We start from the raw sequence: 57,671 nt of genomic DNA on the forward strand, positions 1-57,671 counted from the left end.
GCGACCACTTCCTGGCGGATCTGGACAAGCTCCGCAGCTTCATCCTCCCGGGCGGCACCCCCGGCGCGGCGCTTCTGCACCAGGCATGCACGGTAGTGCGGCGCGCGGAGCGCTCGACCTGGGCGGCGTTCGAGGTGCACGGCGCGGTGATGAACGAGCTGACGGCGACGTATCTGAACCGCCTCTCCGACCTCCTGTTCATTCTGGCCCGTACGGCGAACAAGGAGGTCGGGGACGTGCTCTGGGTCCCGGGCGGCGAGCGCTGACGCCTCCGCGCCGGCCAAGGATGTCGTCAGCGAGGATGCGACCAGGAGCGCGAGTGTCGGACCGTGAGCAGTACGGGATCACCGATGACCAGTGGTGCGCGGCCAGAGTCATCTGGGACTACCAGCTGATGGGGCACGCGCCACGGCCGTGTTCGGCGGCCATCGGTCTCGGCAGCCATGATCTCGGTGTGGCCACGCGGGCAGCTGAGCTGTACCTTGCCGGGCTCGTGCCGGTGCTCGTCTTCAGCGGCGGGAACAGCCCGACCACGGTGGCCCGCTTTCCCCGTGGCGAGGCGGTTCACTACCGTCGGCACGCGCTCGGCCTGGGCGTGCCCGACGACGCGATCCTCCTTGAGCCCAACGCGGGGAACACCGGTCAGAACATCACCTTCTCGCGCGAAGTCCTGGCCGCCGCCGGAATCACTCCGCGATCAGTGCTGCTGGTCTCCAAGCCCTATATGGAACGGCGCTCCTATGCCACAGCCCGCAAGCTGTGGCCCGGAGTTGAGATCGTCTGCGCCTCGGAGCCGCTGGAGTTCGACGACTACCTCAAGAGCATCGGCGACGAGAAACTCGTCCTGGACATGCTCGTCGGCGACCTCCAGCGGGTGATCGAGTATCCGAAGCTCGGCTTCGCCATCGAGCAGGACGTCCCGGAGGCTGTGCACGCCGCGTACGAATCCCTGCTTGCCGCCGGCTTCGACGGCCGTCTGATCAAACCCTGAGGTGCCGTCGGCGGCCGGGCTGTGGGCGATCCACCAGCCCGGCCGCCGCGCACCGCTCAGCGCTTGGTGACCGACGGCGGCCGCTCGACCCGGGTCGGTTCCACCCGCGTCTGTTCCACCCGGGTCGGTCCGTCCTCCGGTGGGGCCTTCTTCGGCCAGAGCAGGTACGTCAGGGCGATCACCCCGTGGATCCCGGCGGCCCGCAGCGCGGTGAACTGCCAGCCGGTCAGCGACTCCGTACCGCTCGCGTCGCCCACGTACCAGATCGCGAGCTGGAGCAGGGTGGCCGCGACCGCGGCGGCTACGACCGTACGCAGCCACAGCCTGCCCTCGTACCGGGCGCGGGCCATGCCGTAGCGGGGCGGCTTGACCGGGGGCGGGCCGCCCGCGAAGCGGTGGGCGACCCAGGCGTCGATCCGCTTGATCGTGTAGTGGCCGTAACCGACGGTGAAGCCGATGTAGATCGCGGCCAGGCCGTGTTTCCAGTCCGGCTCCGCGCCGTTCTTGAGGTCGATGGTCGTGACGACCAGCAGGACGACCTCCAGCAGCGGCTCCAGGAGCAGCACCGCCGCACCCACGCGTGGCTTCTTCGCCAGGTAGCGCAGCGCCAGCCCGGCGGCCAGCAGTACCCAGAAACCGACCTCGCAGATGATGATCAGCGTGACGATCACCGCACTCTCCTTCCGTTGCCTCCAGCCTCCCGTCCGTATCGCCGTGTCACGTCGTCACGAGTGACGAACCGTGACTGCATCCTTCGATGTAGCGGCCCCTCCCCCGGCGTGGGGAGGACCGTGCGCGGCGGGACGTGTTTGATGGACGAGTGATCGCTTCTCTCCGGTATCCACGGCCGTCCCGGGCTCTCCGGCCGTCCCGGGCTCTCCGGCCGTCCCGGGCTCTCCGCCCGCACCGTGACGACGCCCTGATCGCCCTCGCCGGTCTGCTCGGTGGCCTCGCCCTGTGGGCCGTCGGCCTGCACACCCAGGGAGGCCGGCCGCTGGCCGGGGCGTGGGCACTGCTGCCGATGACCGTCATGGCCGGACTGGAGCTGCTGCGCAGGGCCGCGCCCCAGTTCGCCCTCGTCGTCGCGACGCCCTTCCTGATCGCCGACCAGTTCACCTCGGGCAGCCTGGCGACGGTGCTGATGTTCACGGACATCATGTACGCGGCCGTGCTGTACGGGACCCCGGCCGCCGCCCGCCGTATCCCCTGGACCACGGCGCTGATCACGGTCGGGGTGACGATCGGTTTCGTCGCCTGGTTCCAGCGGCCGGAGGCGCTGCTGATCGGCGTGGTCACCGGGCTGGTCAGCTTTGCCCCGGCCACCACCGGGGTCCTCGTACGCAACCACCGCGACGCCGCCGAGTCGGCCCGGCTGCGGGCCGAACAGACCACGCTGCTGGCCGAGATGGACCGGGTCCAGGCGGTGACCAGCGAGCGCGCCCGGATGGCCCGGGAGCTGCACGACATGGTCGCCAACCATCTCTCGGCGATCGCGATCCACTCGACCGCCGCGCTCTCGCTGGACGACGAGCGCACGACCCGCGACGCGCTCACCGTCATCCGGGAGAACAGTGTCGAGGGGCTCGCCGAGATGCGCCGGCTGATCGGGCTGCTGCGGGACCCCGGGGACGATACGGAGCCGACCGCCGCGCCGACGCTCGGCGCGCTCGACACCCTGGTGGAACAGGCCCGTACGAACGGCGCCTCCAGCGGGCTCGACGCCACCCTGGACGACCGGCGCGGCACCGCCCCCGGGGTTCCCGCGCCGGTGGAACTGGCCGCGTACCGCATCGTCCAGGAGTCGCTGACCAACGCGCTCAAGCACGCGGCTCCCGGCACGGTCACCGTCGAACTGGACTGTTCGGCAAGGGCGTTGACGGTCTGCGTCGACAGCCCGTTCGGCGACCGGCCGGGTCCGCGCGCACCGGGTTCCGGCGCCGGTCTGGTCGGGATGCGGGAGCGGGTCGAGCTGCTGGACGGCGTGTTCGAGGCGGGCCCTGTCACCGCCGGTGACCGGGACAAGATCTGGCGGGTACGGGCCGAACTGCCCGTCGTGGAAGGACGGAAGACGGCATGACACGGGACGGTGCCGGGCGCGGCGACGTGGAACGGGACGGCACGGGGCAAGCGGACTCGGAGCGGGACGGCAGGAGGCAGCACGACGGGACCATCCGGATTCTGGTCGCCGAGGACCAGTCCGCGGTACGGGCGGGCCTGGTGCTCATCCTGCGCAGCGCACCGGACATGGAGGTCGTCGGGGAGGCCGCGGACGGCGCGGAGGCCGTTGCCCTGGCCCGGGAGGTGCGCCCCGATCTGGTGCTGATGGATGTGCAGATGCCCCGGCTCGACGGGGTGTCGGCGACCCGGCGGGTGGTCGCGGAGGGACTCGCGGACGTACTGGTGCTGACGACCTTCGATCTGGACGAGTACGTCTTCGGCGCGCTGCGCGCCGGGGCGTCGGGCTTCCTCCTGAAGAACGCCGAGGCCGGGGACCTCCTCGCCGCGGTACGGACGGTGGCGCGCGGCGAGGGCCTGATCGCCCCGGCCGTGACCCGCCGCCTGATCGCCGAGTTCGCGTGCCCCGCGAAGCCCGTACGCCCCGAGGACGGGCCCGGCCTGTCGGTGCTGGACGCCCTCACGCGACGGGAACGCGAGGTGCTCTCCTGCCTGGGCCAGGGGCTGTCGAACGCGCAGATCGCGGTGCGCCTCCAGATGGCAGAGGCGACCGTGAAGACCCATGTGAGCAGGCTGCTCGGCAAACTGGAGCTGCGCAGCCGGGTGCAGGCCGCTGTCCTGGCCCAGGAGTTGGGCATCTGAACGGCCCCCGGGCCGCCCCGCCGCCGGGCGTTCGCGCACCTCCGCTTCTTTGGTCTGGACCTATTGACGAGTGGTCCAGACCTTCCTACTCTCACCGCACACACTGCGGTGAGCTGTCGCAGGGTATTCACCTGAGGAGCACTCGTGATCTCCCAACTCGCCCTCCACAGAACCGGACTCAGACCCGGACTCAGATCCGGATCCGGACTCAGACCTGGCTCGGGCTCCGGCTCCGGAAACAGACTTCGATCAAGAACCGTCGCGGGACTGACCGCCCTGCTGCTTCCTCTCGCCGCCCTCGTCGCCCTGGCCACCCCCGCCGAGGCCGCCACCTCCGCGACCGCCACGTACACCAAGGTCTCCGACTGGGGCACGGGCTTCGAAGGCAAGTGGACGGTGAAGAACACCGGTACCACCAGCCTCAGCTCCTGGACCGTGGCGTGGGACTTCCCCTCCGGTACGGCCGTCACCTCCGGCTGGGACGCCGACATCACCGGCTCGGGCAACCGCTGGACCGCCAAGAACAAGGCCTGGAACGGCACGCTCGCCCCCGGCGCCTCCCTCACCTTCGGTTTCAACGGCAGCGGCGGCGGCTCCCCCACCGGCTGCACGCTCAACGGCGCCTCGTGCGACGGCGGGCCGGGCAACCCCGGCGACAACCCGCCCTCCGCTCCCGGCACTCCGACCGCCGGCAGCATCACCGACACCTCGGTCACCCTGAGCTGGACGGCGGCCACCGACGACAAGGGCATCAAGAACTACGACGTCCTGCGGGACGGCGCGAAGGTCGCCACGGTCACCGGTACGACGTACACCAACACCGGTCTGACCGCCGGCACCGACTACGCGTACACCGTCCAGGCGCGTGACACCGCCGACCAGACGGGGCCGGTCAGCGGCGCCCGCGCGGTCCGCACCACCGGCGGCGGCTCCGTGCCCGGCGGCAAGGTCAAGCTCGGCTACTTCACCGAGTGGGGCGTCTACGACCGGAATTACCACGTCAAGAACCTGGTGACGTCCGGCTCCGCGGGCAAGATCACGCACATCAACTACTCGTTCGGCAATGTCACCGGCGGCAAGTGCGCGATGGGCGACAGCTTCGCGGCCACCGACAAGGCGTACACCGCCGACCAGGCCGTCGACGGCGTCGCCGACACCTGGGACCAGCCGCTGCGCGGCAACTTCAACCAGCTGCGCAAGCTCAAGGCCAAGTACCCGAACATCAAGGTGCTGTGGTCCTTCGGCGGCTGGACCTGGTCGGGCGGCTTCGGCCAGGCCGTACAGAATCCCGCCGCCTTCGCGCAGTCCTGCTACGACCTCGTGGAGGACCCGCGCTGGGCCGATGTCTTCGACGGCATCGACCTGGACTGGGAGTACCCGAACGCCTGCGGGCTGTCCTGCGACACCAGCGGCCCCGCCGCGTTCAAGAACATGATGCAGGCCATGCGCGCCAAGTTCGGTACGAACAACCTGGTCACCGCGGCCGTCACGGCGGACGCCTCGGCCGGCGGCAAGATCGACAAGGTCGACTACGCGGGCGCCGCGCAGTACATGAACTGGTTCAACGTCATGACATACGACTTCTTCGGCGCCTTCAGCGCACAGGGCCCGACCGCCCCGCACTCCCCGCTCACCTCGTACCCGGGCATCCCCCAGGCGGGCTTCAACTCGGCCGAGGCGATAGCCAAGTTCAAGGCGCAGGGCGTACCGGCCGCGAAGCTCCTGCTCGGTATCGGCTTCTACGGGCGCGGCTGGACCGGAGTGACACAGACGACGCCCGGCGGCACCGCGACGGGCGCGGCTCCCGGTACGTACGAGGCGGGCATCGAGGACTACAAGATCCTCAAGAACACCTGCCCGCCCACCGGCACCGTCGCCGGTACCTCGTACGCCAAGTGCGGCAGCAACTGGTGGAGTTACGACACCCCGGCCACGATCACGTCCAAGATGGCCTGGGCGAACCAGCAGGGCCTGGGAGGCGCCTTCTTCTGGGACTTCACCGGTGACACCGCGAACGGTGAGCTGGTGACGGCGATCAACAGCGGGCTCGGATAACGAGACCGGCACGGCGCATGAATGAAGGGGGCGGCGCTCACGGCGCCGCCCCCTTCACCTTGCCCGAAAACCTCAGGCCACATTCACGCGCTGTCCCGGCGGCGCCGCCTCCAGCCAGGCCAGGAAGCCCGTGAGCGCGTCGTCGCTCATCGCCAGTTCCAGCCGGACCCCGCGGTGCGCACAGCCGAGAATGACCGCGTCGGAGAGCAGTGCCAGCTCCTCCTCGCCCTCGGGCGCCCGGCGGGCCAGCACCTCGATCGAGGACCGCTCCAGGGTGCGGCGCGGACGGGGAGCGTACGAGAAGACCCGGAACCAGTTGATCCGGTCGCCGTTGTAGCGGGCGACGCCGTACACCCAGCCCTTGCCGGAGAGGTCGGGCTCCTCCGGCACGTTCCAGCGCAGACTGCAGTCGAACGTACCGCCGGAGCGCTGGATCAGCCGCCGGCGCAGGCCGAAGACGAAGAGCCCCACCGCAACCAGTACGACGACCAGTGCGCAGACAAGCAGAGCGAGGACCATCAACACCGACCTCCTCGCCTCATCCAGTACCGGAACAAGAACCGCACCCGCATCGCCTCAGCCGCGACCCGGTCCGGAGAGTCCGGAACGAGCCGCGGCTGAGGAAGCCGTGCCTTCCGGAGTTTCCCTCCGGGCACCGAGGACGACCCCCGACAAGCCGGGAAGCGGTCTCCGAACCCCGGAGGGAAACTCCGGACCCCGGCCGTGAGGCCAGGAGCACAGCCGTAACGCTATCGCTATCGTCGTGGTGCGCTAGCGCGCCGCCACCGCACGCAGCCGGACATCGGCGCGCCGCTCCGCGGCATCGTCCTCGCCCGACTTCGCACGCTCCAGCGCGACCTCCGCGCGCTGGGTGTCAATCTCGTCCGCCAGCTCGGCGATCTCCGCCAGCAGCGAAAGCTTGTTGTCGGCGAACGACAGGAAACCGCCGTGCACCGCGGCGACGACCGTCTCACCATCGCTCGTACGGATGGTCACCGGGCCCGACTCCAGCACACCGAGCAGCGGCTGGTGACCGGGCATGACGCCGATGTCGCCGGACGTGGTGCGCGCGACGACCAGGGTGGCCTCGCCGGACCAGATACTGCGGTCAGCGGCGACCAGCTCGACATGCAGCTCAGCAGCCAAGGGTGGCTCCTCGGGTCACCACCCGGCCGTATCGCCGGGTGTTGGCTTCAATTCTATGGGGTCTCGATAAGAGCGTCGGAGGGGGGCGGGACAGACCCGCCCCCCTCACAGGAACCGGGCGGCTCAGGAGACGCCGAGCTCCTTGGCGTTGGCCTTGAGGTCCTCAATGCCACCGCACATGAAGAACGCCTGCTCGGGGAAGTGGTCGTACTCCCCGTCGCAGATCGCGTTGAACGCGGCGATCGACTCGTCGAGCGGCACGTCCGAACCGTCCAGGCCGGTGAACTGCTTGGCGGCGTGGGTGTTCTGCGACAGGAAGCGCTCGACGCGACGGGCACGGTGGACAACGAGCTTGTCCTCCTCGCCCAGCTCGTCGATACCGAGGATCGCGATGATGTCCTGGAGGTCCTTGTACTTCTGCAGGATTCCCTTGACACGGCTGGCCGCGTCGTAGTGGTCCTGCGCGATGTAACGCGGGTCCAGGATGCGGGACGTCGAGTCCAGCGGGTCGACCGCCGGGTAGATGCCCTTCTCCGAGATCGGACGCGACAGCACGGTCGTCGCGTCGAGGTGCGCGAAGGTCGTGGCCGGGGCCGGGTCGGTCAGGTCATCCGCGGGGACGTAGATCGCCTGCATCGAGGTGATCGAGTGACCACGCGTCGAGGTGATGCGCTCCTGGAGCACACCCATCTCGTCCGCCAGGGTCGGCTGGTAACCCACCGCGGACGGCATACGGCCGAGCAGCGTGGAGACCTCGGAACCGGCCTGGGTGAAGCGGAAGATGTTGTCGATGAAGAGCAGCACGTCCTGCTTCTGCACATCGCGGAAGTACTCCGCCATGGTCAGCGCCGAGAGCGCGACGCGAAGACGCGTGCCCGGCGGCTCGTCCATCTGTCCGAAGACCAGCGCGGTCTTGTCCAGAACGCCCGAGTCGGTCATCTCGTCGATGAGGTCGTTGCCCTCACGGGTGCGCTCGCCGACACCGGCGAACACGGAAACACCGTCGTGCAGCTTGGCCACACGCATGATCATTTCCTGGATGAGGACGGTCTTGCCGACGCCCGCACCACCGAACAGACCGATCTTGCCGCCCTTGACGTACGGGGTCAGCAGGTCGACGACCTTCAGGCCGGTCTCGAACATCTCGGTCTTGGACTCGAGCTGGTCGAAGGCCGGGGCCTTGCGGTGGATCGGCCAGCGCTCGGTGATCTGAGACTCGGCCTCGGGCTCGTTCAGGATCTGACCGAGGGTGTTGAACACCTTGCCCTTGGTCACGTCACCGACGGGGACGGTGATGCCGTTGCCCGTGTCGGTCACCGAGGCCTGGCGGACCAGGCCGTCGGTGGGCTGCATCGAGACAGCGCGGACCACACCGTCACCCAGGTGCTGGGCGACTTCGAGGGTCAGCGTCTTGAGCTTGCCCTCCTCGGCGGGGTCCGCGACCTCGACGTGAAGCGCGTTGTAGATGTCCGGCATCGCGTCGACGGGGAACTCCACGTCGACGACCGGGCCGATGACCCGGGCGACGCGGCCCGTGGCTGCGGCCACAGCGTTCTCGGTAGTCGTCGTCATTTACCTGTCACTCCCCGCGGTCGCGTCGGCCAGGGCGCTCGCGCCACCGACGATCTCGCTGATTTCCTGGGTGATTTCGGCCTGGCGGGCCGCGTTGGCAAGCCGGGAGAGGCTCTTGATGAGGTCCCCGGCGTTGTCGGTCGCCGACTTCATCGCGCGGCGGGTGGCAGCGTGCTTGGAAGCGGCGGCCTGGAGCAGCGCGTTGTAGATACGGCTCTCGACATAGCGCGGCAGCAGGGCGTCGAGGACGTCCTCCGCCGACGGCTCGAAGTCGAACAGCGGAAGGATCTCGCCCTTCGTGCCCGACTCCTCGGCCGCCTGGTCAAGGCTGAGAGGCAGCAGCCGGTTCTGCACCGGCGTCTGCGTCAGCATCGACACGAACTCGGTGAAGACGATGTGGAGTTCGTCCACGCCGCCCTCGGCCGTGTCCTGCTGGACGGCCTCGATCAGCGGCGCCGAGACCTGCTTGGCGTCCGCGTACGTCGGGTTGTCGGTGAAGCCGGTCCACGACTCCGCGATCTTGCGCTCACGGAAGCCGTAGTAGGCGACACCCTTGCGGCCGACGATGTACGTGTCGACTTCCTTGCCCTCACCGCGGAGCCGCTCGGTGAGCCGCTCCGCCGCCTTGATGGCGTTCGAGGAGTAGCCGCCGGCCAGACCGCGGTCGCTCGTGATGAGCAGGACCGCGGCACGGGTCGGTGACTCCGCCTCGGTGGTCAGCGGGTGCTTGGTCGTCGACCCCGTCGCCACCGCCGTGACCGCGCGGGTCAGCTCGGTCGCGTACGGAGTGGAGGCCGCCACCTGGCGCTGCGCCTTGACGATGCGCGAGGCGGCGATCATCTCCATCGCCTTGGTGATCTTCTTGGTCGCGGTGACGGATTTGATGCGACGCTTGTAGACCCGGAGCTGGGCTCCCATGAGTCAGGTCCCTTCCGTCGTCACTTGGAGACGTTGGCGGCCGGAGCGTCGTCGCCCAGGAGCTTGCCGTCCGAGGTCTCGAACTGACGCTTGAAGGCGGCGATGGCGTCACCGACGGACTGGATCGTGTCGTCCGACATCTTGGCGCCCTCGGCGATGCTGGTCAGCAGTTCCTTGCGCTCGCGGCGCAGGTACTCCAGCAGCTCGGTCTCGAAGCGACGGATGTCGAGGACCGGTACGTCGTCCATCTTGCCGTTGGTGCCGGCCCAGACGGAGACGACCTGCTCCTCCACCGGGAACGGCGCGTACTGCGGCTGCTTCAGCAGCTCGACCATGCGCTTACCGCGCTCCAGCGACGCCTTGGAGGCCGCGTCCAGGTCGGAACCGAAGGACGCGAACGCCTCCAGCTCGCGGTACTGGGCGAGGTCCACACGCAGTCGGCCGGAGACCTGGCGCATGGCCTTGTGCTGGGCCGAACCGCCGACTCGGGAGACCGAGATACCGACGTTCAGCGCGGGCCGCTGGCCGGCGTTGAACAGGTCGGACTCCAGGAAGCACTGTCCGTCGGTGATGGAGATGACGTTGGTCGGGATGAACGCCGACACGTCGTTGGCCTTCGTCTCGACGATCGGGAGACCCGTCATCGAACCGGCGCCCATCTCGTCGGAGAGCTTGGCGCAGCGCTCCAGGAGACGCGAGTGCAGGTAGAAGACGTCGCCCGGGTAGGCCTCACGGCCCGGCGGACGGCGCAGCAGCAGGGACACGGCGCGGTAGGCGTCGGCCTGCTTCGAGAGGTCGTCGAAGATGATGAGGACGTGCTTGCCCTCGTACATCCAGTGCTGGCCGATGGCCGAACCGGTGTACGGCGCCAGGTACTTGAAGCCGGCCGGGTCGGACGCGGGGGCGGCGACGATCGTCGTGTACTCGAGCGCGCCCGCCTCCTCCAGCGCACCGCGCACGGACGCGATGGTGGAGCCCTTCTGGCCGATGGCGACGTAGATGCAGCGGACCTGCTTCTTGGTGTCGCCGGAGCGCCAGTTGTCGCGCTGGTTGATGATCGTGTCGACGGCAAGAGCGGTCTTGCCGGTCTGCCGGTCACCGATGATCAGCTGACGCTGGCCACGGCCGATCGGCACCATGGCGTCGACAGCCTTGTAGCCGGTCTGCATCGGCTCGTGGACCGACTTACGGACCATGACGCCCGGAGCCTGAAGCTCCAGGGCGCGGCGGCCCTCGGTCTCGATCTCGCCGAGGCCGTCGATCGGGTTGCCGAGCGGGTCGACAACGCGACCGAGGTAGCCCTCGCCGACAGCGACCGAGAGGACCTCGCCGGTACGGGTGACCGACTGGCCTTCCTCGATACCGCTGAACTCACCGAGGATGATCGAACCGATCTCGCGCTCCTCGAGGTTGAGGGCGAGACCAAGGGTGCCGTCCTCGAACTTCAGCAGCTCGTTCGCCATGGCCGAGGGCAGACCCTCGACCTTGGCAATGCCGTCTCCGGCCACGCTGACCGTACCGACCTCCTCGCGCGAGGCCGCGTCCGGCTTGTACGACTGGACAAAGTTCTCCAGCGCGTCCCGGATCTCCTCCGGCCGGATCGTGAGCTCCGCCATCTGGGTTCCCTGCTCTCCTTGTTGGGCCCGAAGTTTCTTTGGGGGTCTGGGGATGACCCCAGGAATCTTCTGCAATCTCTGCACGGCCCAACCGGGCCGCTGGTCTTCTTGTTCTGTTGCCGTCGGCGTTGTCGCCTGCCGCCGGCGTTGCGCCTGCCGTCAGCCCGCGAGCCGCCGGGTCGCCTCGTCGATACGGTCCGCGACCGTGCCGTTGATGACCTCGTCACCGACCCGCACCGACACCCCGCCGAGGACCTCGGGGTCCACGTCCAGGTTCAGATGCATCGGGTGGCCGTACAGCTTGGCCAGGGCCGCGCCGAGGCGCCGCTTCTGGCCCTCGGTGAGCGGCACCGCCGAGGTGACGACGGCGACCATCCGGTCCCTGCGCGCCGCGGCGAGCCGGGACAGGGTCTGGAGACCCGCTTCCAGGCTACGTCCCCGGGGCTGCGTCACAAGACGCACGACCAGGCGTTCGGTGGTCGGGTTGGCCCGCCCGCCGAGGAGGCTGTGCAGCAGCTCGGTCTTGGCGGAGACCACGGCCGACCTGTCGGTCAGCGCGGCACGCAGTCCGGTGCTGGACTCGACGATCCGGCCGAACCGGAACAGCTCGTCCTCCACGTCGTCCAGCGTGCCGGACCGCTCCGCGGCGGTCAGCTCGGCGGTGGCGGACAGCTCCTCCACCGAGTCGACCAGGTCGCGCGGCTGCGACCAGCGGGACCGGACCATGCCGGAGACCAGGTCCGCGGCGGGACCGCCCACCTGACCGCTCAGCAGCCGTCCGGCCAGCTCGGCCTTGGCCTCGCCGGCCTGCGCCGGGTCGGTCAGGACCCGGCGCAACGACACCTCGCGGTCGAGCAGCGCGGTGACGGCGGCCAGCTCGTCGGCGAGCTTCGCCGCGTCGACCGACGTACTGTCGGTCAGCGCGTCGAGACGCTCGCGCGCGGCAGCCAGCGCCTCGCGGCTCGCTCCGTGCATCGTCATCGGGCCGCCTCAACCGTCGAAGCGTTCTCCTCGAGCTCGTCGAGGAAGCGGTCGACGGTACGGCTCTGCCGGGCGTGGTCCTCGAGGGACTCACCGACCAGCTTGCCGGCCAGATCGGTGGCGAGCTTGCCCACGTCCTGACGCAGCGCGCTGGCCGCGGCCTTGCGGTCCGCCTCGATCTGGGCGTGCCCGGCGGCGACGATCTCTTCCCGCTGCCGCTGACCTTCCGCCTTCATCTCCTGGATGATGACGGTGCCCTGCTCGGTCGCCTCCTGGCGGAGACGGGCGGCCTCGTGGCGGGCCTCGGCGAGCTGGGCCTTGTACTGCTCCAGGACGCTCTGCGCCTCGGTCTTGGCCTCCTCCGCCTTCTCGATGCCACCCTCGATGGCCTCGCGGCGCTCTTCCAGAACCTTGTTGATGTTCGGGAGGAGCTTCTTGGCGAGGAAGAAGAAGACGATGGCGAAGGCGATCAGCCCGACGAGGAGCTCCGGTCCGGGCGGGATGAGCGGGTTCTGCTGCTCCTCCGCCGCCAGGGATACCAGCGCGTTCACATCAGTGCCTTTCGTCGTAATGGGCTATGAATCCCAGAACGTCAGCCGTTGTAGACGAACGGCATGACGATGCCGATCAGCGCGAGCGCCTCACAGAAGGCGAAGCCGAGGATCTGGTTGGTGCGGATGAGGCCGGCGGCCTCGGGCTGACGGGCCAGCGCCTGGGTGCCGTTACCGAAGATGATGCCGACGCCGACGCCGGGGCCGATGGCCGAGAGGCCATAACCGATGGAGCCCAGGGCCGAGAGCTTGTTGATGTCACCGGTAAGAGCGGCGAGGTTCGAGAGAGCGGACATGCCGGTTCTTCCTTCTCTTTCACGGACCGGTGGGGGTTGGCCACCGGACGACAGGGGGTGAGTGTGGAGCGGGCTCAGTGGCTCTTGGCGACTGCGCCCTGCAAGTAGGTGCAGGCCAGGAGTACGAACACGTAGGCCTGGATGGCCTGGACGAACAGCTCGAAGACGATCATGCCCATGGTCATCACGAACGAGACGCCGGCGGCCGGGATCAGGAAGCCGTTCAGCAGGTACCAGCTGGCGACGGTGAACATCACGAGCAGCAGGTGACCGGCGAACATGTTGGCGAAGAGCCGGACCATGTGCGTGAACGGCCGGACGAGGACGTTCGAGAAGAACTCGATGACCACGACGAGCGGCAGGACCGGGCCGAGCGACTTGTCGTAGCCGGTGACGTTCTTGAGTCCGCCGACGAATCCGTGGCGCTTGAACGTCACGGACATCCACATCAGGTACACGATGATCGCGAGACCGGCCGGGTAGGCGATGACCGAGGCGACCGGGAACTGGGCGAGCGGAACGACCGACCAGATGTTCATGATCCAGATGAAGAAGAACAGCGAGACCATGAACGGTACGTACTTCTCGCCCTCGCGCTTGCCCATCGTCTCGTAGACGATGCCGCGGCGGACGAAGTCGTAACCGGCCTCACCGATCATCTGGACCTTGCCGGGGATCAACTTCGGCTTGTTGAAAGCCATCCAGAAGAAGCCGACCACGATCATCGAGGCGAGCAGCGCCAGAAGCATCGTCTTGTTGAAGTAGAAGCCGCCGACCTCGGCGATCGGCTTGAAGAGGAAGGAGTGCAGGCCCGGAGCCGGAAAGCCGCAGCCGTTGTCGGCCAAAATGCGGCAACTCCAGTCGAAGGCGAGCGTCGTCTGGTCAGCACTCACCGCGGGCTCCTTCAGAGTGGCGCATAGGTACGGCAACCTCGTTGTGTCGGTGCGGCGCAGGGCCGCGGTTCGGCACCGGACAGGTCTTACAGGTGTGGGAGCGGCAGCTCTCGGGCTTCAAGCCTCGCGTGAGAACAGGCGTCAGCTCAGATGCCCGCGCCCGCAATGCCGCAGTTGAAACCGGACGATAGCAGGGTCCCGTGCGGGTACTTATCCCGGCCCTACCTCTCACGCCGACGACCCCGTCTTCTCGGCCTTACCGGCGGTCGAAGACTCGGGTTCGACGTAAAGGATCTTGGCCTTCATGTGTGCACGCGCCTGAGCGGAAACCCAAGCGACGGTCGCCACGATCAAGGTGATGGCGAACGCCCTCGGGTGGAACAGGGTGGTGTTCTTGAACAGGGCCATGAAGATGAACAGCAACAGCAGCTGGGCCGTATAGAGCATCAGCCCCATCGCCTGGAACAACTGCGGGAGCGACTTCGCCGTCCGCTGGAGGACCACAAGACCGATACCCATGAAGAGGATGACCACCAGCGTGCCGACGGCGGCTCCCAGAGCTCCCTTCCCACCCGCGACCACACCACTGACCACGGCGGCGACAACGCCGACGGCGGCAGTGGGTACGGCGGTGTGAAGGAGGTTCCGGACGTCGTTGGACGGCATGGCGGCAGCTCCGCTGAATGGGTGGGGCAGTGGGGCAGATGGCGTCGTCATGGACGAGAGTAGGCCCGGTCCGAGAGGAAGATTCTCGGGCCAACGGACCGTCGCACTACGGTCCTTCGGCTCTGTCGCCGGGTCTCGTGAACAGTATCACAAACTATTTGATGAGGTCTTTACCATGGCGGTGTGCTAACTGTCACACATGAGAGTGAACGCGCGCGTGTGTGCAGTGCGGCGCGACACTTTGTCTGGTAATGACCATCGGCGCGAAGAATAACCTGCCGGTCAATTACGGAAACCGGCCTTCCACCGGTCGGGAACACGCGAACGGGCGCCCAGCGCGGTAGCGCCGTTGACGCCGGCGGGAACAGGCGTACGCTCCCCGGGCTCCGCCGGCAGCGCCTGCGGCCCGCACGGCGCACCGACGGCCTCGGGAACGCTCTCCCCGCCGACGGCCTCGGGCACCTCGGCGACCCGGCGGCGCCGGTACCGCGGCGGCACGATGGACTGCGCCCAGAGCGGGGCCCGCGGTGTGAAGCGCGGCAGCAGCAGAAGCACCAGGCCCACCGCGCTCAGCCCGACGACGATCAGCAGGATCCACATCGACGCCGAGTGCACCGAGTAGGCGACCACTCCGAACGCGATCAGCGCCGACCAGAAGTACATGATCAGGACCGACCTGCTGTGCGAGTGCCCGATGTCCAGCAGCCGGTGGTGGAGGTGGCCCCGGTCGGCGGCGAACGGCGACTTGCCGTTCCAGGCACGGCGTACGACGGCCAGCACCAGGTCCGCGAACGGGATCGCGATGATCGTCATCGGCAGCAGCAGCGGGATGAAGACGGGCAGCGCCGCGTGGGTGGCCTGCCGGGTGGAGCCCTCGAAGACGGCCAGGGCGTCCATGTCGACCTGCCCGGTCACCGAGATCGCGCCCGCGGCGAGCACCAGACCGATCAGCATCGATCCCGAGTCGCCCATGAAGATCCGCGCCGGATGCATGTTGTGCGGCAGGAAGCCCACGCACATCCCCATCAGGATGGCGGCGAAGAGCGTGGCGGGGGCGGCCGCCTCGATACCGTACCCGTACCAGATCCGGTACGCGTACAGGAAGAAGGCCGCGGAGGCGAGACAGACCATCCCGGCCGCGAGACCGTCGAGACCGTCCACGAAATTGACCGCGTTGATGGTGATCACGACCAGCGCGACGGTCAGCAGGGTGCCCTGCCAGTCGGTCAGCGAGACCATGCCGATACCGGGCACCGGGATCCACAGGATCGTCAGACCCTGCATGACCATCACACCCGCGGCGATCATCTGCGCGCCCAGTTTGATCAGCGCGTCGATCTCGAACTTGTCGTCCAGGACACCGACCAGCCAGATCAGCGCGGCGCCGGACAGCAGCGCGCGCGGCTCGTTGGACAGCTCGAAGACCCCGTTGAGGTTCTGCAGGTTGTCGGCCACGAGCAGTCCGGCACACAGGCCGAAGAACATGGCGATGCCGCCGAGCCTCGGCGTCGGTTCGCGGTGAACGTCACGTGCGCGGATCTCCGGCATCGCTCCGGCCGCGATGGCGAACTTCCGCACCGGACCGGTCAGCAGATAAGTCACCGCAGCCGTCACGCAGAGCGTCAGCAGGTAATCACGCACGGGCTGCCCCACAGGAATCGCTGGCCATCTCAGCCCCACACACTAGCCCGCGCGAGAGCCCCTGTTGGAAACCGAGTCGCCATATGAACAGGGACGACCGACCGAGCGCCATGGTTTCACGGCTTCCCGCAACCGTCCCCCGCAGTCAGGAAACGGTCCCATACGGCGGAAAAAGCCCCACCAGCTCCCGCACCCCGTCGCGGACGCCACGCGCCTCGTCACCGCCCTCGCGCAACGCCGAGGCGAAGAGAGCCGCGATCCTCGTCATTTCCGCCTCAGACATGCCCTGAGTGGTCACGGCGGCGGTCCCCAGCCGGATGCCGCGCCCGTCCACGTACGGCAGCGCGCAGGTGTCCAGCACGATCCCGGCCGCCGCGAGCCGGCCGCGGGCCGTCCTGCCGTCCACCCCCAGGGGTGACGGATCCGCGGTGATCAGATGAGTGTCCGTACCGTCCGTGGTGATCAGGAAACCCTCCGCCGCCAGCGCCTTCGCGAGAGCGCGCGCGTTGGCGACGACCTGATGCGCGTACGCCGTGAACGCCGGAGCCGCCGCCTCGCCGAAGGCGACGGCCTTGGCCGCGATCGTGTGCATCTGCGCGCCCCCCTGCGTGAACGGGAACACCGCGCGGTCCACCCGCTCCGCCAGCTCCGCGCCGCAGAGGACCATGCCGCCCCGCGGCCCGCGCAGCACCTTGTGTGTCGTCGCGCACACGACATCCGCGTACGGCACCGGACTGGGCGCCGCTCCCCCGGCGACCAGCCCGATCGGGTGGGCGGCGTCCGCGATCAGATACGCGCCGACATCGTCCGCGATGTCCCGGAACGCGGCGTAGTCGATATGCCGCGGATACGAGATCGAACCGCACACGAGCGCCGTGGGCCGGTGTGCCCGCGCCAGCCGGCGGACCTGCGCGTAGTCGATGAGCCCCGTCTCCGGTACGACCCCGTACCCGACGAAGTCGAACCAGCGCCCCGAGAAATTGACGGGCGCGCCATGCGTGAGATGCCCCCCGTACGGCAGCCCCATGGCCAGCACCGTGTCCCCGGGCTTCAGCAGGGCCGCGTAGGCGGCGAGGACGGCGGAGGAGCCGGAGTGCGACTGTACGTTCGCGTGCTCGGCGCCGAAGAGCGCCGTGGCCCGCGTGATCGCGACCCGCTCGGCTGCGTCGGCGAACTCGCAGCCGCCGTGGTGCCGGGCGCCGGGATACCCCTCGGCGTACTTGTTGGCGAGGGAGGATCCGAGGGCGGCGAGGACGGCGGGCGAGGTGAAATTCTCGGCGGCGATCAGCTGAAGGGAGGTGGCCTGCCGGTTGGCCTCGCCGAGAACGACTTCGGCCATCTCGGGATCCTGCCGGAGCAGGGTGTCCGGCGACTGGGCTGCGCTGACGACCGGCATGACGAGCTCCGGACCTCGAAGGTTGGTGCCTCTCCAAATGTAGGCCGCTACGAGAACGAATGCCCGGCAACGGACGGACGGAGATCCGGCGGGAGGGGGCCGGGCCGCAGGAGGTGACGTGTCCGGACGTAAAGCGTGATGTGTGCCGCAGACCCGGCCCGCACCCGGAAAACAACCCGCACGCGGCGCAGATCATGCAGTCCGGACACGCACCTCCGGAGGCACATGTCCGGACGACAACGCACCGCACCCCGGACCGGGCCCCCGCCGGGAGGCGAGACGCTACGCCGAGACCCCCGTGAGCGCCGTGACCACCGGATCCAGCGCCTGATGGATCTCGTCGCCGATCGAGCGGAAGAACGTGATCGGCGCCCCGTACGGGTCGTACACCTCGTCCGCGTCCACCGTGGGGGCCAGCAGCCACCCCCGCAGCGCCGCCGCCGCCCGTACCAGCGCGCGCGCACGTTCGACCACGCCGTCGTCGAGGGGGTCGGGCAGCGTCGCCGGGTCTATGGCCCGTACGAGCCGGGTGAACTCCTTGAGCGTGAAGGTGCGCAGCCCGGCGGAGTGGCCCATGGAGATCACCTGGGCCCGGTGGTCGCGGGTCGCGGTGAGGACCAGGTCGGCGCGGATGACGTGTTCGTCGAGCAGTTCGCGGCCGACGAAGCCGGACGCGTCGGCGCCGAAGTCGCTGAGCACGGCCTCGGCGTTGGACTCCATGGGGGCGCCCTCGTGGCCCCAGGTGCCCGCGCTCTCCACGATCAGGCCGCCCGTGAGGCGCTCGCCGAGACGGACGGTCAGGGCATGTCTGTTCAGCCGCTCGGTGATGGGCGAGCGGCAGACATTGCCGGTACTGACGTGGAGGATGCGGAAGGTGCTGCCGGTGTGTGTGGTCTCCGCTATGCCACGCCCCTCAGGGGCGGTCAATTGGCCACCTCGAGGTCGGGGACCACCTTGCGGAGCTCCTCCGCGTCGATGGCGCCGGCCCGCAGCAGCAACGGGACCTCGCCGGTGACGTCCACGATCGCGGAAGGAACGATTCCGGGCGTCGGGCCGCCGTCGAGGTAGACGGAGACGGAGTCCCCGAGCATCTGCTGGGCGGCGTCGCAGTCCTCGGGGGACGGGTGCCCGGTGAGGTTGGCGCTGGAGACGGCCATCGGGCCGACCTCGGTGAGGAGTTCGATGGCCACGGGGTGCAGCGGCATCCGGATCGCCACCGTGCCGCGGGTGTCGCCGAGGTCCCACTGGAGCGACGGCTGGTGCTTGGCGACCAGGGTGAGGGCGCCGGGCCAGAACGCGTCGACCAGTTCCCAGGCCTGCTCGGAGAAGTCGGTGACCAGACCGTGCAGGGTGTTCGGGGAGCCGATCAGGACGGGGGTGGGCATGTTGCGCCCGCGGCCCTTGGCGTCCAGCAGGTCGGACACGGCCTCGGAGCTGAAGGCGTCCGCGCCGATCCCGTACACGGTGTCGGTGGGCAGCACGACCAGTTCACCGCGGCGTACGGCCGACGCGGCCTCGCGCAGACCTGTGGAGCGGTCGGTCGCGTCGTTGCAGTCGTATCGCCGTGCCATCAGCCTGACTCCTCTTTTTTTAAGGGCTCGGTTCGCCTCCGGGGCGCCGCAAGCCACTGTCGACGGTCGACCGTGCTCGGTTCGCTCGTTCCTCACAAACCCGCGCGCGCTCTCCCTTACGACAGCGGCGCGCCCCTTCGGCTCACTCGCCGGGGCAAGCGGGGCACCCAGGCCGGAACAGGCACCGAACGCCGTCGCCGCCGGGGCAAGCGGCGGCGCACCCAAAACGGACCGGGCACCGGCCCCCGCCCCAGGGCGTGTTGCGAACGCGACGACCGTCCGCGCCGTCACGGCATCGCCTTGCGCGCCGTGGCGAACCGTGGCCGCTTGTTCAGGTCGGGGTGGTCCGCCGCGTCCGCCCAGCCGGATTCCTCGCTGAAGATCCACGGGACCTGTCCGCCCTGGGTGTCCGCGTGTTCGATGACGACCAGGCCGCCGGGCCGCAGCAGCCGGTGCGCGGTGCGTTCGATGCCGCGGATCGTGTCGAGGCCGTCCTCGCCGGAGAAGAGGGCCATCTCCGGATCGTGGTCACGGGCCTCGGGGGCGACGTACTCCCATTCGGTCAGCGGGATGTACGGCGGGTTGGAGATGACCAGGTCGACCTGGCCGTCATAGTCGGGCAGGGCGCTCAGGGCGTCGCCCCGGTGCACGGTGACCCTGGAACCCTCGGCGTTCTTCCGGGTCCAGTGCAGGGCGTCCTCGGACAGTTCCACGGCGTGCACGCGGGAGCGCGGCACCTCCTGGGCCATGGCGAGCGCGATCGCGCCGGAGCCCGAGCACAGGTCCACGATGAGCGGCTCGACGACGTCCATCGCCCGGACCGCGTCTATCGCCCAGCCGACGACGGATTCGGTCTCGGGGCGCGGTACGAAGACCCCGGGGCCCACCTGGAGTTCCAGGTAGCGGAAGAAGGCGCGTCCGGTGATGTGCTGGAGCGGTTCACGGGCCTCGCGGCGGGCGACGGCCTCCCAGTAACGGGCGTCGAAGTCCGCGTCCCTGACGTTGTGCAGCTCTCCCCGCTTGACGCCGTGCACGTACGCGGCGAGTTCCTCCGCGTCGAAGCGCGGTGAGGGCACGCCCGCGTCGGCCAGCCGCTGGGTGGCCTGGGCCACCTCGGCGAGCAGCAGGCTGCGGGGGACGGGCCCGCGGCGGAGCCGCTGAGGGTCGCTGTGCCCCCCAGAATGTGGCTGCACGCTGGTTCCTCCGGACTGCGAGAGTGGTTGCTGGGGGGTTACTGGGCGGCGGCGAGCTTCGCGGCGGAATCGGCGTCGACGCAGGCCTGGATGACGGAGTCCAGCTCACCGTCGAGCACCTGGTCCAAGTTGTACGCCTTGAAACCGACCCGGTGGTCCGAGATCCGGTTTTCCGGGAAGTTGTACGTACGGATCTTCTCGGACCGGTCGACCGTACGGACCTGGCTGCGCCGCGCGTCGGCGGCCGACTTCTCCGCTTCCTCCTGGGCCGCGGCGAGGAGTCGTGAGCGCAGGATACGCAGAGCCTGTTCCTTGTTCTGGAGCTGGCTCTTCTCGTTCTGGCAGGAGGCGACGACCCCGGTCGGCAGGTGCGTGATGCGGACGGCGGAGTCGGTGGTGTTGACGGACTGGCCACCGGGTCCCGAGGAGCGGTAGACGTCGATGCGCAGGTCGTTGGCGTGGATCTCGACGTCGACCTCCTCGGCCTCGGGGGTGACGAGCACACCGGCGGCCGAGGTGTGGATGCGGCCCTGGGACTCGGTGGAGGGCACGCGCTGCACGCGGTGCACCCCGCCCTCGTACTTCAGCCGGGCCCAGACGCCCTGTCCGGGCTCGGTGGCGCCGTTGCCGCCCTTGGTCTTCACCGCGACCTGGACGTCCTTGTAGCCGCCCAGCTCGGACTCGGTGGCGTCGATGATCTCGGTCTTCCAGCCGACGCGCTCCGCGTACCGCAGGTACATGCGCAGCAGGTCGCCGGCGAAGAGAGCGGACTCGTCGCCGCCCGCGCCCGCCTTGACCTCCAGGATCACGTCCTTGTCGTCGCTGGGGTCGCGCGGTACGAGCAGCAGCCGGAGCTTCTCGGTGAGCTGCTCGCGGGTCTTCTCCAGGTCCTTGACCTCGGCGGCGAAATCGGGGTCGTCGGCCGCGAACTCGCGGGCGGTCTCGATGTCGTCGCCGGTCTGCTTCCAGGAGCGGTACGTGGAGACGATCGGGGTGAGCTCGGCGTAACGCTTGTTGAGCTTGCGCGCGTTCGCCTGATCGGCGTGGACCGACGGGTCCGCGAGCTTGTTCTCCAGATCGGCGTGCTCGCCGATCAGGTCCTCGACCGCCTCGAACATCGGGGGCTCCTGGGTTCTTCGTACGAAGGTGCTTCGGGAAACGCGGCCACGGCAAAGCGCCGGTCTCGACGCCCCGGAAAAGGGGCGCCGAGAACCGGCGCAGATGACTCGCTACTTCTTGGCGGCGGCGGCCTTGCCGAAGCGGGCCTCGAAGCGGGCCACACGGCCACCGGTGTCGAGGATCTTCTGCTTGCCCGTGTAGAACGGGTGGCACTCGGAGCAGAGGTCGGCGCGGATGGTGCCCGACTCGATGGTGCTCCGGGTGGTGAACGACGCACCGCAGGTGCAGCTGACCTGGGTCTCGACGTACGTGGGGTGGATGTCGCGCTTCAAGGGATTCTCCTAGTTTCGGGAGGGCGCCGGGTCGTACGCGCGGATTGCTCGTACGTGAACCGGGGCCGACGGACCAGTCTGCCAGGACCGGCCGTATCTCCCAAAACGAGGGGGCGGCCGGATCTATTCCGGCCGCCCCGGCCTCGCGAATGCCGCCCCGGCCTCTGCCGCCCCGGCCTCGCGGAGGGTTCAGCGGTTCGTGACCACGCGGTCCGCGTCGCCCTTGTCCCCGGCCGAGTCCTTGGTGGCGGAGGCGGGGATCGGCCTGTCGTGCCGCAGGGCCGTCCAGACCTGCTGGGACGCCTTCTCCAGGGGCAGGACGCGGTTCCCGTCGTTCGGGTCGTACTGCACCGGGAGCGTGATCATCTTGACGTCGTCGGTGCCGAGGTTCTTCAGTCCCCCGGCGAAACCGACCAGCTTGTTGACCGAGTCGAGCTGGGAGTCGGGGGTGATCGCGCGGGTGGCGGTGTCGGCCACGTCGTACAGCTTCTTGGGGTTGCTGAACACGCCGACGCTCTTGACCTGGTTCATCAGCGCCTTGATGAACGCCTGCTGGAGCTGGATACGGCCGAGGTCACTGCCGTCGCCGACGCTGTGGCGGGTCCGCACGAGGCCGAGGGCCTTCTCCCCGTCGAGGGTGTGGGTGCCGGGGGCGAGCTTCAGATGACTCTTCGGGTCGTTGATCGACTCCGTGGTGGTGATCTTGACGCCGCCCAGGTCGTTGATGAGCGTCTTGAAACCGGTGAAGTCGACCTCGATGTAGTGGTCCATGCGGATGCCGGACATCTTCTCGACGGTCTTCACCGCACAGGCCGGGCCGCCGGCCTCGTACGCCGTGTTGAACATGGCCTCCTGCTCACCGGAGACGGTCTTGCCGTCGGAGTCGGTGCAGGCGGGGCGGTTGATCAGGGTGTCGCGCGGTACGGAGACCACACTGGCCTTCTTGTGGCCCTTGTAGATGTGGACGATCATCGCCGTGTCGGAGCGGGCGCCGCCCCCGTCCTCGCCGTACTTCGCGTTCGCGCCGGCGCGGGAGTCCGAGCCGAGTACGAGGATGTCCTCGGAGCCGTTGTCGGTGTTCGCCGGGCGGTCCCCGCCGAGCTGGGCGTTGATGTCGACGCCCTTCAGATTGCCGTCGAGCTTGAAGTACGCGTAGCCGAGTCCGGACCCGCCGACGAGTACCAGGGCCGCTGCGGACCACGCGGCGACAGTGGTGGCGCGGCTGCGCTTGCCGGGCGCCCTGCGGCGCTTGCCGCTGCCACGTATTCGGCTGTTGCTCCGGTCGGTCATGATCTCCCTTTTCCGTAGTCCTTTTCCCGCTACCTCCTGCCGTGATGTTGAAACACGCCCTCATTGACACGTGTACAGACAGTGAAGCACCAAGCAGGGTGGCACAGCACTCTGTGCCGCTCACCGCGGGCACCGCAGACGGGCCGGTACGGACCTCGGTGGCCGTTCTGCCGTTTCACCTGGGGTTTCGGTCCTGCGGGGCCACGACAGGCGCCCCTGAGCCCGGCCAGGAGGGTGTGGCAAACGTCTCGGCGGGGCTCGATGTGGCGGGACCGGGGCGCGATGCGCCTGGATGGTGGCGCCGTAACGCGAGAACCGCCCCGTCGCCTGGGCGACGGGGCGGTTCCGGGACGATCCGGATCAGTCGTTTCCGTTGCCGCTGCCGGCGCCGGGCGTCGTCTTCTGGATCTGGAGCAGGAACTCCGCGTTCGACTTCGTCTGCTTCATCTTGTCCAGGAGCAGCTCGATGGCCTGCTGCTGGTCGAGCGCGTGCAGCACCCGGCGCAGCTTCCAGACCACGGCGAGCTCGTCGCTGCCGAGCAGGATCTCTTCCTTGCGGGTGCTGGACGCGTCCACGTCCACCGCCGGGAAGATGCGCTTGTCCGAGAGCTTCCGGTCGAGCCTGAGCTCCATGTTGCCGGTGCCCTTGAACTCCTCGAAGATCACCTCGTCCATCCGCGAGCCGGTCTCGACCAGCGCGGTGGCCAGGATGGTCAGCGAACCGCCGTCCTCGATGTTGCGCGCCGCACCGAAGAAGCGCTTCGGCGGGTAGAGCGCGGTCGAGTCGACACCACCGGACAGGATGCGTCCGGAGGCGGGCGCGGCGAGGTTGTACGCACGGCCCAGACGGGTGATGGAGTCCAGCAGGACGACCACGTCGTGGCCCAGCTCGACGAGGCGCTTGGCGCGCTCGATGGCCAGCTCGGCGACGGTGGTGTGGTCCTCGGCCGGGCGGTCGAAGGTCGAGGAGATGACCTCGCCCTTGACCGACCGCTGCATGTCGGTGACCTCTTCGGGCCGCTCGTCGACGAGGACGACCATCAGGTGGCACTCGGGGCTGTTGACCGTGATCGCGTTGGCGATCGACTGGAGGATCATGGTCTTGCCGGTCTTCGGCGGGGCCACGATCAGACCACGCTGGCCCTTGCCGATCGGTGCGACCAGGTCGATGATCCGCGTGGTCAGCACGCCCGGGTCGGTCTCCAGACGGAGCCGGTCCTGAGGGTAGAGCGGGGTCAGCTTCTGGAACTCCGGGCGGCCGCGGCCGGTTTCGGGCGCCATGCCGTTGACCGTGTCGAGGCGGACCAGCGCGTTGAACTTCTCGCGGCGCTCGCCTTCCTTGGGCTGGCGCACCGCGCCGGTGGTGTGGTCGCCCTTGCGCAGGCCGTTCTTACGGACCTGGGCGAGGGACACGTACACGTCGTTGGGGCCCGGCAGGTAGCCGGAGGTCCTGATGAACGCGTAGTTGTCGAGGATGTCGAGGATGCCCGCGACGGGGATCAGCACATCGTCGTCGGCGACCTGCGGCTCGCCGGGGCCGAACTCGTCGCGGCCACGACGGCCGCGGCGGTCCCGGTAACGTCCGCGCCGGCCACGCCGGCCGCCCGCCTCGTCGTCGAAGTCGTCCTGCGGGCCGTTGTTCTGATTGCCGCTCTGGCTTCCGCCGCCGCGGTTGTCGCGCTGCTGGCGGCCGCCACCCTGCTGCTGGCCGCCCTGGCCGCCCTGCTGGTCGTCGCCCTTGCCCCGGCGGTCGCGCTGCCGGTCCCGGCGGTCCCCGCGGTCACGGTCGCCGCGCTCGCCCCGCTGGCCGCGGTCCTGGCGGTCGCCGCGCCGGCCGTCGGTGTCGCTCTGGGCGGTGCCCGTGCCGGACGCGGACACGGCGGTCTCGGCCTTGGTGTCGGGCTGGGCCTCGACCTTGACGTCGCCCTGGGCCTCGGCCCTGGTCTCCGTCTTGGTGTCGGGGCTGCCCGCCTGCGCGGTGGCCCGGCGACGACGGCGCTCGCCCGCGGGCTGGTCGTCGCTCGCGGGCTGGCCGGGGATGTCGATCTGCTGCTGGGACGCGGCCTTCTCGGCCTTGCCCGGCTTGTCCTCGGCGGCGCCTTCACCCGTACGGGCCTTGGAAGTTGCGCGGCGCTTGGGCTTGGTCTCGGCGGCGTCGGAGCCGCCCGCCTCGGCGCTCTTGGGCGCTGACGAGGAGCCGGCCTGCGCTTCCTTGATTACCTCGATCAACTGGCTCTTGCGCATCCGCGCGGTGCCCCTGATGCCGAGGCCGGACGCGACCTGCTGCAGCTCGGCCAGGACCATGCCCTCGAGGCCGGTGCCGGAGCGGCGGCGCCGTGCGGTGGTGCCAGTGGCAGCACCTGCGGCGGGCGCGGCGCTGTCGACGTTGCTGTCGGCAGTCACGCCCATCAGATCGGTGGTGTCGCTCACGAAGGGTCCTTCCCTGGAGCGGACGTCGGCCTTCTGGCTCGGCGACCGGTTGTGCTGTCCGACTGCGATCCCATCTTGTGGACCGTGCCGGGGCGGTGGTCCCGCCGGGTACGGCGGAGAAACATGCGGACGTGCAATGGGTCCGGCCCGAGGTCCCCCTGCTCGGCCCTCCGTGGAAATGAACGGGGGGTGTCGTGCCGGTTCCGGTGCGTGCTCAAAACTGCTCAGGCAGGCTGCTCAGGCAGTTGAGGAGGCTCCCGGAAGAAGGGTGGTCCCGATGTGGGACACGAAGCACCGCGCCTCAAAGACGTCGGGTGCAGACTTGAGGTTAACACTACCGGCTCCAACAAACATTCCCCCTCTCACTCACCGGCAATCCCGTGTGGCTACGAACCGAGCGGCAGAACGCTCGTTCCCGCGGCGTCGAGGGAGAGCCGGTTGGCCGCCCATCCCTCGCCCGCCAGCCGTGCGACCTTGTCGGCCACACCGTCCTCGACCAGCGCGAGCACCGTGGGGCCCGCACCGGAGATGACCGCGGGGACGCCGTCCGCGCGCAGTCGGTTGACCAGCGCGAGGCTCTGCGGCATCGCCGGGGAACGGTAGTCCTGGTGGATACGGTCCTCGGTGGCCGCGAGCAGCAGTTCGGGACGCCTGGTCAGGGCCTCCACGAGCAGGGCGGCGCGACCCGCGTTGAGCGCCGCGTCCACATGGGGGACCGTGCGCGGCAGCAGTCCACGGGCGGTCTCCGTGAGGACGGCCTTCCCGGGGACGAAAACCACCGGAACGACGGAACGCGCGGGCTCCATCCTGATGGCGCGGGCCGCTCCCCCGTCCATCCAGGCCAGGGTGAAACCGCCGAGCAGACAGGCGGCGACATTGTCGGGATGACCCTCGATCTCGGTGGCCAGCTCCAGCAGTGCCGCGTCGTCGAGCCGGGCGTCGCCGCCTATGGTCACCGCGCGGGCCGCGACGATCCCGGCGCAGATGGCGGCCGAGGAGGAGCCCAGGCCACGGCCGTGCGGGATGCGGTTGGCGCAGACGACCTCCAGGCCGCGCGGCTGTCCGCCGAGCAGGTCGAAGGCCGTGCGCAGGGAGCGCACGAGCAGGTGGTTCTCGTCACGGGGAAGCGTCTCGGCGCCCTCACCCGCGATGTCGACGTGCAGGCCGGAATCGGCGACGCGGACGACCACGTCGTCGTAGAGCCCCAGCGACAGGCCGAGGGCGTCGAAGCCCGGACCGAGATTGGCGCTGGTGGCGGGGGTGCGCACCCGTACGGCGGCGGCGCGGAACGCGGGACCGGCCATCGCTCTGACGACTCTCCTTGACTGCGAAATGTGGTGATTGCGAGATGTTCGAGGAGGTACGGAACACCCGAGGGCCACGTGGGCGACAACACCGCGGCATATGCGGCGGGCGAGTGAGGTACAGCCTATCGAAGGAAGGTTGCGTGGCGACATAGGGCGCACAGGAGGCGCACGATGCGTGTCGCATGCCTCACGTGCGCCGATGTCTGCCTTGTCCCCGCTTCGCCCGGGGCGCGGGTCCGGGGCCCGTTCACCGGCCCCGTACGGACACGTCCGGACGGTTCCGGCGACGGGGCGGGGCGCTCTCACCGGTCTTCGCGGGAGGCCGCGAAGACCGGTGGACGGGGCCCGGGTCGTGCCGGAACGCCGAGGTCAGGCGAGGCCGAGGCGCTCGGCCGCGGTGACCGCGTCGACCGGCACGGTGACCGGCTGGGGCGCTCCGGCGACCGCCCAGTCCGGGTCCTTGAGGCCGTTTCCGGTGACCGTGCAGACGATGCGCTGGCCGGGGTCGACCTTGCCCTCGTCGGCGGCCTTGAGCAGACCGGCGACGGAGGCGGCCGAGGCGGGCTCGACGAAGACGCCCTCCTGAGAGGCCAACAGGCGGTAGGCGGCCAGGATCTGCCGGTCCGTCACCTCGTCGATGAAGCCGCCGGACTCGTCACGGGCGGCCAGGGCGTACTGCCAGGACGCCGGGTTGCCGATCCGGATCGCGGTGGCGACGGTGTGCGGGTCCTTGACGATCTCGCCGCGCACGATGGGCGCGGAGCCGGAGGCCTGGAAGCCCCACATGCGCGGGGTGCGGGACGCGATGCCGTCGGCGGCGTACTCGGTGTACCCCTTCCAGTACGCCGTGATGTTGCCGGCGTTGCCGACGGGCAGCACATGGATGTCCGGGGCGTCGCGCAGCGCGTCCACGATCTCGAAGGCCGCGGTCTTCTGGCCCTCGATACGGACCGGGTTGACCGAATTGACCAGCGCCACCGGGTAGTTGTCGGAGAGCGAGCGGGCCAGTGTCAGACAGTCGTCGAAGTTGCCCTCGACCTGGAGGATCTTCGCGCCGTGGACCAGCGCCTGGCCCATCTTGCCGAGCGCGATCTTGCCCTGGGGCACGAGGACGGCGCAGACCATTCCGGCCCGTACGGCGTACGCCGCCGCCGAGGCCGAGGTGTTGCCGGTGGAGGCGCAGATCACCGCCTTGGCGCCCTCCTCCTTGGCCCGGGTGATGGCCATGGTCATGCCACGGTCCTTGAAGGAGCCGGTCGGGTTGGCGCCCTCGACCTTGAGATGCACCTCACAGCCCGTCCGCTCGGACAGCACCTGGGCGGGCACGAGCGGCGTACCGCCCTCGCGGAGCGTGACGACCGGCGTCGTGTCCGTCACCGGGAGGCGGTCCCGGTACTCCTCGATGATGCCCCGCCACTGGTGGGTGCCAATGCTGGTCATGGGTCCCTTACTCCCCTTCAACACGCATGATGCTGGCGACACCGCGGACGGTGTCGAGCTCGCGCAGTGCTTCGACGGTCCCGGAGAGGGCTGCGTCCTGCGCGCGGTGGGTGACGACGACGAGGGCTGCCTCGCCGTCCTTTCCCTTCTGACGGACGGTATCGATGGATACGCCGTGTTCGGCGAAGACCGTCGCCACCTGGGCGAGAACGCCCGGCTTGTCGGCCACGTCGAGGCTGATGTGATAGCGCGTCACGGACTCGCCCATGGGGCTCACGGGCAGCTGCGTGTACGCGGACTCACCGGGCCCGGTGGCCTCGTTGAGCTTGTTGCGGCAGACGGCGACGAGGTCGCCGAGCACGGCCGAGGCCGTCGGCGCGCCGCCCGCGCCGGGTCCGTAGAACATCAGCTGCCCGGCCGCCTCGGCCTCGACGAAGACCGCGTTGTACGCCTCGCGCACCGAAGCGAGCGGGTGGCTGAGCGGGATCATCGCCGGGTGGACGCGCGCGGTGACGGACCGGCCGTCGGCGGCGCGCTCGCAGATGGCGAGGAGCTTGACGGTGCAGCCCATGCGCTGGGCGGAGGCGAGGTCGGCGGCGGTGACCTCCGTGATGCCCTCGCGGTGCACGTCGTCGAGGCGTACGCGGGTGTGGAAGGCGATCCCGGCGAGGATGGCGGCCTTGGCGGCGGCGTCGAAGCCCTCGACGTCGGCGGTGGGGTCGGCCTCCGCGTAGCCGAGGGCGGTGGCCTCGTCCAGCGCTTCCGAGTAGCCGGCGCCCGCGGTGTCCATCCGATCGAGGATGAAATTGGTCGTGCCGTTGACGATTCCGAGCACGCGGTTGACCGTGTCACCCGCGAGGGACTCGCGCAGCGGCCGGATCAGCGGGATGGCGCCGGCGACGGCCGCCTCGAAATACAGATCCGCGCCGTGCCGGGCGGCGGCCTCGTAGAGGGTCGTGCCGTCCTCGGCGAGCAGCGCCTTGTTGGCGGAGACCACGGAGGCGCCGTGCTCGAACGCGGTGGTGATGAGCGTACGGGCGGGCTCGATGCCTCCGATGACCTCGACCACGACATCTATGTCACCGCGTTTGACCAGGGCGGTGGCATCGGTGGTGATCAGCGCGGGGTCGATGCCGTCGCGCACCCGGGAGGGGCGCCGGACGGCGACCCCGGCCAGTTCCACCGGGGCGCCTATCCGCGCGGCGAGGTCGTCGGCCTGCGTCGTCATGATGCGCGCCACCTCTGAGCCGACCACACCACAGCCCAGCAGCGCCACCTTCAGCGGACGCGTACGCATCATCCGACCTATGCCTTTCATTGAACCCAGCCGTTAAAAGCATGAATGCCAACCAGTCTCACGCAATGGACGGGAGTTTCTGTCCCCTGTCCAGATCGCGAGATATGAATTTCAGTCCCCGACATCGAGACGCAGGAGATCTTCCTCCGTCTCACGCCGGACGATCACCCGTGCCGCACCGTCGTTGACCGCGACGACGGGCGGGCGCAGTGCGTGGTTGTAGTTGCTCGCCATGGAGCGGCAGTACGCGCCGGTGGCGGGGACGGCGAGCAGGTCGCCGGGCGCCAGGTCGGCGGGCAGGAACGCGTCCCGTACGAGGATGTCGCCGCTCTCGCAGTGCTTGCCGACGACGCGCGTCAGCATCGCCTCCGCGTCGGAGCGGCGCGACACGAGCGCGACGGAGTACTCGGCGTCGTACAGGGCCGTACGGATGTTGTCGGACATGCCACCGTCCACACTGACATACGTACGCAGCCCTTCGAGCGGCTTGATGGTGCCGACCTCGTACAGGGTGAAGGCCGTGGGGCCGACGATCGCGCGCCCCGGCTCGACGGAGATACGGGGGGTGCGGAGCCCCGCGGACTCACACTCACGGGTGACGATGTCGCTGAGCGCCTTGGCGATCTCGTGCGGCTCACGCGGGTCGTCCTCGGACGTGTACGCGATACCGAGCCCGCCGCCGAGGTCGATCTCGGGCAGTTCCACGCCGTGCTCGTCGCGCACCTCGGCGAGCAGTTGCACGACCCGGCGGGCGGAGACCTCGAAACCGGCCATGTCGAAGATCTGCGAGCCGATGTGCGAGTGGATGCCGGTCAGCTCGATGCCGTCGAGCGTGAGGGCGCGCCTCACGGCCTCGGCGGCCTGCCCGTCGGCAAGCGCGATACCGAACTTCTGGTCCTCGTGGGCCGTGGCGATGAACTCGTGCGTATGGGCCTCGACGCCGACGGTCACCCGGATCTGGACGGGCTGGACCTTGCCGAGCCGCCGCGCGATGTGCGCGACCCGCACGATCTCCTGGAAGGAGTCGAGGACGATCCGCCCGACGCCGGCGGAGACGGCCCGCTCGATCTCCTCGGTGGACTTGTTGTTGCCGTGGAAGGCGATGCGCTCGGCGGGCATCCCGGCGGCCAGCGCGGTGGCGAGTTCGCCGCCGGAGCACACGTCGAGATTGAGCCCCTCCTCGTGCAGCCAGCGGACGATGGTCCGGGACAGGAACGCCTTGCCCGCGTAGAACACGTCCGCGTCCTTGCCGAAGGCATCGGCCCAGGCGCGGCAGCGGGCGCGGAAGTCGGCCTCGTCGAGGAAGTACGCGGGGGTGCCGAACTCCTCGGCCAGCCGGGTCACTTCGATGCCCGCGACGGTGGCCACGCCGTCGCCGTTCCGGCGGACCGTACGCGACCAGACCTTCTCGTCCAGGGCGTTGAGGTCGGCGGCGGGGGCGGAGTAGTGCCCCTCGGGGTAGACATCCGCGTGACGGGGGCCTGCGGGGTGTGCGGAACGGCTCATGTTCTTGGCTCTCTTGGTTCTTTTCAGAGGTGTTCTGGCGCGTCGATGCCGAGCAGGGACAGGCCGCCGGCCAGCACCGCCCCGGCGGCTTCGGCGAGCGCGAGCCGGGAACGGTGGGCGGCCGAGGGTTTCTCGTCACCGACGGGCAGCGGACTGGCGGTCTCCTGGAAGCGCAGGAAGGCCTCCGCGGTGTGCTCGAGATGGCGGGCGAGCCGGTCGGGCGCGCGCAGCCGTGCGGCGGCTTCGAGAGCGGCGGGGTGATCACCGAGGGCGGTGAGGAGCATGGCGGTCGTGGTGGCGGCGTGCGGGGTCGCGTACGCCTCGTACTCCGCGTACGCCGTGTGCTCCTCGTACTCCTCGTACCCCGTGTGCTCGGCCTCATCGGGGGTGATGCCGAACCGGGCCGCGTTCCGCGCCAGGGCGCGGGTGCGGGCGTACGCGTAGCGCACCCGGAAGAACGGGTTGCTCTCGCGCTGTACGAGCAGCTCGTCGCCCGTGTGCGGGTGATCGTGGGCGGCGGCCCGCAGCAGCGCCCAGCGGGCGGCGTCGGGGCCGAGCCGGGCGAAGAGGCCGCCGATGGCGAAGCCGTCGGCGGCGGGGACGGGCACGGGCCGGCAGCTCTCCGTGCCGCCGGGTATCACGGCCGCCGTGGCGCCCTGCGAGCGCAGCAGCCGGACGACGGTCTCCGTCCAGACCTCGGCGCGCAGTTCGTCGGCCGGGGCGAAGGCAGCGGTGGTTCCGGCGAGCGCGTCGCCGTGCCCGTAGCCCGTACCGGCCTTGAGCACCGTACGGACCAGCTCGCCGTGGCTGTCGTCGGCGAGGGTGAAGTTCAGGAAGCCGGGTCCGGTGACCTCGACCCGGGCGATACGCGGGTGCAGGGCCCCGGAGCGCACGATCTCGGCGCGCAGTATCCCGGCGACCTCGCGGGCCGTGAACCCGGTACGCCCGGCCATGCGCAGCGCGACATTGCTGGCGTAGTCGCCGACACCGCCGGGGCGGGGACGCTCGACCACGACCCGTTCGGGCACGGGCCCCGGGAGCGTGTCGTCCTCGACCGCGCGGCGTACGGCGTCCAACACGGTGCGGGACAGATCGGCGGGGGTCACGGCACCAGCGTATGGGAGGAGGGGTACCTCTTAGCGAACCGGTTTCGCGATGCGGTCAGCCCCGGGCGCTTTCCGCCCGCCCGGCGCCCTGTCTGCCGTCCACTCTGCCTTCCACGGGCGGCGGGCCCTCCCGGTGGGTCAGCCGTCGTATGAGCCGGACCAGCTCGGACGGTTCGAAGGGCTTGGCGAGGAAGGCGTCGACGCCGGCGGCGACGCCGGATTCCGTCTCGTACTGCGTACAGGCGCTGATGATCGCGATCGGCAGCCGGCTGGTCCGCGGATCGGCGCGCAGCCGGGCGGCGGCGGTCAGTCCGTCGAGGCGGGGCATCACCACATCGAGGGTGATCACATCGGGCCTGACCTCATGGACCACGTCCAGACATTCGGCACCGTCGGCCGCGGTCACGACCTCGAACCCCTCAAGTTCGAGATTGACCCTGATCAGCTGCCGGATGACCCTGTTGTCGTCGACAACGAGCACCCGGCCCGATGCGGCGGACACAACTCGAGAGTAGGTCCGACTCCGGTGCCGCGTCCCGGTTTTGCCCACTTACCCCCGGCGCGGTCGGCACGAGTGCGCCCCCTGTCGTCTTCGGAACTCTCCCTCCGAACTCGCCCTCGGGACAGCGCTTAGGCTCTCGGCATGGAGCAGAACGAAGTCATCCTCAGGGCCATCGGCGTTCTCACGCAGTCCGCGCAGTGGATCCGCAGCGCCGACCGGAATGACGACGGCCTCCGGGAGGACGACGGGCAGGGCGACGGGCAGGGCGACGGGCAGGGGGACCGGTCGGCCGGCAGGGATTCGGGCCGGGGCCAGATCGGCTCGCTCCTCGCCGAGGTCTTCCCCTCGTTCAAGGTCTCCCCCGACGCCACCCCGCTCGAGGCCGCGCACGCGGTGACCGAGGCCTCGCTGCCGGCCATCATGCAGCTGATCGGCGCCTTCACCTATGTCTTCGCCGAGCTGGCCGAGGTCCACGACGCCGGACGTACGGACATCACCTCGGAGGAACTCCTGCGGGAGCTGGCACTGCGGATGTCACGCCCGAGCGACGACGCGTGACGTCCGGCCCGACCGGGCCGCACGACTGCGGTTCGACGGGCATCGGTCAGGCCGGGGCCCCTCAGATCTTGATGACGGTGACGCGCCTGCCGCACAGGGCAGTGAGATCCTCGGGGTCCGAGGTGAGCACGGTGACCGGGCCGGGCGCCGCGAGCGCGGTCGCGCCGACCATGGCGTCGATGGCGTACTTGTGGCCGTGCACGCCCGCATCGGCCAAGAGGGCACCCGCGTGGCGGGCGATGGATTCCGAGACAGGCTCGATGACGATGCGGGACAGGGACCATTCGAGGGCAGGGCGGTTGATCCTCGGGTGGACAACCTCGACGAGAGTGGCAGCGCTGGTGATCACCCGCATGTCAACCACACGCGCGGTCTCCAGCCACCTCGTGACGTCGCGGTCGCGCAGCACGGCCTTTGCCAGCCCCTCACTGTCCAGCACCATCGTGCCCCCCGTGATGGGGCGCGAGCGTGTCATGCGGCGTTCGTCCGGCGCGTGGGGTGCTGCTCGTCGCGAGCGCGTTGCAATTGATCCAGTGTGGCCTGAATCTCCTCCTCGGTCACCGGACCGTGCTCAGCCTCGGCCACGGCGATCAGTTCCGCGAGTTTGTCGCGCTCGACCTGACGGGCGACAGCTGCGGCTACATACGCGGAGAGCCCCGAAGGGCCACTACGGGCCCGAGCGTCTTCCGCGATGTCCCTCGGCATGGTGATCGAGTACTTCTGGGTAGGCTCGCTCATGCCCCTTATCCTACCGCGAATCCTCTAACGCGGATGGTCTTGCCGTTCACGGTCCGCTACGGGCGGCGCGGCAGTACCGCGATCGCCGCCAGCGGGATCGCGGCGAGTACGAGCCAGGGCGCGGCGGGTGGGAGGTGTGCGTCGAGGAGGGTGCCGCTCGCCGCGCTGCCGGCCAGGACGATCAGGCCGGAGGCCGAGGAGAGTGCGCCGGTGTAGAGGCCGAGCCGACCCTCCTCCGCGAGGTCGGGGACCCAGGCTCGGGCGGCGGGGGCTATGAGCATCTGGCCGAGGGTGAGCAGGACGACGAAGGCGGCCGCCGGAAACAGGCCCGTGGTTCCGGTCAGGTCTGCGGGGCGGGCCGCCGCCACGACGGCGAAGCCCGTGGCGAGGAGCACCAGTCCGGCCGCCATGGAGCGGCGCAGGTCGAGCCGGTCCGCCGCCCAGCGGGTGACGGGCAGTTGGGTGGTCACGACCAGCAGCGAGGAGAGGGCGAAGAGCCAGGCCAGCGGGGCCTGGGAGCCCGCCGCGCGCTCGACCTCCGCCGGGAGGGCGAGGTAGAGCTGGTTGTACGCCAGCAGGTAGGTCCCGTACGCCAGGCACAGGGCGAGGAAGCGCCGGTTGCGCAGCAGGTTCCGGACGGCGCCGGGGCCGCTGACGCGGGTCCGGCCCGGGATGTGCTGGGGCAGCAGCCACCAGTGTCCGGCCAGGACGAGTACGAAGATCCCCGCCCCGGCGAGGCACACCGTACGGAAATCCACCCCGAGCAGCAGCGCGCCCAGCAGTGGGCCGACGAACGCGCCCGCCTGCCCGGCCACGGTGAACAGCGCCAGTACGCCGGTGCGCGGGCCCCCGCCCGCCTCCTCCCGGGCCACCGCCTGGCGGGCGACCTCGGACTCCACGGCGGGCGAGAACAGCGCCGCCGCGAAGCCGATCAGCAGGACGGCACCGATGACCGCCCAGGTCCGCTCCGCGTAACCGAGCCACGCGAATCCGGCGATCCGCAGCGCGCAGCCCGCCAGGACCACCGGGCGTACGCCGTACCGGTCGGCCAGGGCGCCGCCGACCACGAACAGGCCCTGCTGGCTGAACGTTCGCAGTCCCAGTACGAGACCGACCAGCCAGCCGGCCATGCCCATCGCCGTGCCCAGGTGTTCGGCGAGGAAGGGCAGGACGCCGAAGAAGCCGACGTTGAAGGCGAGTTGGGTGAGGATCAACAGGCGCAGGAGCGGCGACAGTTCGGCCCACTGTCCGAGACCGGACCGGGCCCGGGGCCGGGACTGCTCGCCGGACGGGGGCTGGGAGGCGCGCCGCGTACACGGCTCGGTCATCGGGAGTCCCTCGCCATGGAGTGGGGGGAGCCGGCGGCGCTGCCGGCCTTCGCCGGTTCGCGCGCCCCTGGCTCGGGCCGCTCTCGCGCCGTCGGCGGTTGCGGCAGCCGTGCCCGCTCCCGCGATACGGGCCGCCGCCCGCGCACCCCTCCGGCCGCCGACACCGCGAGCGCTCCCAGCAGGGCGAGTACGGCGGCCGGTGCCAGGACCGCCCAGGGCGCGCGCTCCGCGTACGGGAGGTTCTCGGAGAGCAGCAGGCCCCACTCCGGGGAGGGCGGCTGGGCGCCGAGCCCCAGGAAGCCCAGGGCGGCCAGGGCCAGGGCCACTCCGGGCAGCCGCAGCAGCGCGTGCCGGGCGACGGGCGGGATCACGGCGGGCAGCAGTTCGTACCGCAGGACGTACAGGGGGCCCGCGCCGAGCGCGCGGGTGGCGACGAGGTGGGTGGTGGCGCGTTCCTGTTCCAGCAGGGCGGAGGCGTGCGCGGCCAGCGGCGCCCAGGCGACGGCCGCCACGGCGAGCGCCGGGGTGTACGGGCCGCTGCCCGCGATCCCCGCGACCAGGAGCCCGGCGAGCACCGGCGGTACGGCGTTGACGGTGTCGACGGCGGCGCCCGACACCTTCGGCACCAGCCCGAGCAGGACTCCGGCCAGCAGGGCCACGGCGGTCACCGCGAGCGCCAGGGCGAGGGTGGTGAGCGCGCCGTGCCCGACGCGGGCCAGCACATCGCGGCCCAGCGCGTCGGTGCCGAACGGGTGGGCCCAGGACGGGGGTCGGAGCCGGGCGGCGGTGTCCAGCCCCAGCGGATCGCGGACCAGGCCGGACACGACGACGCCGAGCAGCGGCAGCCCGTACACGAGGGGCTGTGCCCGGTGGGCAGGCGGCGCCGGCCGGTGCGAGGACTGGAGCGCGCCGTCACGCAGGGCCGGGCCCAGCATCAGCTGCGCCACGCCCCTGGCGAGCCCTCCCGCTAGAGCCGCGAGCAGGACGAGGGCGAGTGTGCCCGCCTGGAGTACGGGCAGGTCCTGGGCGGTCGTGGCTTGCAGCGTGAGCCGGCCGAGCCCGGGTATGTCGAAGATCTGCTCGACGGCGACCGAGCCGCCGGTGAGACCGACGACGAACAGCCCGAGGTTCGGCAGCAGGCCGGGGAAGCAGCGCCGCAGCGCCTGGCGGGCGATCCGCCGGCCCGTCAGTCCGCGCGCGGCGGCGGCCAGTGCCCAGGGTTCACCGAAGGCTCCGGGCAGCGCGTCGGCGAGCAGCCGGCCGAGCAGCGCCCCGGCGGGCAGGCCGAGCGAGAGCGCGGGCAGCACCATCCAGCGGGGCCCGTACCAGCCGAGGGCGGGCAGCCAGCCGAGCTGTACGCCGACCACGGTGGCCAGGACGGACGCGGTCAGGAACTCGGGCAGCGCGGCGAGCATCGCCGCCGCGCCCCCCGCGCGTGGGGGGCGGAACCGTCGCCGCGAGCCGAGCCACAGGGGGCGGGCGCAGACCGCTGCGGCCGTCACGAGGGCGACCGCCATCGCCCCGGCCATGAGCAGCAGCGAGATGCCCAGGGCCTGGACGACCGAGGGCAGTACGGCGGCGCCGGATATCCACGACTCCCCCGCGTCACCGCGCGCCAGCCCGCCGAGCCACTGCCCGAGCAGGCTCACGGGACCTGCGTCCAGGCCGAGTTGGTCCCGTACGACGTTCAACGCCTCGGCGGTGGGTTCCCGTTCGGCCGAGCGCGCCTTGAGGACGGTGAGCGCGGGGTCGGTGCGCGAGAGCCAGGGCAGCAGGCCGATGCCGCAGAGCAGGAGGGCCGCGAGCGCGGCGCGCCAGAGCGTGGTCAGGCCGGGGAGCCGCACGAGTCGCACGGCTGCCGAGCGGTACGAGGAAGGGGCCGGGCGATGCGAGGGGGCCGGGCGGTCCATGCGGGGATCAGCGCCGGGTGCTCGCGGTGGCGAGGGCACGCTCGTACGGGTCGAGGGTCACGCCCCGTACCGCCGGAGCGACACCCACGATGATCCGCTGGTGCACCAGCGGTACAACCGCGTCCGTACCGAGGATCCTGGCCTCCGCCGCCATCGCCGCGTCCTGCCGCTTGCCGGGGTCCACGAGGGAGTCCGCCGTGGCGACGGCCCGGTCCACGCCCCGGTCGCAGAGCAGCGCCAGGTTGTAACTCCCGTCACAGGTGAAGTCGGTGGAGAGGGCGGAGACGGGGTCGCCGGTGTCGAGCATCGTGTTGCGCGCGGAGACGAAGGCGTCGAACTTCCCGGCCAGCGCGTCGCTCTCGATGCGCGCGTACTCGCGGACCGTCAGTTTCACCGTGAACCCGGCCTTCTCCAGCTGCTGTTGGAGCACCTGGGCGACCTCGGGCAGCTCAGGCCGGTTGTCGTACGTGGCGATGGTGAGGGTGGTGCCCTTGACGTCCTTGCCAAGGGCGGCCTCCGCACGTCCGACGGGCTTCGCGCGCTTGCCCTTCGCCCAGGTCAGCGCGGGGCCGAAGATGCCCTGGGCGGGGTCGGCGTGCCCTTCGTGGACATTCTCGGCGAGTACGGAGGTGTCGATGGCCCGGCGGGCGGCGGCCCGGAACCGCGGGTCCTTGAACGGGCCGGACCGGGTGTTGAGGTGGAGGCTGGTGTTGCGGGTGGTGGACACCTCGTGCGCGGCGCCCTCGGCGAGGGAGGCGGCCTGCGCGACCGGTATCGCCTCGGCGATGTCCTCCTCGCCGCTGCGCAGGGCGTTGGCGCGGGCCGTACCGTCGGCGATGAACCTGGCGTCGATACCGGAGGCGTGGGCCCGACCGCCCCAGTAGTCGTCGAAACGGTCGAGGGTGGCGCCGGTGGAGCCGGTGACCTTGGTGAGTTCGAAGGGGCCGGTGGCCGTGCCGACGGGGTTGACGGCGCCCCGCTTCGTGGAGCCGTCGGTCTTGGAGGCGCTGCTCTTGGGGCCCTCGGCGTCCTTGGAGCCCTCGGCGTCCTTCCCACCCTCGGCGTCCTTCGCGTATGCCTTCGGGGACAGGACGGCCATGCTGGGGCCCGCCAGCCGGAAGGGCAGTGCGGGGTCCGGCTCGGCGGTCGTGACGCGGACCCGGTGGTCTCCGGACGGGGTCGCGGTGAGCTTCACCTCGGCGAGCGCGGTGGGAACGGGGGTGGCGCTCGCGGCATGGGTGAGGGCGGCGGCGACCGACTCCGGGGTGACCTCGGTACCGTCCTGGAACCGGGCCTCGCGGAGCGTGAACAGCCAACTGCCGTCGCTCTCACGGCTCCAGGACTCGGCGAGCGCGGGGCTCGCGGCACCGTTGCCGTCGAGACGGGTCAGCCCCTCGGTGACGCCGAGCCGGCTCAGGAGCGTGGCGTCGGCGCCGTACGGGGAGAAGTTCTCGGTGGGCGGGAAGGCCAGCGCCATCCGCAGCCGTCCACCACTGCCGGAGCCCGGGGACGACGCGCCGTCGGAGCTGCCGCCAGAAGCGAAGCAACCGGTGAGCAGGGGTGCGAGCAGCAGGCCGGCGACGAACCGGCGGCGACGGACAGATCCCATGGTCCTCGTTCTCGTCTCTACGCGTCTGAACGCGATGGGCAGGGCTGACGTGGGGGCGGAACGAGAGACTACATGAAAATGATTTCCATCAAGCCATGGGGACCTCGAAGTGGACGATCCCCTGCCCACCGCCGGACTCCTCGCGCTCATCGCACACCATCTTCCCCGTCGCCCGCCAGAAGGCCTCGGCGCCGGGAACGGCGGGATCGGTGTGCAGATAGACCGAGCGGTAGCCGCCTTCCGTCGCGGCGAAGTCCAGGAGTGCGCGCACCAGAGCGCGGGCCAGCCCCTGGCGGCGATGGCCGGGGCGCACATACACCCGGCGCAGCTGGGCGGTCTCCCCCGACGGGTAACGCTCGGCGAGCCAGCGCGGGTTGGGCGGATGGAGCGGCCCCCGGGCATCGAGCGCGGCGGTCCCGGCGACCACGCCCGTGCTCTCCTCGACGGCGACCAGCAGGGTGTGACGGGCGGGGGTGAGATAGGCACCCGCGAGATCGATGATGTCCGCGTGCCAGCGCGGGACGTACCCCGTACCGAAGTCGCGGTAGACGGTGTCGAGCATCACCGCACGGGCGGTGTCGAGGTCGCCGGGGGTCGCGGTTCGGATGCAGTAGGTACGCACTTGCACATCATAGGCAACAAGGGTCACGGGGATTCGGCGGGGCGGTGGCGGCCGGACCCGGTGGCCGCGATGACGACCGGGCCGCTTCAGGCCGTGGGCACCGTGCCGAGGAACCGTACGTACGGACGGCCCTCGGGCCCGTCCTGGGTGACGGCGGCGCGCACCCCGTACACATCCGCGATCAGGCGCTCGGTGATGACGTCCCACGAACTGCCGCCGGCCACGACGCGGCCCTGCTTCAGCACGACGAGCTGATCGCAGTACATCGCCGCCAGGTTCAGGTCGTGCAGCGCGATGACGCTGGTCACCGGGAGTTCGGCGACCAGGTTCAGGAGGTCGAGCTGGTGCTGGATGTCCAGGTGGTTGGTCGGTTCGTCCAGCAGGAGTTCGCGGGGCTCCTGGGCGAGCGCGCGGGCGATCTGGACCCGCTGGCGCTCGCCGCCCGAGAGCGTGTGCCAGGACTGGCCGGCCCGGTCCGTCAGGCCGGTGCGTTCCAGAGCGGTACGAATGGCCTCGTCGTCCCCGGCGGCCGCCGCCGACCAGGCGCGGCGGTGCGGGACGCGGCCGAGCCGTACGACATCGCGGACGGTCAACTCGACCTGGGTGTCGGCCTGCTGCTCGACCACGGCGACGCGGCGGGCGAGCGATCTGCGGCCGAGTTCGGCGAGCGGGCGGCCGTCGAGGGTGATGACGCCGCAGGCGGGGGCGAGGACGCCGGAGAGCAGGCGCAACAGGGTGGACTTTCCCGAGCCGTTCGGGCCGAGCAGCCCGACCATGGATCCGGGCGGCGGCGCGAGACTGACCCCGTCCACGATCAGGCGTCCGCCGGCGGTCCGGGAGACACGGTCGGCGCGGAGGCCCGAGCCGGTCACCGCATCCGTATCCGTATCCGTATCCGTACCCGTGCGTGTGTCCGTGGTCCGCTTCATCGGATTCTCCGGCCCCGGTACAGGACAAGGACGAACGCCGGTACGCCGATCAGCGAGGTCACCACGCCCACCGGCACCTCCTGCGGGTCGAGCACCGTACGGGCCAGGGTGTCGACCCAGACCAGGAACACCGCTCCGGTCAGCGCGGTGACGGGCAGCAGCCGGCCGTGGCCGGGACCGGCCAGCGCACGGGCGGCGTGCGGCAGTACGAGGCCGACGAAGCCGATGGCCCCGGCCGAGCTGACCAGCGCCGCCGTCAGCAGCGCGGTCACGCACAGCAGCACCACACGGGTACGGGCCACCGAGACGCCCAGCGTCGCCGCCGCGTCCTGGCCGAACGCGAACGCGTCGAGCGTCCGCGCGTACCCGAGACACACCAGCAGCGCCACCGCGAGCACCGCCAGGCAGACCCACACATCGGTCCACCCGGCGCCGCTGAGCGATCCGAGCAGCCAGAACAGCACGCCCCGGGTGGTCTCCGCGTCCGCCGCCGTCATCACGATGAAGGAGGTCAGGGCCGAGAAGAGCTGCATCGCGGCGACTCCGGAGAGCACCACCCGGTCCACCGTGCCGCCGAGGGTATGGCTGAGCAGCAGCACCAGCGCGAACGAGCACAGGGCGCCGAGGAACGCGCCGCCCGAGATGGACAGCGCCCCGCCGCCGACACCGAGCACGACGACCACGACCGCGCCGGTCGAAGCCCCCGAGGAGACTCCCAGCACGAAGGGGTCGGCGAGCGGGTTACGGAGCAGGGACTGCATGACCGCCCCGCACACCGCGAGTCCGGCGCCGCAGACGGCGGCGAGCAGGGTGCGGGGCAGCCGCAGGTTCCAGACGATCCCGTCCCGGATCGGTGTGAGGCCGGAATCGCCCCATCCGATATGGGTGGCCACCACGGACCAGACGTCGCCGACGCGGATGTTCGCGGGTCCGATGGTGATCGCGACGGCGACGGAGAGGAACAGCCCGGCGACCCCGCAGGCCCAGAGGAGGCCGTGCCGCAACCGGCGTACGCCGGGGCCGTGTACGCCTGGACCATCCGGGCCCGGACCGCGTACCTCCTGGGCCTCCGATGCCCCCGACGCCTCCAGAGACCCCGACACCTCAGGAACCCCCTCAGCCGCCGTAGCCTCCCGGGGCCGCTCCGTACGTTCGACCGTCACTTCGCGGGCGCGATCTCGCGCAGCTTCGCCGCGACCTTCTCGACGCCCTCGACCGTTCGGATGGTCGGGTTCATGGCCTGGCCGCTGAGCAGGACGTAGCGCTTGTGCCTGACGGCGTCCATGTTCCGGGTGGCCGGATTGGACTCCAGGAACTCGATCTTCTTCTCGGCGGTCTCGGCCGTCTCCGACTTACGGGTGAGGTCGCCGATCACCAGAACGCCAGGGTTGCGGTCCGCGACCGTCTCCCAGTTGATCTGGGGCCACTCCTCGTGGTTGTCGTCGAAGACGTTCTTCGCCCCGACGGCGTTGGTGATGATGCCGGGAGCGCCGCAGCAGCCGCCCATGTACGGCGACTCGGAGTTGGCGAACCAGTAGAGGAGGGTGGCCTTTCCGGCCGTCCCGCCCTCCGCGCCCTTCGGGGCCTTCCCGGACTTCCCGCCCGTCGCGGCGTCGATCCCGGCCGTGGCCTTCGCCATCCGGCCCTTGAGCCCGGCGACCACCTTCTCGCCCCGCTCCTCGACGCCGAAGACCTTGGCCAGGTCGCGTACCTCGCCGTAGACGTCGTCCATGGTGAGCGAGGTCGTACGGACTCCGTCGCCGTCGCCGCTGTTGTCCTTGGTGCAGTCGGACGGGGAGACATACGTGGGTACGCCCAGCTCCTCGAACTGCGGGCGCGTGGCCACACCGCCCTTGCCCAGCGTCGATTCGAACGAGGAGGCCACGAAGTCGGGCTCGGTGTCCAGGACCTTCTCGAAGGAGGGGGCGTTGTCCGCCAGCCGCTTCACGCCGGCGTTGGGCTTCTCCAGCCCCTTCAGCAGCGGGTCGGTCCAGGTGGCGGTGCCCACCATCCGGTCGGCGAGACCGAGGGAGAGCATGATCTCCGTCGTGCCCTGATTGAGCGAGACGGCACGGCGCGGCGGCGCGTCGACCCGTACCTTCTGTCCGCAGTTGTCGAGTGTGCGCGGGTATCCGGTGGCCGCACCGCCGGATGGGGACGTCCCGGAATCGGCCGCCTTCCCGGAGGAGCCCCCGCCGCCGCAGGCCGTCAGGAGCACCGCCCCGGCAAGGAAGAGGATGGTGTGGCGAACGGAGGTACGGGCACGGGCGGGGCGCGCGAGCGGCACGGCAGTTCCTCTGCGTCGAGGGCCCATGCGCGGAGCCCAGTCGTACGGTGCTCCCCCGCCACAGGACGAGGGCGGAGGCCGCCAGCAGGTCTTCGGACTCGGGATCCCCCGGGCGAGACGCCTTCCCGGACAGCTCAACTGTCCAGTGGCCGATGCCGCGCCCGTCACCCTTACCGCTGCGCGTCAGTTCCGGATTCGCACCGGATTCCCTGACCCACGTACATGGGTTCGACTGGCCTCGGCAAGCTATCACAGGAGGTTTTCGGCCTCGGCCGGGTCCGCCGGAGCACCGGTCGGAGGGACTATGGGACATGCCGGAAAACGAGCCAGTGAGCGTCGTGCTGATCGACGACCATCCTGTCGTCCTCGCCGGGATCGAGTCCTGGTACGCCGCGTCGCGGCGGCCGATCACCGTGACCGCCAAGGGGCCCTGCCTCTCGGTGGCCATGAGCGGGGCCGGCCGGGACGCGGACGTGGTGGTGCTGGACCTTCAGCTCTCCCACGGGGTGCCCGCGTACCCCGAGCTGAAGCAACTGGTCGCGCAGGAACGGCAAGTGATCGTCTACACGATGCAGGACAGTCAGGAGACCGCGCTGACCTGCCTGGACCTGGGGGCCTTCACGTATCTGACGAAGGCCGAGGGGGAGAACCACCTCATGGCGGCCACGCTGGCGGCGGCCGACTGCCGTCCCTACACGCCCCCGGCACTGGCCGGTGCTTTCGGCAGCGACGCGAGGAAGGGCCGCCCCGCGCTGACCCCGCGTGAGGTGGAGGTGCTCCTGGAGTGGTTCCAGTCGGAGTCCAAGGCCATGGTCGGGGCGAGCCTCGGTCTCTCCGTCCGTACGGTGAACACCTACCTGGAGCGGGTACGGATCAAGTACGCCAACGCGGGGCGGCCGGCGACGACGAAGGCGAATCTGGTCGCGCGGGCCATTCAGGACGGACTGACGTCGTTGGACGAGCTGTAGGGCCTGTCCGCCGGACAGGCCCTAGCGGTGACGTGATGGGCGACGGGCGAGGGGCCAGGACGGGATCGTCGCCGCTCCTATGCCTGGGACGGGGTCTGGGCCTGTGGCCGGGTGTGGGCCAGGGGCGGTGATGCGGTCCTGGGCTCGCCCAGGGGGTCGCTCTCCATGTGGAGCGCGTAGGACGCCTCGACCAGGAGCCGTCCCTGGCTCCGTACCGTACGCACGCGGATGCCGGGCTCGGCGGGCTCCGGGATGTCCGTCCCGGGCGCGTCGGTCACCACGCTCACCCGTACCAGCCCGCCGCCGCGCACGACAGTGGCCCGCGCGCTGTGGCGCGCCGTCGCGAGCGCGGCCAGGACGGGCTCGGTCAGCGCGCGGCGCAGGTGCCGGGGCACCGGGGCCGACGCTCCCCGTACGGCGAGCTGCACATCGACGCCGTGGCGTTCGGCGACACCGATACCGGCCCGGAGTTCATGGATCAGCGGGTCGGCCGCGTGGTCCCGTTCGGCGAAGAGCCGCCGCAGCCGGGCGGCTTCGAAGGCGCTCCGGCGCCGGACCCGCTCGTCCCCCGGTTCGAGGGACCCGTCGGCCAGCCCGGTCAGCAACGGCAGTACGGAGCGGCCCAGTTCGCGGTAGCGCGACCGCTGGTCGGCATGGACCTGGGCGGAGATCGCGGCTTCCGTACGGACCCGCTCCTGCTCGCGCGCCGTGGCACCGGCCGTCGCCGCGCAGTCCCGCAGCAGCCTCGCCATCACCGCGGCCGCGATCTGGAACGCGCAGATGGCCAGGGCGCTGACGGCCATCCCCGCCGCGACCTGGCGTGACGGGGTCCCGGCGAGCAGCAACTGTACGAGCGTGACGGCGACATGGCCGCCGACGAAGAGCAGCGTCGCGTTCAGTCCGGCGTCGAACAGCAGCAGGACGCCGAACCAGCCGATCTCCAGGAACGTCCAGTGCGGGGTCGCGAGGAAGTACGTGCCCGGCAGCTGGCTCGTGGCGACGACCGCCACCGCCAGAGCGGAGACCAGGCCCGCCACCACCCACCACCGTGGCCTGCGGCGGCCGGCCGCTCCGAGGAGCGCGTCCACCACGATGACGAGCGTCAGCAGCCCGAACGCGGTGAGCTGCACCCAGGCGTGCCGGTAATTGCCGAGGTTGGCGAGGAGCGCGGGCAGCGCCAGTCCGAAGTGGATCGCCGAGAGGATGATCAGTCCGGCCAGCCGCAGCGCACCGCGCATGCTGTCGGCGATCCGGTCGGTCGTGGGATCGGATTCCCCGTCCGCGCCCTTGTCCTCATCCGTTTCTCTGGCCACTCCCCCTTCCGTCGGAGCCATCGGGTACCTCTGATCCGTCGCGTTGCTCTGATCCGTCGCGTTGCTCTGATTCGTCGCGTTGCTCTGATCCGTCGCGTTGCTCTGATTCGTCGTGTCTCTCGCGTCCCTCAGCTCTCTCGCGTCCCTCAGCTCTCTCGCGTCCCTCAGCTCTCTCGCGTCCCTCGGAGCATCGGGCCCGCGCGCATCAGACATGCGGCCACTCCAGCCGTACGGCCGTGCCCCGCCGGAGCCCGGAGTCGACCGTGGCCCTGCCGCCGACGGCGGCCATCCGCTCGACGACCGAGCGCGCCAGCCCCTGGCAGTGCGGCGGCACCTGGGCCGTATCGAAACCGACGCCGTCGTCGCTGATGGTGACGGTGACGGTGTCGCCCTCCCGGCTCGCCGTCACGGTCGCCGAGCCGACACCCGCGTGCCGGGCCACATTGCGCAGCGCCTCTCCCAGGCTCCCCCGGAGCGCCACGGCGGCCGGCCGCCACATCAGGCCGAGCGAGCCGTCGAACTCGGCCCGTACGGACAGGGGATGGTCGCCGATCTCCGCCCGCAGCTCCTGGGCCACATTCGTCTCACCGGACGTCACCCGCTCCGGGGCCAGGCGCCGCAGGTCCTTGCCGGCCTGGGTCCGCAGTATGTGCGGGTGGATGGACCGGCCGTGGGCCGAGACCATCAGCAGCGTCGCGCAGGCGGTGTCGTGCAGCGTCGCCAGATGCTCGCGCTCGGCCGACCGCTGCGCCTGCGCCACCTCGTGGCGCCGTCGTGCGGAGGCGGTCTGCGAGCCGACGGCGTCGGCGGTTCTGCTGGCGCGCAGGACCAGTTGGTACATGCCCTGGGAGAGGGCGGTCTGCACCAGCAGCCAACTCACGTTCGGCAGCGCGTAGTTCCACCCTTGAGGCCGGTCCAGCACGACACCGGCCAGGTCGGCGACGGCCAGCAGGAGCGCCAGGGCGACCGCGAGCGCCGGCGGGTACATCAACTGGTAGCCGACCGCGACGATGCTGACCACCACCAGCAGCCAGGTGCTGCCGTACATGGTCTGGGTGTCCGGAATCGTCAGTGTCTGAGTGAGGCAGAGTCCGGTCAGCACGGCCAGGTCCGTGGCCAGAAGCAGTCGGGGGCGGGTTCCCGCCATCCCCCATCGGTAGTGCAGGGCGCTCCAGGCGAGTACGACGGCACAGACGGCCGAGGTGACGGCCATGCTGTCGACGGGCATCGCCGGTACGGCGAGAACGGCGCACGAGCACACCACCACGACCCGGATCCGGTAGGCGTAGCGGTAGGCGAACCGGACGAACTCCCGCTCGGCCGGACCCGGGGCGCCGGCCCCCGAAGGGGCGTGACCAGGGGCGGGAGAGCCGTCACCGGTGCCCGGAGGACCGCCGGCGGTACCCGCGGGGCCGTCGCCCGCGCCCTGCGGAACGCCCGGTTCCGACCGTACGCCGGTTTCCGGGGGCTCGACGGCGGAAGACTCCCCCGCGAGCCCGGTGGTCATCTCGTCCCGCTCGTTCGGCACTCGGCGCCTCACCCGTCGCAGTCCCTCACCAATTGTCGGTCGTTTGACCGTCACACGTCCAAGGCCTCCGGCGATAGCGTTTCTCCAGTCATGGTGCTGGACCCTCCGCTCTTCGCGGTATCGGTCCCCATGACCGCACGCGCACCTGCCTCATGGGGGTGGGCAGGGGTGCGTGAGGGGGAAGGGAAAGGTAAGGGTGTGCGGGGCAGTCCGCCGGGACTGTCCCGCCACCGTGACCGCGAAGACCGCGGACCGCCGCCGAAACCCGTCGTCGAAATCCACTGTCGCATCCATCTCCCCGTGATTTCCATGATTCTCGCGACTTCCGCTCCCGCCTCCCTCCGGACCCCTCTCCGTTCCGGACCCGACTCGCTTCCGCGCTCAACTCCCTTCCGGACCCAGCTCCCTTCCGGAGCCGACTTCCCTTCCGGGTCCAGCTCCCTTCCGGAGCCGACTTCCCTTCCGGGCCTATGCCGACGTGGGGTCCATACCAAATCCCGTCCACCGGGTTCGGTCGTCCCGGCCGGGACCGCGTTGCCCCGATTGCCTCTTCGTAAAGGCACACACGAATCCGTTTCGGATGACCTCCGGCACGAGCAGACAGAGGGTGCTTCGAACAACGGGGGAGTGATCCGCGACGGAGGAACTTCATGCAACGCAAAGACAACGGACACCGATTGTTCATGACGGGCCGTCAAACGGAGATGGGGCTGCTCCGCCAGGCTTTGAAGGATTCCGAGCGAGGCGGGCCGGTGCGCCGCCTCGTGACCGGCGAGCCGGGCATCGGGCGGACCACGCTGCTCCGCGCGTTCTCGGCGTCCTCACGCGCCAAAGGGTGCCTCACCGTCGACCTCGTGTGCGCGCCCGGGGAACGTGACCGTCCGCTGAGTCTTGCCCGCCAACTGGTCAGGGAACTCGCCTCTCTTCGGCTACCGGCGGCCGAACGCGACGGCGCTCTCGGAACGGTCCCGCCGGCCGACGGGACACCCTCCCCGTCCGACGTACGGGCCACTGTCGCCGGTCTGACCACCACCATGCCGCTGGTCGTCACCGTGGACGACGCGGACCAGGCCGACAACGCCTCACTGGAATTCCTCCGGCACGCTCTTCTCTCTCCTCCGGCCGCGCGGTTACTGCTGGTGGCATCGGTACAGGAAGGCGAGAGCCGAGAGGAGGCCGGACAGCTGTACGAATTGCTCGCCGGTGCGCGGCGGCTACGAATGGAAGGGCTCACCCGGACACAGACCGCCACCCTGATAAGGCGCGCACTTCAACGAGCGCCCGCTCCTAAACTTGTCACCGAATGCCACCGGGTCTGCGCCGGAAATCCGTTCATGCTCATGGAAGTCGCACGCCTGATACATGATCAGCCGTCGGATACCCAGGGCCGCACACTTGTCGGCGATATGGCGCCCTCCCCCGTCGCGGATCTCATAGGGGCGCGGCTCGCCAAGATCGACCCGAACGCGGTAAGGGTGGCCACCGCCATCGCGATCGCCGCGAGCAACTCCGCCGCGAACCCGCTGCTCGTCGCCCATCTCAGCGGACTGTCCCTGCACGAAACCCTCGCCGCGGCCGACTTATTGGTCCGTACCCGACTCGTGGAGGACGACGACAAACTCTTTCTGCGCCATCACGTCATGCGTAATGCTCTCCTCGGCCGTATGACCCTTATGGGCCGCAACGCCGCCCATCTCTCGGCCGCTGCCTACCTTCATGACAAACACGCCCCCGTGGAACAGATCGCCAATCACCTGACCGCCTCGACCGTCGCACTGGACGACCCCTGGCCCGTACCCGTACTGCTGCTGGCCGGGCGGGCGGCCCTGGCCGCGCGGGAGCCGGAGCGGGCCCGCGCCTACCTGGAGCGCGCCGTCCAGGTGGCGTCCGGCGCCGAACGCCGGTCCGCGCTCCTCGACCTGACGGACGCCAGGATGCGGATCGACCTGGTGGGCGGTCTCGAAGAGGCGGTCAGGGTGCTGGAGGAGGCCACCGGGACCGCGGAGGCGGCACAGGCCGCGGAGAGCGCGAGGGCGACGAGGACGGCCGAGGACTCCGCCATGTCCGGGCCGGCCGGCGGACCGGCCGGGGACGACATCCGCTTCCCGCTGCTGGCGCGCGTCAGCACCGCGCTGTATCTGCGCGCCCAGCCGGGGGAAGGGGTACGGGCGGCGACCACGACGGTCCTGGCGCGCAGCCGGCTGTCCGGCTGGCCCCTGCTGCACCGGATACTCGACTACCTCCAGGACTATCCGCCGCTGATCTCCAGCCAGCCCGGTGAGCAGCTCCTCGTACCGAAGGGGCACACACCGGGAGGCGACGCGGCGGCTCTCGGGGCCGACCTGTGCGGGCCCGGTCAGATACGCGCGGCGGCCACCGTGGTGGGCGCGCTCCGCAGCCACCTGGGCGAGGACGGCTCGTACAGCCCGGACGACGCCGTGCGCCAGGCCCAGGAGGCGCTGAGGACGGACCGGGGGCTGTGCCTCTACCCGCTCCTGACGATGACGGCCCTGATGATCCTGGTCTGGAACGGGCGCGACGAGGAGGCCGCCGCCCATCTGCGGCGCCATCAGGACTGCGCGCTCTGCCCCGAACATCCGATGCACCGGACGTTCCTGCTGCCGGTCACCGCGCGGATGGCCCTCGTACGGGGCCGGCTGCGCGCGGCCCACGACGAGCTCGGCGAATGCCTCGACGCGCTGGTCCGCTACGAGACGCGCTACCAACACCCCATCCTGGTCTGGGTCGTGGGGATGCTGGCCGATGTCAAGATCAGCATGGGGCTGGACGGCGAGGCGCGCGCCCTGCTGCGCGAGCACGGGTGCCTGGGCAGCCTGCCCCCCGGCTGGCTCTACCGTGACCTCCTGGTCACCCGGGCCCGGCTGCGGGCCGGCGGCGGTGATCTGGCGGGCGCCTCCCGGGATCTGACGGAAGCCTGGAAGAGCGGCGCCCCGGCGCGCGGTCACGGCCGGGGCTCACCGGCCCACGGCCCCGGTGCCGCGTCCGACGGCCGGGACGTACCGGCCGGCATCGCGAGCGCCCCGGCCGTCGGCGGAGGTACCCCGGCCGGTGCCACCGGCGGCGTCCACTGGTACGTGTACGGCACCGATCTGCTGGCGCAGTTCGGACAGGACGAGGACGCGCGCTCCATGGCGCGGGAGCTGGTGCGGTCCGCCGAGGCCGTCAACGCGCCGCGCGAACTCGGCGTGGCGCTGCGCGTCCTCGGAGCCGTGCACAAGGGCGTGGAGGCGGAGAAGCCGCTGCGTGAGGCGGTCCTGCTGCTGACGGAGACCGGCGCCGAGTTCGATCTCGCGCAGGCCGCCGCCGACCTGGCCTGCCTCCTGTTCGACGAGGGACGCCACGAGGAGGCGGTGGTGGAGCTGAGTACGGCGCTCGAAATGGCCGACCGGTGCGGGGCACGCCCGCTCGCGATGCGGCTGCGCCAGCGGCTGGCGGCGGCGGAGGGGCGCGCCTCGCAGCGTTCGCCGCTGGGCGGTGTGCTGACCCTGACCAAGCGGGAGAAGCAGATCCTGATCGACGCCGTGCGCGGTCTGACCAACGAGCGGATCGCGACGACCCTGCACATCACCCGGCGCACGGTGGAACTCCACCTGTCCAGCGCCTACCGCAAGCTCGGCATCACGGGGCGCAAGGACTTCCCGAATCTGTTCCGTACGGCGGGGCTGTGGCCGCTGCTGGTCGACACCGGATCGCTCGCCTGAACCGCTCGGACCGCGCGTGACCCGGCGGCACACGTCCGCCGCCGGGTCCCGGCCCCCGGGGGGGCTCCTTCGGACCCCCGGGGGTGTCTTCGGGATCCCGTCCGGCGTATCTCGGTACCTGCCTCGACGCCCTACGGCATAGCCCGTGATGCCCCCGGGGCCCGGCCGACGCCACGATGACCTCACGCGCTCGGCCAACCGGCCGTTCCCCTCTCGGCTGTTGTCCGCGCGCTCACTTACTCCCCCTTACTCCCCATCCGGAGGTTTCCGATGGACCAGGACGACAAGCTTCCCGATCCGTTCACGGCAGTGGTGGTGCTGTCCGGAGGCATGGACTCCACGACGCTCATGGCGCACTACGCGGCCCTGCGACACAAGCTGATCGCCGTCACCATCGACTACGGGCAGCGGCACCACCGCGAGATCGATTCGGCGCGGGCCATCGCGGCCCACTACGAGGCCCAGCACCACGTGGTCGACCTGCGCGGTTTCGGCTCGCTGCTGCACGGCTCCGCGCTGACGAACGATCAGGTCGAGGTGCCCGACGGGCATTACGCGGAGCAGTCGATGCGCGCCACCGTCGTGCCGAACCGCAACGCGGTGCTGGCGAACGTCGCGGTCTCGGTGGGCGTGGCCCACCGTGCCGCGATCGTGGCGCTCGGCATGCACGCGGGCGACCACTTCATCTATCCCGACTGCCGGCCGCCGTTCATCAGCGCGCTGCGCGAGCTGGTCACGGTGGCCAACGAGGGGTTCGCCACCCCCCGGGTGGAGGCGCCGTTCATCACCTGGTCCAAGGCCGACATCGCCACGCACGGGACGCGCCTCGGTGCCCCGCTGGAGGTCAGCTGGTCCTGCTACAAGGGCGGCGACCGGCACTGCGGTACCTGCGGAACGTGCTACGAACGCCGGGAGGCCTTCAAGAACGCCGGGGTGTCCGACCCGACCGACTACCTCGACGACGTGACCGAGTTCGCCGTCCCGTAGGCCGAGTCGCCGCCACGCAAGGCGGCCGAGTCGCCGCCGCGCGACGCGAGTTCGCCGCTCGGCGGCACGATCCGGCCGGCCGCGCCATGTGCCGCACCACATGCCGCGCGCCCCGCCGTGACCGACGACGACGGGCCGGGCTCCCCTCCTGGAAGGGGAGCCCGGCCCGTCGTCGTCGCATCCCGGGGCTACTGGCCGCCGAGCACCAGCGTGTCCAGCTCGGCGGCCGACGGCAGCAGCACATCCGGTCCCTCGGGCGTACCCTGCGCCGCCATCGATCCTCCGTTGCCCGTACGCACTCCCACGACCGCGGCGCTCAGCCGGCGGCCCAGCGCGATGTCGGAGGCGGTGTCACCCACGACATAGAGCCGGTCACCGGGCCGGTGGCCGATCTCCTCCAGCGCGCGGCGTGCCAGCTCGACCTTGCTGTCGGCGTCACTGGCCCCCTCGCTCCGGGCGGCCAGGTCGTCCCGGGTGAGCACCGGCCCGAAGCAGTGCCGTACCTCGTAGCGTTCGAGCAGCGTGACGGTCGGGTCGGTGCCGACCCAGGAGCTGACCAGCGCGAGCCGGACGCCCGCCCCGGACAGCGCGGTCAGCATCTCGACCACGCCCGGATACAGCTTTCCGTGCGGCATGTACCGGCGCGCGACCTCGTCCACCCGGTCCAGCACCCGTACGGAGCCGATGTGCAGCTTCCCGCTGGTGATCGCGGACCAGTAGGCGAAGCCGAGGATCTCCTCGCGCGGAGGCGGCGTCGCGCCCTGCTCCTCGTGCAGGTCGAGGACGAAGCGGTGGAACATCTCGTAGAAGTCCAGCAGCGTGCCGTCCCGGTCCAGTATGACGGTGGTCCGGGACTCGGCTCCGGACCGCGGTGCGCCGCTCGGTGCGCTCCCGCCGCCCCCGCCCGTCACCGCGCCCCCGGCAGGGGTACGGCGTTCTCGTCGGCCGCGGGCGGTGCCTCCCAGGGGAACACCGTCCAGTCGTCCACCTCGGCCGCCGTGTAGTCGGCCGCGTTCGCCGCCCCCAGGTTCCGTACCACCACGGCTGTACGGACCTCGGCCGCGCCGAGCGAGAGCGCGGTGCTCACCGCCAGGGCCATGGTCCCGCCGTCTCCCATGATGTCGTCGACCAGCAGCACCCGGGCCCCGGTCAGCGGCCGGTCCGGCACCACGTAGTCCAGCACCGCCTCACCCCGCTCGCTGTAACGGGAGTTGGAGGTGTTGCGGGGGATACCGAGGATACGGAAGTCCTCGACGGCCAGCAGATTGGACAGGGCGATGGCGGGGGGCAGTCCCCCACGCGCTATGCCCGCCACCACCGTTGGCGCGAAGCCGCTCGCCTCGATGTCCTTCGCCATAGTGCTGAGCATCCGGCCCATGGCCTCCCAGCTGATGGTCAGCAGTCGGTCCCGGCGCCATACCGGTGCGGGTTTCATCGGTCGCCTCCCACAGTACCCAGGCCGCCCCGGCCACCGATGCCGATCGGCACATTGCGTCCGGTGCCGGCGGGCGGCCGTCCGTTCCACCGGTCGATGACATCGGCGGTGTCCGGGCCGGTACCGATCAGGTCGACCGGAAGGCCGAGCCCCTCCTCGACCATCGCCACGAACGCCGCCGCCGCCTCGGGCAACGCGTCCGTACGCACGCCGAGTCCGGCCGCGTCCACATGATCGAGGAAGGTGAGCGCCACCCGCGAGGGCCGGTTGACCCGTACCGCCTCCCGCGCCTGGTCCAGGTCGAACGTGCCGCTGCGGCGCCGGCGTCCCGTCACCGTGCCGTACTCCACGATCCCCAGCCGCTCCGCCTCCCGGTCCTCCATCTCCGTGGGGAACGGGCCCGCGCCGACGCGGGTCGGGTAGGCCCGGAAGACCAGCACCACCTCGTCGACCGCCAGCGGCCCCAGCCCCGCGTCCGCGGCCGCCGTGCTCGCCGTGCTGTCCTTCCCGACGGTGTACGGGTAGCTGCCGTACAGCACCGACAGGCCGAAGCCGTTGGTGCCCTCGACATGGATCCGCTCGCCCGCGTCGACCGCGTCGTTCACCTCCTTGACGGTGTCCGCCAGGTAGGGGGCCAGTTCCGGTACGTCCTCGGCTCTGCGGGCCGAGCGCATGGCCCGCGCGGCGAGCGCCGGGCCGTGCCCGCTGCCCGTACTGCGCACGCGATCGCGCAGGACCTGGTCGGCGGCCTCCGCGCTCACATGCCCGGGATCGATGACGGTGGCGCGGAAGTCCACGCCGACCCGCCCCCGCGCGCCGAGTCCCTCGATCTCCTCGATCAGCACCTCGGGCCGTACGAGCACCCCGGCGCCCAGCAGCAGCCGGGTGCCCGGATGGATCACCGCGCTGGGCAACTGCCGCAGTTTCAGGGTGCGTCCGTCGTGCACGACCGTATGTCCGGCGCCCGGCCCCAGGCCGGCCCGGACGGCCACCGCGGGCTCGTCCCGTACCGCCAGATAGCTGGAGATCTTCCCCTTGGCCTCGTCGCCCCACTGGCCGCCGACGATCACCGTGCCAGGCATGTCAGGCCTCCTTGCGACGCCTCTTCGAGCGCCTCCTCGGACCGTCGTACGGTCTCTTCCGTCAGCTCCTCGCAGAAGCCGATGTCCGCGGCGGCCTCGGCCAGGGCCATGAGTTCGTGCCGGGGCAGGGCGGCGGTGACCCGCTCGTCGTCCGCCAGCACCTCCACCAGGTCGCGCTCGTCCCGGGCCGCGACCGCGCTGGCGCGTTGCAGGATCCGGTAGGCGTCGAGCCGGTCCGTACCGCGGTCGATCATCGCCAGCATGACCGCCTCGCTGAGATGACTGTGGCGGGAGCGGTCGAGGTTCTCCCGCATCCGCTGCGGATAGACCCTCAGGTCCTCCATCACGGCGGTCGCGGTGATGAGCATCTCGTCCAGCAGGACGCAGGCCTCGGGCAGGGTGAAGCGCTCGTTGGCGGAGTTCGCCAGGTCCCGCTCGTGCCAGGTCACCACGTTCTCCAGGGCCGGTCCGACCAGCGACCTGACCAGCCGGGCCAGGCTGCAGATCCGTTCGCTGCGCACCGGGTTGCGCTTGTGCGGCATCGCGGAGCTGCCGATCTGGTCGCCCTCGGCGAAGGACTCCGCGAGTTCGCCGATCTCGGTCCTCTGGAGGTTGCGGATCTCGGTGGCCAGATTCTCCAGGCAGGCGGCGGTGAGCGCCGTCCAGCAGACGAACTCCGCCATCCGGTCCCGCGCCACGGCCTGCGCGCAGATCTGGGGTTCCGGCAGGTCCAGCCGGGCCAGGACCTCGCTCTGGACGCGCGCCCCCTGCGGCCCCAGGCCGCCCAGCGAGCCGACGGCGCCGGCCATCTTGCCCATGACGGCGCGTCCCCGCAGCTGTTCGAGACGTTCCAGACAGCGCGTCAACTGGTCGAGTATGACGGCGAGTTTGAAGCCGAGCGTGACGGGCTGGGCGTGCTGGCCGTGGGTACGGCCGATCATCACCTGCCGCCCCTCCTTCTCGATCTGCTTCTGGAGAGCGCCCATCAGCGCGCCGAGCCGTTCGCCGAGCAGGCCGATCGCGTCGTCCAGTTGCAGGGCCAGGGCCGTGTCGATCACATCGCTGCTGGTCGCGCCGTGGTGCACATAGCGGGTGTACGGGGCGCAGCTCTCCGCGAACTCCTGTACCACCGCGTAGAGTTCGTGCCTGCTGACCGCCTCGATGGCGGCGATACGGTCCAGGTCGCACACATGCTCGCGGGCCCGTTCGCCGATCGCCTCGGCCGCCTCGGCGGGAATCACCCCCAGCCGCCCCTGTACGGCGGCCAGCGCGCCCTCCACGCGTACGAAGAGCTGGTAGCGGTTGAGGTCGCCGAGGAGGTGGCGCATCCGCTCGCTGCCGTACCGTCCGTTGACCCAGGGACTCGACTGGGTGCTCGACTGTGCGGGCGCCGGTGGCGGCGCGGCCGGCGGGCTCCCCGGCCCTGCTTCCGGGCCCGTCTCGGGACTTGTCATTCGGTGGCCTCCACGGAGTAGTCCAGGACGACCTGCTGCGTACGCTCCAGCGCGTGCGGGCGGTTCTCGGAGAGCCCGGCGGGGGTGACGCGGATGAACTCCGCGTTCTCCCGCAGCTCGGCCAGGGTGTGCGCGCCGGAGTAGCTCATTCCGGAGCGCAGGCCGCCGATGAACGGCCGCAGGGTGGAGGCCGCCGAGCCCGAGTGCGCCCAGGTGGCCTCGACCCCCTCGGGGGTGTACTCCTCCAGCTCCTCGCGGCTGACCGACTCGCCGCGCGCCCGCTTGAGGGTGAGCTTCATGCCGAAGGTGACGAACCCGGTGCTGACCTTGAAGCGCTTGCCGTCGCGCTCGACCAGCTTGGCCTCGCTCTCCTCGGCGCCGGCCAGGGCGCTGCCGAGCATCACCGAATGCCCGCCCGCCGCAAGGGCCTTGACCACATCGCCCGGTGCCTTGATGCCGCCGTCCGCGATCACCGGGATGCCCGTACGGGAGGCTTCCTCCGCGCAGTCGAGCACGGCGGTCAGCTGTGGCACCCCGCTGCCCGCGACGATCCGGGTGGTGCAGATGCCGCCGGGGCCGATGCCCACCTTGACGGCGTCGGCGCCGGCGTCGATCAGGTCCCGGGTGCCGGCGGCGGTGGCCACGTTCCCGGCGATCAGGGCGGTCTCGGGGAAGCGGGCCTTCAGCTTCTCGACGGCGTCGAGTACGTAGTCGGCGTGGCCGTGCGCCACATCGGTGACCAGTGCGTCGGCGCCCGCCTCGACCAGCTGGGCCGCCCGCTCCAGATAGTCGTCGGTCACGCCGACGGCGGCACCGACCCGCAGCCGCCCCCGCCCGTCGACGGTGGCGTGGGCCGCGTCGCCGGGTACGGGCGAGGCCTTGACGGCGGCGACCTCGGCGGCCTGGGCCCCGGCCATCTGCATCCGGTGGACGACGCCGAGGCCGCCGAACAGGGCCATGGCGACCGCCATCCGCTGCCCGGTGCACCAGGGGGTGTTGGCGGAGAGAACCGGGACCCGCAGCGGGATGCCGGCCGCCAGCTCGGTGCTGATGTCGGTCGCCGAACGGCTCACCACCGAGGTGCGCCGGGGCACCAGCAGCACATCTTCCAGGCTCAGCCCGGTGCGGATTTCACGAACTGTCACGTGCGTACTCCTCCTCCGATCGTGGACGGCCGCGTCGCGCGGCCCGGACGCCCGGCGGTACGGCGACATCGGCGTACCGCCGCGTCGCCGTACCGCCGGACCGTCCCGCTGCCGCGCCGCCCGGCCGTCGTACCACTGACATGTGCCGAACCGGCGTCATGTGCGGGACTGGTGTCATTTGCGGGACTGGAAGACCGTCGCCACCAACTCCTGGCGGGCCGGCCCGTACTCCTCGAAGATCCCCGAGAAGACCGAGGACGTCATCGCCGCCGGGGTGCGAATGCCGCGCATGCTCATGCACAGGTGCTCGCCCGTGGCGATGACGGCGACATCGCTGGAGCCGGTCACCTTGGTGATCTCGTCAGCGATGTCCCGCACCAGCCGCTCCTGCACCTGGAGCCGGTGGGCGTGGCGCTGGGTGATCCGGGCGAACTTCGACAGCCCGAGCACATCTCCGTGCGGCCGGTAGGCGATGGTGACCGAGCAGGAGAACGGGAGCAGGTGGTGTTCGCAGAGCGACCACACCTTGATGTCCTGGATCAGGACGATCTGCCCCTGGGTCCGGAGCGGGAACATCGTGTCCACGTTCCCCGCTTCGTAGCTGGAGAACTCCCGCCACCAGCGGGCGAAGCGCGCCGGGGTCTCCTTGAGCCCGTCGCGGTCCGGGTCCTCACCGATCTCGATGAGGAGCTTGCGCGCGATGTCCTCCAGGGGATCGGCCGTCTCCCGGCCCTCGTCGGTGACAGCCGGCTCAAGATCCGTTGTTCCGCTCACGGTACTCACACGCCTCTCCTGTCGCCCCACACGGCGACATGCAGTCGAGTAGTCAGATTCCAGCCGCGGGACACGACCTCGTCCCCGAGGGCGGCCAGATGCCCGGCCACCTCCGACGGCAGCTGTCCCTCGGGCATGATCCATACGGGGTTCGTCCCGTACCGGTCGACGACGGACGCCACTTCGTCCAGGTCGCTCGTGCCTCGGCAGACGAACTTGAAGGCGGTTCCGGGCACCGCCGCGAACGCGCTCAGCGCCTCCGGCACCAGTCGGCGCGACTCGGGGTCGCCCGAATGAGCGAGTTTGGGCGAGACGTTGAACCGCACGCCCAGCTCGATCACCTCGGCCTGGGGGACCACGGTGCCGTTCGTCTCGATCTCGACGGCCTTTCCGGCCGCTGTCAGGGCGCGCAGCAGAGGCAGCAACCGGCGCTGCTGGCTGAGGGGTTCGCCACCGGAGATCACGATCAGCGGCACGCCGTAGCCGAGGAGCCGGTCCCGCACCTCGGTCCAGGGCATCGGGGTCAGTTCCCGGCGAGGGTCATGGGCGACTCCGCTGTCACCCACGCCGGTCCAGTCCCAGGTGTACGGGGTGTCGCACCAGCGGCACGACAGGTTGCAGCCGCCGAGGCGGACGAAGGCACACTGCCG

General features: G+C 70.5%; 53 protein-coding genes and 1 riboswitch (2 of these 54 cut by a window edge). Of the genes, 9 read left to right on the forward strand and 44 right to left on the reverse strand.

The window, feature by feature from the left end:
* Together ACIOJD_RS01905 and ACIOJD_RS01910 are read left to right on the forward strand one after the other, a co-directional pair.
* A protein-coding gene (locus tag ACIOJD_RS01905) for a cob(I)yrinic acid a,c-diamide adenosyltransferase (RefSeq protein ID WP_401907722.1) crosses the window boundary here: on the forward strand, positions 1–266 show its 3' end. The gene continues 307 nt to the left of window position 1, outside the view; 266 of the gene's 573 nt are visible here — the last part of the coding sequence; its start codon lies off the left edge, out of view; it ends in the stop codon at positions 264–266.
* A 35-nt stretch (positions 267–301) separates the two neighbouring features.
* Positions 302–991, forward strand: coding sequence for a YdcF family protein (locus ACIOJD_RS01910; RefSeq protein ID WP_401907723.1), 690 nt, complete (start codon positions 302–304; stop codon positions 989–991).
* A 56-nt stretch (positions 992–1,047) separates the two neighbouring features.
* On the opposite strand, the gene ACIOJD_RS01915 is transcribed toward ACIOJD_RS01910, so the two are convergent.
* The gene (locus ACIOJD_RS01915) at positions 1,048–1,662 is read right to left on the reverse strand and encodes a hypothetical protein (RefSeq protein WP_401907724.1); all 615 of its coding nucleotides are present in this window, start codon (positions 1,660–1,662) and stop codon (positions 1,048–1,050) included.
* Between the two features lie 248 nt (positions 1,663–1,910).
* Between ACIOJD_RS01915 and ACIOJD_RS01920 the strand changes: the two genes are divergently transcribed.
* The 3 genes from ACIOJD_RS01920 to ACIOJD_RS01930 all read left to right on the forward strand — a co-directional run bounded on the left by ACIOJD_RS01920 (position 1,911) and on the right by ACIOJD_RS01930 (position 5,863).
* Positions 1,911–3,068, forward strand: a complete 1,158-nt coding sequence (locus tag ACIOJD_RS01920) for a sensor histidine kinase (RefSeq protein WP_401908870.1) — start codon at positions 1,911–1,913, stop codon at positions 3,066–3,068.
* On the forward strand, positions 3,065–3,808 hold the full coding sequence (locus ACIOJD_RS01925; RefSeq protein ID WP_401907725.1) for a response regulator: 744 nt from the start codon (positions 3,065–3,067) through the stop codon (positions 3,806–3,808). Before ACIOJD_RS01920 ends, ACIOJD_RS01925 begins: the two co-directional genes overlap by 4 nt.
* Positions 3,809–4,075: 267 nt before the next feature.
* Positions 4,076–5,863, forward strand: coding sequence for a glycosyl hydrolase family 18 protein (locus ACIOJD_RS01930; RefSeq protein WP_401908873.1), 1,788 nt, complete (start codon positions 4,076–4,078; stop codon positions 5,861–5,863).
* 72 nt (positions 5,864–5,935) lie between these two features.
* On the opposite strand, the gene ACIOJD_RS01935 is transcribed toward ACIOJD_RS01930, so the two are convergent.
* From ACIOJD_RS01935 to ACIOJD_RS02055, 25 genes are all read right to left on the reverse strand, one after another.
* A complete protein-coding gene (locus ACIOJD_RS01935; RefSeq protein WP_401907726.1) occupies positions 5,936–6,382 on the reverse strand; it encodes a DUF2550 domain-containing protein in 447 nt (148 codons plus the stop codon).
* 252 nt (positions 6,383–6,634) lie between these two features.
* A complete protein-coding gene (locus tag ACIOJD_RS01940) occupies positions 6,635–7,009 on the reverse strand; it encodes a F0F1 ATP synthase subunit epsilon (RefSeq protein ID WP_401877777.1) in 375 nt (124 codons plus the stop codon).
* 123 nt (positions 7,010–7,132) lie between these two features.
* Entirely contained in the window at positions 7,133–8,581 is a 1,449-nt protein-coding gene (atpD, locus tag ACIOJD_RS01945) for a F0F1 ATP synthase subunit beta (RefSeq protein WP_401877775.1), read from the reverse strand.
* Entirely contained in the window at positions 8,582–9,499 is a 918-nt protein-coding gene (locus ACIOJD_RS01950; RefSeq protein WP_401907727.1) for a F0F1 ATP synthase subunit gamma, read from the reverse strand. It lies immediately after the preceding gene.
* Between the two features lie 20 nt (positions 9,500–9,519).
* Positions 9,520–11,115 carry a F0F1 ATP synthase subunit alpha gene (atpA, locus tag ACIOJD_RS01955; RefSeq protein WP_401877771.1) on the reverse strand — a complete coding sequence of 532 codons (1,596 nt, stop codon included), beginning with the start codon at positions 11,113–11,115 and terminating at the stop codon, positions 9,520–9,522.
* Between the two features lie 159 nt (positions 11,116–11,274).
* Positions 11,275–12,090, reverse strand: coding sequence for a F0F1 ATP synthase subunit delta (locus ACIOJD_RS01960; protein WP_401908875.1), 816 nt, complete (start codon positions 12,088–12,090; stop codon positions 11,275–11,277).
* Between the two features lie 2 nt (positions 12,091–12,092).
* Positions 12,093–12,647 (reverse strand): F0F1 ATP synthase subunit B, encoded by a 555-nt coding sequence (locus ACIOJD_RS01965; protein ID WP_401907728.1) that lies wholly within the window; start codon positions 12,645–12,647, stop codon positions 12,093–12,095.
* A 41-nt stretch (positions 12,648–12,688) separates the two neighbouring features.
* The gene (gene atpE, locus ACIOJD_RS01970; protein ID WP_401907729.1) at positions 12,689–12,943 is read right to left on the reverse strand and encodes an ATP synthase F0 subunit C; all 255 of its coding nucleotides are present in this window, start codon (positions 12,941–12,943) and stop codon (positions 12,689–12,691) included.
* 74 nt (positions 12,944–13,017) lie between these two features.
* Positions 13,018–13,788 (reverse strand): F0F1 ATP synthase subunit A, encoded by a 771-nt coding sequence (gene atpB, locus ACIOJD_RS01975; RefSeq protein ID WP_401908878.1) that lies wholly within the window; start codon positions 13,786–13,788, stop codon positions 13,018–13,020.
* A gap of 276 nt (positions 13,789–14,064) precedes the next feature.
* Positions 14,065–14,502 carry a hypothetical protein gene (locus ACIOJD_RS01980; protein ID WP_401877767.1) on the reverse strand — a complete coding sequence of 146 codons (438 nt, stop codon included), beginning with the start codon at positions 14,500–14,502 and terminating at the stop codon, positions 14,065–14,067.
* A 282-nt stretch (positions 14,503–14,784) separates the two neighbouring features.
* Positions 14,785–16,143 (reverse strand): MraY family glycosyltransferase, encoded by a 1,359-nt coding sequence (locus tag ACIOJD_RS01985; protein WP_401907730.1) that lies wholly within the window; start codon positions 16,141–16,143, stop codon positions 14,785–14,787.
* 145 nt (positions 16,144–16,288) lie between these two features.
* A complete protein-coding gene (gene glyA, locus ACIOJD_RS01990; protein WP_401907731.1) occupies positions 16,289–17,539 on the reverse strand; it encodes a serine hydroxymethyltransferase in 1,251 nt (416 codons plus the stop codon).
* 282 nt (positions 17,540–17,821) lie between these two features.
* Entirely contained in the window at positions 17,822–18,466 is a 645-nt protein-coding gene (locus tag ACIOJD_RS01995) for a protein-tyrosine-phosphatase (protein ID WP_401907732.1), read from the reverse strand.
* Positions 18,463–19,110 (reverse strand): L-threonylcarbamoyladenylate synthase, encoded by a 648-nt coding sequence (locus ACIOJD_RS02000; RefSeq protein ID WP_401907733.1) that lies wholly within the window; start codon positions 19,108–19,110, stop codon positions 18,463–18,465. Before ACIOJD_RS02000 ends, ACIOJD_RS01995 begins: the two co-directional genes overlap by 4 nt.
* A gap of 287 nt (positions 19,111–19,397) precedes the next feature.
* On the reverse strand, positions 19,398–20,237 hold the full coding sequence (gene prmC / locus ACIOJD_RS02005; RefSeq protein WP_401908881.1) for a peptide chain release factor N(5)-glutamine methyltransferase: 840 nt from the start codon (positions 20,235–20,237) through the stop codon (positions 19,398–19,400).
* A gap of 104 nt (positions 20,238–20,341) precedes the next feature.
* Positions 20,342–21,421 carry a peptide chain release factor 1 gene (prfA, locus tag ACIOJD_RS02010; protein WP_401907734.1) on the reverse strand — a complete coding sequence of 360 codons (1,080 nt, stop codon included), beginning with the start codon at positions 21,419–21,421 and terminating at the stop codon, positions 20,342–20,344.
* A gap of 111 nt (positions 21,422–21,532) precedes the next feature.
* Positions 21,533–21,754, reverse strand: coding sequence for a 50S ribosomal protein L31 (rpmE, locus tag ACIOJD_RS02015; RefSeq protein ID WP_161309761.1), 222 nt, complete (start codon positions 21,752–21,754; stop codon positions 21,533–21,535).
* A gap of 189 nt (positions 21,755–21,943) precedes the next feature.
* On the reverse strand, positions 21,944–23,044 hold the full coding sequence (locus ACIOJD_RS02020) for an LCP family protein (protein WP_401907735.1): 1,101 nt from the start codon (positions 23,042–23,044) through the stop codon (positions 21,944–21,946).
* A gap of 360 nt (positions 23,045–23,404) precedes the next feature.
* Entirely contained in the window at positions 23,405–25,474 is a 2,070-nt protein-coding gene (gene rho, locus ACIOJD_RS02025; protein WP_401907736.1) for a transcription termination factor Rho, read from the reverse strand.
* Between the two features lie 386 nt (positions 25,475–25,860).
* A complete protein-coding gene (gene thrB / locus ACIOJD_RS02030; RefSeq protein WP_401907737.1) occupies positions 25,861–26,778 on the reverse strand; it encodes a homoserine kinase in 918 nt (305 codons plus the stop codon).
* A 372-nt stretch (positions 26,779–27,150) separates the two neighbouring features.
* Positions 27,151–28,221 (reverse strand): threonine synthase, encoded by a 1,071-nt coding sequence (gene thrC / locus ACIOJD_RS02035; protein WP_401907738.1) that lies wholly within the window; start codon positions 28,219–28,221, stop codon positions 27,151–27,153.
* 7 nt (positions 28,222–28,228) lie between these two features.
* A complete protein-coding gene (locus tag ACIOJD_RS02040) occupies positions 28,229–29,521 on the reverse strand; it encodes a homoserine dehydrogenase (protein ID WP_401877745.1) in 1,293 nt (430 codons plus the stop codon).
* 108 nt (positions 29,522–29,629) lie between these two features.
* The gene (lysA, locus tag ACIOJD_RS02045; protein WP_401907739.1) at positions 29,630–31,024 is read right to left on the reverse strand and encodes a diaminopimelate decarboxylase; all 1,395 of its coding nucleotides are present in this window, start codon (positions 31,022–31,024) and stop codon (positions 29,630–29,632) included.
* Between the two features lie 23 nt (positions 31,025–31,047).
* Entirely contained in the window at positions 31,048–32,130 is a 1,083-nt protein-coding gene (gene nrtL, locus ACIOJD_RS02050) for an ArgS-related anticodon-binding protein NrtL (protein WP_401907740.1), read from the reverse strand.
* A gap of 55 nt (positions 32,131–32,185) precedes the next feature.
* Positions 32,186–32,680 carry a response regulator gene (locus ACIOJD_RS02055; RefSeq protein ID WP_401907741.1) on the reverse strand — a complete coding sequence of 165 codons (495 nt, stop codon included), beginning with the start codon at positions 32,678–32,680 and terminating at the stop codon, positions 32,186–32,188.
* A 93-nt stretch (positions 32,681–32,773) separates the two neighbouring features.
* Here ACIOJD_RS02055 and ACIOJD_RS02060 point away from each other — a divergent pair, with 93 nt between their 5' ends.
* Complete coding sequence (locus ACIOJD_RS02060) at positions 32,774–33,190, forward strand: hypothetical protein (protein ID WP_401907742.1); 417 nt, start codon at positions 32,774–32,776, stop codon at positions 33,188–33,190.
* A gap of 61 nt (positions 33,191–33,251) precedes the next feature.
* On the opposite strand, the gene ACIOJD_RS02065 is transcribed toward ACIOJD_RS02060, so the two are convergent.
* The 9 genes from ACIOJD_RS02065 to ACIOJD_RS02105 form a co-directional block, all read right to left on the reverse strand.
* Positions 33,252–33,665, reverse strand: coding sequence for a type II toxin-antitoxin system VapC family toxin (locus ACIOJD_RS02065; RefSeq protein ID WP_401907743.1), 414 nt, complete (start codon positions 33,663–33,665; stop codon positions 33,252–33,254).
* Entirely contained in the window at positions 33,662–33,928 is a 267-nt protein-coding gene (locus ACIOJD_RS02070) for a CopG family transcriptional regulator (RefSeq protein ID WP_401907744.1), read from the reverse strand. The genes ACIOJD_RS02065 and ACIOJD_RS02070 overlap by 4 nt, the downstream gene beginning before the upstream one ends.
* Positions 33,929–33,984: 56 nt before the next feature.
* Complete coding sequence (locus ACIOJD_RS02075) at positions 33,985–35,256, reverse strand: MDR family MFS transporter (protein WP_401907745.1); 1,272 nt, start codon at positions 35,254–35,256, stop codon at positions 33,985–33,987.
* A complete protein-coding gene (locus tag ACIOJD_RS02080; RefSeq protein ID WP_401907746.1) occupies positions 35,253–37,166 on the reverse strand; it encodes an ABC transporter permease subunit in 1,914 nt (637 codons plus the stop codon). Before ACIOJD_RS02080 ends, ACIOJD_RS02075 begins: the two co-directional genes overlap by 4 nt.
* Before the next feature lie 7 nt (positions 37,167–37,173).
* Complete coding sequence (locus ACIOJD_RS02085; protein WP_401907747.1) at positions 37,174–38,775, reverse strand: ABC transporter substrate-binding protein; 1,602 nt, start codon at positions 38,773–38,775, stop codon at positions 37,174–37,176.
* Between the two features lie 88 nt (positions 38,776–38,863).
* Complete coding sequence (locus tag ACIOJD_RS02090; RefSeq protein ID WP_401907748.1) at positions 38,864–39,397, reverse strand: GNAT family N-acetyltransferase; 534 nt, start codon at positions 39,395–39,397, stop codon at positions 38,864–38,866.
* A gap of 86 nt (positions 39,398–39,483) precedes the next feature.
* Positions 39,484–40,326, reverse strand: coding sequence for an ABC transporter ATP-binding protein (locus ACIOJD_RS02095; RefSeq protein WP_401907749.1), 843 nt, complete (start codon positions 40,324–40,326; stop codon positions 39,484–39,486).
* Positions 40,323–41,330, reverse strand: a complete 1,008-nt coding sequence (locus ACIOJD_RS02100; protein WP_401908884.1) for a FecCD family ABC transporter permease — start codon at positions 41,328–41,330, stop codon at positions 40,323–40,325. The genes ACIOJD_RS02095 and ACIOJD_RS02100 overlap by 4 nt, the downstream gene beginning before the upstream one ends.
* A 155-nt stretch (positions 41,331–41,485) precedes the next feature.
* The gene (locus tag ACIOJD_RS02105) at positions 41,486–42,640 is read right to left on the reverse strand and encodes an ABC transporter substrate-binding protein (protein ID WP_401907750.1); all 1,155 of its coding nucleotides are present in this window, start codon (positions 42,638–42,640) and stop codon (positions 41,486–41,488) included.
* Between the two features lie 38 nt (positions 42,641–42,678).
* Positions 42,679–42,865, reverse strand: a riboswitch (cobalamin riboswitch).
* Positions 42,866–42,924: 59 nt separating this feature from the next.
* Between ACIOJD_RS02105 and ACIOJD_RS02110 the strand changes: the two genes are divergently transcribed.
* A complete protein-coding gene (locus tag ACIOJD_RS02110; protein ID WP_401907751.1) occupies positions 42,925–43,581 on the forward strand; it encodes a DNA-binding response regulator in 657 nt (218 codons plus the stop codon).
* Positions 43,582–43,658: 77 nt separating this feature from the next.
* Here ACIOJD_RS02110 and ACIOJD_RS02115 read toward each other — a convergent pair whose 3' ends face one another.
* Both ACIOJD_RS02115 and ACIOJD_RS02120 read right to left on the reverse strand, forming a co-directional pair.
* On the reverse strand, positions 43,659–44,894 hold the full coding sequence (locus ACIOJD_RS02115; protein WP_401907752.1) for a hypothetical protein: 1,236 nt from the start codon (positions 44,892–44,894) through the stop codon (positions 43,659–43,661).
* Between the two features lie 205 nt (positions 44,895–45,099).
* Positions 45,100–46,434 carry a sensor histidine kinase gene (locus ACIOJD_RS02120; protein ID WP_401907753.1) on the reverse strand — a complete coding sequence of 445 codons (1,335 nt, stop codon included), beginning with the start codon at positions 46,432–46,434 and terminating at the stop codon, positions 45,100–45,102.
* 638 nt (positions 46,435–47,072) lie between these two features.
* Here ACIOJD_RS02120 and ACIOJD_RS02125 point away from each other — a divergent pair.
* Both ACIOJD_RS02125 and queC read left to right on the forward strand, forming a co-directional pair.
* A complete protein-coding gene (locus ACIOJD_RS02125) occupies positions 47,073–50,144 on the forward strand; it encodes a BREX system ATP-binding domain-containing protein (protein WP_401907754.1) in 3,072 nt (1,023 codons plus the stop codon).
* A 270-nt stretch (positions 50,145–50,414) separates the two neighbouring features.
* The gene (queC, locus tag ACIOJD_RS02130; RefSeq protein WP_401907755.1) at positions 50,415–51,131 is read left to right on the forward strand and encodes a 7-cyano-7-deazaguanine synthase QueC; all 717 of its coding nucleotides are present in this window, start codon (positions 50,415–50,417) and stop codon (positions 51,129–51,131) included.
* 188 nt (positions 51,132–51,319) lie between these two features.
* On the opposite strand, the gene ACIOJD_RS02135 is transcribed toward queC, so the two are convergent.
* The 7 genes from ACIOJD_RS02135 to ACIOJD_RS02165 all read right to left on the reverse strand — a co-directional run.
* Positions 51,320–52,042: an HAD family hydrolase gene (locus tag ACIOJD_RS02135; protein ID WP_401907756.1), complete on the reverse strand. Its 723-nt coding sequence runs from the start codon at positions 52,040–52,042 to the stop codon at positions 51,320–51,322.
* Complete coding sequence (locus ACIOJD_RS02140) at positions 52,039–52,566, reverse strand: phosphoribosyltransferase (RefSeq protein WP_401907757.1); 528 nt, start codon at positions 52,564–52,566, stop codon at positions 52,039–52,041. The genes ACIOJD_RS02135 and ACIOJD_RS02140 overlap by 4 nt, the downstream gene beginning before the upstream one ends.
* Positions 52,563–53,648, reverse strand: coding sequence for an adenylosuccinate synthetase (locus ACIOJD_RS02145; protein ID WP_401907758.1), 1,086 nt, complete (start codon positions 53,646–53,648; stop codon positions 52,563–52,565). Before ACIOJD_RS02145 ends, ACIOJD_RS02140 begins: the two co-directional genes overlap by 4 nt.
* A complete protein-coding gene (purB, locus tag ACIOJD_RS02150; RefSeq protein ID WP_401907759.1) occupies positions 53,633–55,102 on the reverse strand; it encodes an adenylosuccinate lyase in 1,470 nt (489 codons plus the stop codon). The genes ACIOJD_RS02145 and purB overlap by 16 nt, the downstream gene beginning before the upstream one ends.
* Entirely contained in the window at positions 55,099–56,247 is a 1,149-nt protein-coding gene (locus ACIOJD_RS02155) for an IMP dehydrogenase (protein ID WP_401907760.1), read from the reverse strand. Before ACIOJD_RS02155 ends, purB begins: the two co-directional genes overlap by 4 nt.
* Before the next feature lie 174 nt (positions 56,248–56,421).
* Complete coding sequence (gene folE, locus ACIOJD_RS02160) at positions 56,422–57,030, reverse strand: GTP cyclohydrolase I (RefSeq protein WP_401907761.1); 609 nt, start codon at positions 57,028–57,030, stop codon at positions 56,422–56,424.
* Positions 57,027–57,671, reverse strand: partial view of a 7-carboxy-7-deazaguanine synthase QueE gene (locus tag ACIOJD_RS02165; RefSeq protein ID WP_401907762.1) — the 3' portion only. It continues 27 nt past the right edge of the window; 645 of the gene's 672 nt are visible here — the last part of the coding sequence; its start codon lies off the right edge, out of view — the gene reads right to left on this strand; its stop codon occupies positions 57,027–57,029. Before ACIOJD_RS02165 ends, folE begins: the two co-directional genes overlap by 4 nt.

The organism is Streptomyces sp. NPDC088116 (genome assembly GCF_044741745.1).
Lineage (GTDB): Bacteria > Actinomycetota > Actinomycetes > Streptomycetales > Streptomycetaceae > Streptomyces.

Excerpts from the sequence above, each read along its gene's own strand:
- ACIOJD_RS02085 (WP_401907747.1), bottom strand. The coding sequence starts at position 38,775 with ATGGGATCTGTCCGTCGCCGCCGGTTCGTCGCCGGCCTGCTGCTCGCA.
- ACIOJD_RS02145 (WP_401907758.1), bottom strand. The coding sequence starts at position 53,648 with ATGCCTGGCACGGTGATCGTCGGCGGCCAGTGGGGCGACGAGGCCAAG.
- lysA (WP_401907739.1), bottom strand. The coding sequence starts at position 31,024 with ATGAGCCGTTCCGCACACCCCGCAGGCCCCCGTCACGCGGATGTCTAC.
- ACIOJD_RS01910 (WP_401907723.1), top strand. The coding sequence starts at position 302 with ATGCGACCAGGAGCGCGAGTGTCGGACCGTGAGCAGTACGGGATCACC.
- ACIOJD_RS02040 (WP_401877745.1), bottom strand. The coding sequence starts at position 29,521 with ATGATGCGTACGCGTCCGCTGAAGGTGGCGCTGCTGGGCTGTGGTGTG.
- ACIOJD_RS02020 (WP_401907735.1), bottom strand. The coding sequence starts at position 23,044 with ATGACCGACCGGAGCAACAGCCGAATACGTGGCAGCGGCAAGCGCCGC.
- prfA (WP_401907734.1), bottom strand. The coding sequence starts at position 21,421 with ATGTTCGAGGCGGTCGAGGACCTGATCGGCGAGCACGCCGATCTGGAG.
- thrB (WP_401907737.1), bottom strand. The coding sequence starts at position 26,778 with ATGGCCGGTCCCGCGTTCCGCGCCGCCGCCGTACGGGTGCGCACCCCC.
- ACIOJD_RS01925 (WP_401907725.1), top strand. The coding sequence starts at position 3,065 with ATGACACGGGACGGTGCCGGGCGCGGCGACGTGGAACGGGACGGCACG.
- ACIOJD_RS02065 (WP_401907743.1), bottom strand. The coding sequence starts at position 33,665 with ATGACACGCTCGCGCCCCATCACGGGGGGCACGATGGTGCTGGACAGT.
- ACIOJD_RS01980 (WP_401877767.1), bottom strand. The coding sequence starts at position 14,502 with ATGCCGTCCAACGACGTCCGGAACCTCCTTCACACCGCCGTACCCACT.
- ACIOJD_RS02095 (WP_401907749.1), bottom strand. The coding sequence starts at position 40,326 with ATGAAGCGGACCACGGACACACGCACGGGTACGGATACGGATACGGAT.
- ACIOJD_RS02140 (WP_401907757.1), bottom strand. The coding sequence starts at position 52,566 with ATGAAACCCGCACCGGTATGGCGCCGGGACCGACTGCTGACCATCAGC.
- atpA (WP_401877771.1), bottom strand. The coding sequence starts at position 11,115 with ATGGCGGAGCTCACGATCCGGCCGGAGGAGATCCGGGACGCGCTGGAG.
- ACIOJD_RS02000 (WP_401907733.1), bottom strand. The coding sequence starts at position 19,110 with ATGGCACGGCGATACGACTGCAACGACGCGACCGACCGCTCCACAGGT.
- atpD (WP_401877775.1), bottom strand. The coding sequence starts at position 8,581 with ATGACGACGACTACCGAGAACGCTGTGGCCGCAGCCACGGGCCGCGTC.
- ACIOJD_RS02105 (WP_401907750.1), bottom strand. The coding sequence starts at position 42,640 with ATGGGCCCTCGACGCAGAGGAACTGCCGTGCCGCTCGCGCGCCCCGCC.
- ACIOJD_RS02075 (WP_401907745.1), bottom strand. The coding sequence starts at position 35,256 with ATGACCGAGCCGTGTACGCGGCGCGCCTCCCAGCCCCCGTCCGGCGAG.
- ACIOJD_RS02070 (WP_401907744.1), bottom strand. The coding sequence starts at position 33,928 with ATGAGCGAGCCTACCCAGAAGTACTCGATCACCATGCCGAGGGACATC.
- queC (WP_401907755.1), top strand. The coding sequence starts at position 50,415 with ATGGACCAGGACGACAAGCTTCCCGATCCGTTCACGGCAGTGGTGGTG.
- ACIOJD_RS01950 (WP_401907727.1), bottom strand. The coding sequence starts at position 9,499 with ATGGGAGCCCAGCTCCGGGTCTACAAGCGTCGCATCAAATCCGTCACC.
- purB (WP_401907759.1), bottom strand. The coding sequence starts at position 55,102 with ATGACAAGTCCCGAGACGGGCCCGGAAGCAGGGCCGGGGAGCCCGCCG.
- ACIOJD_RS01960 (WP_401908875.1), bottom strand. The coding sequence starts at position 12,090 with ATGCACGGAGCGAGCCGCGAGGCGCTGGCTGCCGCGCGCGAGCGTCTC.
- ACIOJD_RS01935 (WP_401907726.1), bottom strand. The coding sequence starts at position 6,382 with ATGGTCCTCGCTCTGCTTGTCTGCGCACTGGTCGTCGTACTGGTTGCG.
- atpE (WP_401907729.1), bottom strand. The coding sequence starts at position 12,943 with ATGTCCGCTCTCTCGAACCTCGCCGCTCTTACCGGTGACATCAACAAG.
- ACIOJD_RS02110 (WP_401907751.1), top strand. The coding sequence starts at position 42,925 with ATGCCGGAAAACGAGCCAGTGAGCGTCGTGCTGATCGACGACCATCCT.
- ACIOJD_RS02125 (WP_401907754.1), top strand. The coding sequence starts at position 47,073 with ATGCAACGCAAAGACAACGGACACCGATTGTTCATGACGGGCCGTCAA.
- ACIOJD_RS02080 (WP_401907746.1), bottom strand. The coding sequence starts at position 37,166 with ATGGACCGCCCGGCCCCCTCGCATCGCCCGGCCCCTTCCTCGTACCGC.
- thrC (WP_401907738.1), bottom strand. The coding sequence starts at position 28,221 with ATGACCAGCATTGGCACCCACCAGTGGCGGGGCATCATCGAGGAGTAC.
- glyA (WP_401907731.1), bottom strand. The coding sequence starts at position 17,539 with ATGCCGGTCGTCAGCGCAGCCCAGTCGCCGGACACCCTGCTCCGGCAG.
- ACIOJD_RS02060 (WP_401907742.1), top strand. The coding sequence starts at position 32,774 with ATGGAGCAGAACGAAGTCATCCTCAGGGCCATCGGCGTTCTCACGCAG.